Origin of the sequence: Chryseobacterium sp. YIM B08800 (assembly GCF_026163565.1) — a bacterium.
In the GTDB taxonomy this organism is placed as follows: domain Bacteria; phylum Bacteroidota; class Bacteroidia; order Flavobacteriales; family Weeksellaceae; genus Chryseobacterium.
Genome location: NZ_JAPDKN010000002.1, coordinates 57,672 through 115,342, shown reverse-complemented (window position 1 = coordinate 115,342; position 57,671 = coordinate 57,672). Strand labels below are relative to the sequence as shown.

Annotated in this window: 51 protein-coding genes and 3 tRNA genes (2 of these 54 cut by a window edge); 35 read left to right on the top strand and 19 right to left on the bottom strand. The window is 33.7% G+C overall.

Features of this window, described 5'->3' with window-relative positions:
* From OEW74_RS00840 to OEW74_RS00830, 3 genes are all read left to right on the top strand, one after another.
* A protein-coding gene (locus OEW74_RS00840; protein ID WP_265426678.1) for an RNA 2'-phosphotransferase crosses the window boundary here: on the top strand, positions 1 to 89 show its 3' portion. It extends 454 nt beyond the left edge of the window; 89 of the gene's 543 nt are visible here — the last part of the coding sequence; its start codon lies beyond the left edge, outside the window; its stop codon occupies positions 87 to 89.
* A 136-nt stretch (positions 90 to 225) separates the two neighbouring features.
* The gene (locus OEW74_RS00835; RefSeq protein ID WP_265426677.1) at positions 226 to 420 is read left to right on the top strand and encodes a bacteriocin-like protein; all 195 of its coding nucleotides are present in this window, start codon (positions 226 to 228) and stop codon (positions 418 to 420) included.
* Positions 421 to 602: 182 nt separating this feature from the next.
* Complete coding sequence (locus tag OEW74_RS00830) at positions 603 to 1,292, top strand: metallophosphoesterase (protein ID WP_265426676.1); 690 nt, start codon at positions 603 to 605, stop codon at positions 1,290 to 1,292.
* A gap of 30 nt (positions 1,293 to 1,322) precedes the next feature.
* Here OEW74_RS00830 and OEW74_RS00825 read toward each other — a convergent pair whose 3' ends face one another.
* A complete protein-coding gene (locus tag OEW74_RS00825) occupies positions 1,323 to 2,207 on the bottom strand; it encodes a cupin-like domain-containing protein (protein ID WP_265426675.1) in 885 nt (294 codons plus the stop codon).
* A gap of 383 nt (positions 2,208 to 2,590) precedes the next feature.
* Between OEW74_RS00825 and OEW74_RS00820 the strand changes: the two genes are divergently transcribed.
* Positions 2,591 to 5,302 (top strand): TonB-dependent receptor, encoded by a 2,712-nt coding sequence (locus OEW74_RS00820; RefSeq protein ID WP_265426674.1) that lies wholly within the window; start codon positions 2,591 to 2,593, stop codon positions 5,300 to 5,302.
* A 59-nt stretch (positions 5,303 to 5,361) separates the two neighbouring features.
* Here OEW74_RS00820 and OEW74_RS00815 read toward each other — a convergent pair whose 3' ends face one another.
* A complete protein-coding gene (locus OEW74_RS00815; RefSeq protein ID WP_265426673.1) occupies positions 5,362 to 5,859 on the bottom strand; it encodes a DinB family protein in 498 nt (165 codons plus the stop codon).
* A 387-nt stretch (positions 5,860 to 6,246) separates the two neighbouring features.
* Between OEW74_RS00815 and OEW74_RS00810 the strand changes: the two genes are divergently transcribed.
* The 4 genes from OEW74_RS00810 (at position 6,247) to feoB (ending at position 10,439) form a co-directional block, all read left to right on the top strand.
* Entirely contained in the window at positions 6,247 to 7,008 is a 762-nt protein-coding gene (locus OEW74_RS00810) for an FkbM family methyltransferase (protein ID WP_265426672.1), read from the top strand.
* A 104-nt stretch (positions 7,009 to 7,112) separates the two neighbouring features.
* On the top strand, positions 7,113 to 8,033 hold the full coding sequence (locus OEW74_RS00805) for a GLPGLI family protein (protein ID WP_265426671.1): 921 nt from the start codon (positions 7,113 to 7,115) through the stop codon (positions 8,031 to 8,033).
* 173 nt (positions 8,034 to 8,206) lie between these two features.
* On the top strand, positions 8,207 to 8,473 hold the full coding sequence (locus OEW74_RS00800; RefSeq protein WP_265426670.1) for a FeoA family protein: 267 nt from the start codon (positions 8,207 to 8,209) through the stop codon (positions 8,471 to 8,473).
* The gene (gene feoB / locus OEW74_RS00795; protein WP_265426669.1) at positions 8,460 to 10,439 is read left to right on the top strand and encodes a ferrous iron transport protein B; all 1,980 of its coding nucleotides are present in this window, start codon (positions 8,460 to 8,462) and stop codon (positions 10,437 to 10,439) included. Before OEW74_RS00800 ends, feoB begins: the two co-directional genes overlap by 14 nt.
* Positions 10,440 to 10,610: 171 nt before the next feature.
* On the opposite strand, the gene OEW74_RS00790 is transcribed toward feoB, so the two are convergent.
* Both OEW74_RS00790 and OEW74_RS00785 read right to left on the bottom strand, forming a co-directional pair.
* Positions 10,611 to 10,901, bottom strand: coding sequence for a type II toxin-antitoxin system RelE/ParE family toxin (locus OEW74_RS00790; RefSeq protein WP_159745909.1), 291 nt, complete (start codon positions 10,899 to 10,901; stop codon positions 10,611 to 10,613).
* Positions 10,889 to 11,113, bottom strand: a complete 225-nt coding sequence (locus tag OEW74_RS00785) for a hypothetical protein (RefSeq protein WP_123873385.1) — start codon at positions 11,111 to 11,113, stop codon at positions 10,889 to 10,891. The genes OEW74_RS00790 and OEW74_RS00785 overlap by 13 nt, the downstream gene beginning before the upstream one ends.
* Before the next feature lie 118 nt (positions 11,114 to 11,231).
* Here OEW74_RS00785 and OEW74_RS00780 point away from each other — a divergent pair, with 118 nt between their 5' ends.
* The 3 genes from OEW74_RS00780 (at position 11,232) to OEW74_RS00770 (ending at position 15,425) form a co-directional block, all read left to right on the top strand.
* Positions 11,232 to 12,254 (top strand): DUF4421 family protein, encoded by a 1,023-nt coding sequence (locus OEW74_RS00780; RefSeq protein WP_265426668.1) that lies wholly within the window; start codon positions 11,232 to 11,234, stop codon positions 12,252 to 12,254.
* A 130-nt stretch (positions 12,255 to 12,384) separates the two neighbouring features.
* Positions 12,385 to 13,767 (top strand): phosphoglucosamine mutase, encoded by a 1,383-nt coding sequence (gene glmM / locus OEW74_RS00775; protein ID WP_265426667.1) that lies wholly within the window; start codon positions 12,385 to 12,387, stop codon positions 13,765 to 13,767.
* A 269-nt stretch (positions 13,768 to 14,036) separates the two neighbouring features.
* Positions 14,037 to 15,425, top strand: coding sequence for a tetratricopeptide repeat protein (locus OEW74_RS00770; protein WP_265426666.1), 1,389 nt, complete (start codon positions 14,037 to 14,039; stop codon positions 15,423 to 15,425).
* A 150-nt stretch (positions 15,426 to 15,575) separates the two neighbouring features.
* On the opposite strand, the gene OEW74_RS00765 is transcribed toward OEW74_RS00770, so the two are convergent.
* From OEW74_RS00765 to OEW74_RS00755, 3 genes are read right to left on the bottom strand one after another with little or no spacing between them, the layout of a single operon-like run.
* Positions 15,576 to 16,460, bottom strand: a complete 885-nt coding sequence (locus tag OEW74_RS00765; RefSeq protein ID WP_265426665.1) for a DMT family transporter — start codon at positions 16,458 to 16,460, stop codon at positions 15,576 to 15,578.
* Positions 16,447 to 17,100: a leucyl/phenylalanyl-tRNA--protein transferase gene (aat, locus tag OEW74_RS00760; protein WP_265426664.1), complete on the bottom strand. Its 654-nt coding sequence runs from the start codon at positions 17,098 to 17,100 to the stop codon at positions 16,447 to 16,449. The genes OEW74_RS00765 and aat overlap by 14 nt, the downstream gene beginning before the upstream one ends.
* 59 nt (positions 17,101 to 17,159) lie before the next feature.
* The gene (locus tag OEW74_RS00755; RefSeq protein ID WP_265426663.1) at positions 17,160 to 17,537 is read right to left on the bottom strand and encodes a DUF3127 domain-containing protein; all 378 of its coding nucleotides are present in this window, start codon (positions 17,535 to 17,537) and stop codon (positions 17,160 to 17,162) included.
* Between the two features lie 173 nt (positions 17,538 to 17,710).
* Here OEW74_RS00755 and OEW74_RS00750 point away from each other — a divergent pair.
* The 7 genes from OEW74_RS00750 (at position 17,711) to OEW74_RS00720 (ending at position 27,090) form a co-directional block, all read left to right on the top strand.
* Positions 17,711 to 17,792 (top strand) — tRNA-Leu (locus tag OEW74_RS00750).
* A gap of 9 nt (positions 17,793 to 17,801) precedes the next feature.
* A tRNA-Gly gene (locus tag OEW74_RS00745) sits at positions 17,802 to 17,874 on the top strand.
* Between the two features lie 8 nt (positions 17,875 to 17,882).
* Positions 17,883 to 17,966: transfer RNA gene (locus OEW74_RS00740), tRNA-Leu, on the top strand.
* Positions 17,967 to 18,283: 317 nt separating this feature from the next.
* Positions 18,284 to 19,849, top strand: coding sequence for a helix-turn-helix domain-containing protein (locus tag OEW74_RS00735; protein ID WP_265426662.1), 1,566 nt, complete (start codon positions 18,284 to 18,286; stop codon positions 19,847 to 19,849).
* 545 nt (positions 19,850 to 20,394) lie between these two features.
* On the top strand, positions 20,395 to 23,115 hold the full coding sequence (locus OEW74_RS00730) for a beta strand repeat-containing protein (RefSeq protein WP_265426661.1): 2,721 nt from the start codon (positions 20,395 to 20,397) through the stop codon (positions 23,113 to 23,115).
* Between the two features lie 751 nt (positions 23,116 to 23,866).
* Entirely contained in the window at positions 23,867 to 25,969 is a 2,103-nt protein-coding gene (locus tag OEW74_RS00725) for a hypothetical protein (protein ID WP_265426660.1), read from the top strand.
* Between the two features lie 689 nt (positions 25,970 to 26,658).
* Positions 26,659 to 27,090 (top strand): hypothetical protein, encoded by a 432-nt coding sequence (locus OEW74_RS00720; protein WP_265426659.1) that lies wholly within the window; start codon positions 26,659 to 26,661, stop codon positions 27,088 to 27,090.
* 1,078 nt (positions 27,091 to 28,168) lie between these two features.
* Here the strand turns inward: OEW74_RS00720 and OEW74_RS00715 are convergent.
* The 3 genes from OEW74_RS00715 to OEW74_RS00705 all read right to left on the bottom strand — a co-directional run bounded on the left by OEW74_RS00715 (position 28,169) and on the right by OEW74_RS00705 (position 30,152).
* A complete protein-coding gene (locus OEW74_RS00715) occupies positions 28,169 to 28,621 on the bottom strand; it encodes a GNAT family N-acetyltransferase (protein WP_265426658.1) in 453 nt (150 codons plus the stop codon).
* Entirely contained in the window at positions 28,614 to 29,237 is a 624-nt protein-coding gene (gene yihA, locus OEW74_RS00710; protein ID WP_265426657.1) for a ribosome biogenesis GTP-binding protein YihA/YsxC, read from the bottom strand. Before yihA ends, OEW74_RS00715 begins: the two co-directional genes overlap by 8 nt.
* Before the next feature lie 153 nt (positions 29,238 to 29,390).
* A complete protein-coding gene (locus tag OEW74_RS00705; protein WP_265426656.1) occupies positions 29,391 to 30,152 on the bottom strand; it encodes an alpha/beta fold hydrolase in 762 nt (253 codons plus the stop codon).
* A 268-nt stretch (positions 30,153 to 30,420) separates the two neighbouring features.
* On the opposite strand from OEW74_RS00705, the gene mraZ reads away from it, so the two are divergent.
* The 17 genes from mraZ to OEW74_RS00620 all read left to right on the top strand — a co-directional run bounded on the left by mraZ (position 30,421) and on the right by OEW74_RS00620 (position 50,427).
* Complete coding sequence (mraZ, locus tag OEW74_RS00700; RefSeq protein WP_265426777.1) at positions 30,421 to 30,876, top strand: division/cell wall cluster transcriptional repressor MraZ; 456 nt, start codon at positions 30,421 to 30,423, stop codon at positions 30,874 to 30,876.
* 23 nt (positions 30,877 to 30,899) lie between these two features.
* Positions 30,900 to 31,793 carry a 16S rRNA (cytosine(1402)-N(4))-methyltransferase RsmH gene (gene rsmH, locus OEW74_RS00695; RefSeq protein ID WP_265426655.1) on the top strand — a complete coding sequence of 298 codons (894 nt, stop codon included), beginning with the start codon at positions 30,900 to 30,902 and terminating at the stop codon, positions 31,791 to 31,793.
* Between the two features lie 68 nt (positions 31,794 to 31,861).
* Positions 31,862 to 32,227, top strand: a complete 366-nt coding sequence (locus OEW74_RS00690) for an FtsL-like putative cell division protein (protein ID WP_265426654.1) — start codon at positions 31,862 to 31,864, stop codon at positions 32,225 to 32,227.
* Positions 32,211 to 34,202, top strand: a complete 1,992-nt coding sequence (locus tag OEW74_RS00685; protein ID WP_265426653.1) for a penicillin-binding transpeptidase domain-containing protein — start codon at positions 32,211 to 32,213, stop codon at positions 34,200 to 34,202. The genes OEW74_RS00690 and OEW74_RS00685 overlap by 17 nt, the downstream gene beginning before the upstream one ends.
* Positions 34,203 to 34,284: 82 nt before the next feature.
* Positions 34,285 to 35,745 carry a UDP-N-acetylmuramoyl-L-alanyl-D-glutamate--2,6-diaminopimelate ligase gene (locus OEW74_RS00680; protein WP_265426776.1) on the top strand — a complete coding sequence of 487 codons (1,461 nt, stop codon included), beginning with the start codon at positions 34,285 to 34,287 and terminating at the stop codon, positions 35,743 to 35,745.
* A 43-nt stretch (positions 35,746 to 35,788) separates the two neighbouring features.
* Positions 35,789 to 36,160: a four helix bundle protein gene (locus tag OEW74_RS00675; RefSeq protein WP_265426652.1), complete on the top strand. Its 372-nt coding sequence runs from the start codon at positions 35,789 to 35,791 to the stop codon at positions 36,158 to 36,160.
* A 42-nt stretch (positions 36,161 to 36,202) separates the two neighbouring features.
* Positions 36,203 to 37,444 (top strand): phospho-N-acetylmuramoyl-pentapeptide-transferase, encoded by a 1,242-nt coding sequence (gene mraY, locus OEW74_RS00670; RefSeq protein ID WP_265426651.1) that lies wholly within the window; start codon positions 36,203 to 36,205, stop codon positions 37,442 to 37,444.
* A gap of 84 nt (positions 37,445 to 37,528) precedes the next feature.
* Complete coding sequence (gene murD, locus OEW74_RS00665) at positions 37,529 to 38,854, top strand: UDP-N-acetylmuramoyl-L-alanine--D-glutamate ligase (protein WP_265426650.1); 1,326 nt, start codon at positions 37,529 to 37,531, stop codon at positions 38,852 to 38,854.
* 67 nt (positions 38,855 to 38,921) lie between these two features.
* A complete protein-coding gene (locus OEW74_RS00660; protein ID WP_265426649.1) occupies positions 38,922 to 40,178 on the top strand; it encodes an FtsW/RodA/SpoVE family cell cycle protein in 1,257 nt (418 codons plus the stop codon).
* 76 nt (positions 40,179 to 40,254) lie between these two features.
* Positions 40,255 to 41,397, top strand: a complete 1,143-nt coding sequence (murG, locus tag OEW74_RS00655; RefSeq protein ID WP_265426648.1) for an undecaprenyldiphospho-muramoylpentapeptide beta-N-acetylglucosaminyltransferase — start codon at positions 40,255 to 40,257, stop codon at positions 41,395 to 41,397.
* A gap of 74 nt (positions 41,398 to 41,471) precedes the next feature.
* Positions 41,472 to 42,830 carry a UDP-N-acetylmuramate--L-alanine ligase gene (gene murC / locus OEW74_RS00650; protein ID WP_265426775.1) on the top strand — a complete coding sequence of 453 codons (1,359 nt, stop codon included), beginning with the start codon at positions 41,472 to 41,474 and terminating at the stop codon, positions 42,828 to 42,830.
* A gap of 74 nt (positions 42,831 to 42,904) precedes the next feature.
* Positions 42,905 to 43,831 carry a cell division protein FtsQ/DivIB gene (locus tag OEW74_RS00645; protein WP_265426647.1) on the top strand — a complete coding sequence of 309 codons (927 nt, stop codon included), beginning with the start codon at positions 42,905 to 42,907 and terminating at the stop codon, positions 43,829 to 43,831.
* Between the two features lie 89 nt (positions 43,832 to 43,920).
* On the top strand, positions 43,921 to 45,306 hold the full coding sequence (gene ftsA / locus OEW74_RS00640; protein ID WP_265426646.1) for a cell division protein FtsA: 1,386 nt from the start codon (positions 43,921 to 43,923) through the stop codon (positions 45,304 to 45,306).
* An 80-nt stretch (positions 45,307 to 45,386) separates the two neighbouring features.
* Positions 45,387 to 47,294 (top strand): cell division protein FtsZ, encoded by a 1,908-nt coding sequence (gene ftsZ / locus OEW74_RS00635; protein WP_265426645.1) that lies wholly within the window; start codon positions 45,387 to 45,389, stop codon positions 47,292 to 47,294.
* Positions 47,295 to 47,461: 167 nt separating this feature from the next.
* Complete coding sequence (locus OEW74_RS00630; protein WP_265426644.1) at positions 47,462 to 47,908, top strand: GatB/YqeY domain-containing protein; 447 nt, start codon at positions 47,462 to 47,464, stop codon at positions 47,906 to 47,908.
* A 487-nt stretch (positions 47,909 to 48,395) separates the two neighbouring features.
* On the top strand, positions 48,396 to 48,806 hold the full coding sequence (locus tag OEW74_RS00625) for a BrxA/BrxB family bacilliredoxin (protein WP_265426643.1): 411 nt from the start codon (positions 48,396 to 48,398) through the stop codon (positions 48,804 to 48,806).
* A gap of 103 nt (positions 48,807 to 48,909) precedes the next feature.
* Positions 48,910 to 50,427: a GH3 auxin-responsive promoter family protein gene (locus OEW74_RS00620; protein ID WP_265426642.1), complete on the top strand. Its 1,518-nt coding sequence runs from the start codon at positions 48,910 to 48,912 to the stop codon at positions 50,425 to 50,427.
* 56 nt (positions 50,428 to 50,483) lie between these two features.
* Here OEW74_RS00620 and OEW74_RS00615 read toward each other — a convergent pair whose 3' ends face one another.
* From OEW74_RS00615 to OEW74_RS00575, 9 genes are all read right to left on the bottom strand, one after another.
* Positions 50,484 to 50,636: a bacteriocin-like protein gene (locus OEW74_RS00615; protein ID WP_265426641.1), complete on the bottom strand. Its 153-nt coding sequence runs from the start codon at positions 50,634 to 50,636 to the stop codon at positions 50,484 to 50,486.
* A gap of 89 nt (positions 50,637 to 50,725) precedes the next feature.
* Positions 50,726 to 51,127 (bottom strand): hypothetical protein, encoded by a 402-nt coding sequence (locus tag OEW74_RS00610; protein WP_265426640.1) that lies wholly within the window; start codon positions 51,125 to 51,127, stop codon positions 50,726 to 50,728.
* Positions 51,128 to 51,226: 99 nt separating this feature from the next.
* Positions 51,227 to 51,562, bottom strand: a complete 336-nt coding sequence (locus OEW74_RS00605) for a hypothetical protein (RefSeq protein WP_265426639.1) — start codon at positions 51,560 to 51,562, stop codon at positions 51,227 to 51,229.
* Positions 51,563 to 51,566: 4 nt separating this feature from the next.
* Complete coding sequence (locus tag OEW74_RS00600; RefSeq protein ID WP_265426638.1) at positions 51,567 to 52,400, bottom strand: endonuclease/exonuclease/phosphatase family protein; 834 nt, start codon at positions 52,398 to 52,400, stop codon at positions 51,567 to 51,569.
* A 220-nt stretch (positions 52,401 to 52,620) separates the two neighbouring features.
* On the bottom strand, positions 52,621 to 53,610 hold the full coding sequence (locus tag OEW74_RS00595; RefSeq protein WP_265426637.1) for an endonuclease/exonuclease/phosphatase family protein: 990 nt from the start codon (positions 53,608 to 53,610) through the stop codon (positions 52,621 to 52,623).
* A 6-nt stretch (positions 53,611 to 53,616) separates the two neighbouring features.
* Entirely contained in the window at positions 53,617 to 54,387 is a 771-nt protein-coding gene (locus OEW74_RS00590) for a rhomboid family intramembrane serine protease (protein ID WP_265426636.1), read from the bottom strand.
* Positions 54,388 to 54,391: 4 nt separating this feature from the next.
* Positions 54,392 to 56,170, bottom strand: a complete 1,779-nt coding sequence (gene mutL, locus OEW74_RS00585; RefSeq protein ID WP_265426635.1) for a DNA mismatch repair endonuclease MutL — start codon at positions 56,168 to 56,170, stop codon at positions 54,392 to 54,394.
* 188 nt (positions 56,171 to 56,358) lie between these two features.
* Complete coding sequence (locus OEW74_RS00580) at positions 56,359 to 57,213, bottom strand: YoaK family protein (RefSeq protein WP_265426634.1); 855 nt, start codon at positions 57,211 to 57,213, stop codon at positions 56,359 to 56,361.
* Between the two features lie 33 nt (positions 57,214 to 57,246).
* Positions 57,247 to 57,671 carry the 3' portion of a hypothetical protein gene (locus tag OEW74_RS00575; RefSeq protein ID WP_265426633.1) on the bottom strand. The gene runs 73 nt beyond the window's last position, so only the last 425 of its 498 coding nucleotides appear in the window; its start codon lies beyond the right edge, outside the window; the stop codon is at positions 57,247 to 57,249.

Below are 57,671 nucleotides of genomic sequence, written 5' to 3'. Positions count from 1 at the left end.
AAATGTTTGATGATGGGATAGAATTTTATCTTTCTGAAAATAATGTCTGGCTGACAGATTTTGTAGATATTAAATACATTTTTCAATAAAGAAAGATGAATAATAAAACTAAAATCTCACAATAAAATTTTTTTTTGATTTTGTAATTAAATATTTCATATATTAGTGTATTAATATCGGGGTATCCGAAAACCGTATAGAGTAGGAAAATCAAACTAAATCATTATGAAAAACTTAAACAAAATCTCAAGAGAAAATTTAAAATCAATTAAAGGAGGTATTACTCCGGAATGTGCATCTTGGTGGGGATCAGGTAGACCTTATTACACTACCGAGGCAGCTTGCATTCAAGCTTCTACCACAGATCCTGACCTTGAACCATTTTGCGTTAATAAATGCGGACGTTGGTATGGTTTTTAATTAAGATATAAAGAAAATAGGCCCCTAAAAGTATCAACATTTAGGGGATTTTTTATACAAAATCAAATTTGAAGTTTAAGTAAAGTCAAAAAGATTTTCATTAAATTGTATAAAATATTTAGATGGAAAGAACATTCGCAATAGGAGATATTCACGGTGGCTTCAAAGCGTTGAAATAAGTTTTGGAAAGAGCCAATGTTACCGAAAAAGATAAATTAATTTTTCTTGGTGATTATGTTGACGGTTGGAGTGAGTCTTCTCGGGTCATTCAATTTTTAATTGAACTTTCAAAAAAACAGGAATGTATTTTTATTAAAGGAAACCATGATGCGTGGACGGAAGATTGGTTATCTTTCGGAAATGCTCCCGATGTTTGGCTTTTCAACGGTGGACAAAGTACGGTTAACAGTTATTCTGAATATTCTTTGGAAGAGCTGGAAATTCATTTGGAATTTTTTGAAAGAATGAAAAATTATTATGTTGATGAAGAAAATCGTTTATTTATTCATGCTGATTATTCTTCAATGCATGGTCCTGAAAAAGAGGTTTATTCAAGCAATTATCGTTGGGATAGAACTTTATGGGAAACTGCGGTTGCAATGGATAAGAAGTTATCAAAAAACTCAGAGCTTTATCCTAAGAGGCTGCTTCTGTATAAGGAAATTTTCATAGGACATACTCCGACTTTGCATTTAGGTATTGATAAACCTATGAATAAAGCCAATGTTTGGAATCTTGATATAGGTGCTGCTTTTACAGGTGCATTGTCGATAATAAATGTTGAAACTAAAGAATTCTGGCAGAGCGACTTGCTTCCGAATTTATATCCAAATGAAAAAGGTCGAAATAATTATAATATTAAATTGAAATAAAAAATACGCTCCATTTCGAAGCGTATTTTTCTATTTTCTAGGCAAACCCTTTTTCAAAGCGTAATTGGCTCTTTCTACAGCCTTTTTCTCTTTCCAATCCATGTATTTCTTTTTGAACTGACCTTTCATGATATTGTCAAAATTTCTTTGAACAGTAAGGTTCCACAAAGAATTGGCTTTTACAGCCCAGGATTTATCCCACGCACGAAGCGAAAGCGAGAAACTTCCGTCCAGATATTTCATCCAGTGCCACCATCCAGTTGGCATAAATAAAGTATCACCGTGTTCCAGAAAACATTCAATTCCTTCCACACCGTCTAAAGCTGGAAATTTTTCAAAATCAGGATTTGAAATATCATAATCTTCCAAAGCATAGGTTGCGTAAGGTAACTTATAAAGCCTTTCTTTCCATTTATATTCAAAAAGCAACACATGTTTTCTCCCGTTAAAATGAGTATGGAAAATATGGGCTAAATCGATATCGTAATGTAAAAATGTTACAGAACCTTTTCCACCAAAAAACATAGAAGGGTATTTATCTAAAAATCCACCCATCAATTCTGAAGGAGAAATATAATCTTCAAGAAGTTTGTTGGCACGTTTGATAGGATCAAAAAAGAAGATTCGCAAATCGGTAGGTTCTCTCTGTATCAAATCGATATAATCTGCAAATTTCATCTCCGTTGTCGGAGTATTGATAGGTGCAGCAGGATCTGCCTTTGCACTGTCATATAGGGGAACTGTAACGTCTCCTACCACTTCCTTCACATAATCCATCGTCCATTTTTGATAGGCTGGCCATTTTCTGGCCATATTTTTTATCACAACTGGTTTTCTTGGTATCAGATATTTCTCACGAAACTCTTCTTGAGTAATATCGTCAACAATATCTATAGGCTTTAGAATAACCCCCATTTTTTTATAGTTTAATGTTACAAAATTATTAAATATTTACTTACGGAAAATAAATTAAGATATTTTTAATCTATGACCTTAATCACATTTTAATTGAGTCGAAATAAGATTTGTTTTTACTTTAAACGGTTCTGAAAAGTTTTTCTCATTTTTTTAATTCACTTTATTTTTAATGTGTATTCACTTTTTAGTGATTTTGTTAAACGTTTTTGAAACCTTTTAACGTTAAAGTTTTATAAAATATAAATATAGGAGAATTATTATTTAAAATTATAACTATGTTTGTAGTTATAAAATTTGATTTAACTATCAGCTAAAATTTATATCTCTATAATGTGTAACAAAAAACACTAATAACTAACTAATTAATCAAATAATAAATTATGAAAAGAAAAATTTACCTTTTCCTGATGGTTTTTTTCTCCGTGATCACGTTTGCACAAAAAACTGTTTCCGGAAAAATTACTGATGAAGATGGTGTTGCGATTCCAAGCGCAAGTGTAACGATTGAAGAACCCGGAAAAGATGCAATTCTCGCCTACGGAATTACAAACTCTAAAGGAGAATATAAAGTTTCTTTTACTTCTTCAGAATCAAATGTAGATTTAAAAGTAAAAGCTTTTAACCAAAAGCCAATTACAAAACAGATCAACAATAGCGATCAAACACTTTCTTTCAAATTACAATCTGAAGCAACAGAAATCAAAGAAGTACAGCTTAAAACCAAAATGATTACTGCAAGAGGCGATACTATTTCCTACGATTTAAAAGCTTTCGACAATAAGAATGATCGTACTTTGGCAGATATCATGAAGAAAATTCCAGGTATTGAGGTAAATGCCGATGGAACGATTCTTTATCAAGGGAACGCAATCAATAAATTTTATGTTGAAGGGAAAGACTTGATGGAAGGAGGTTATGGTACCATTACCAATTCATTACCGAAAGATGCGATTTCAAAACTTGAAGTTTTAGAAAATCACCAGCCTGTAAAAATGCTACAGGGAAAAATACCTTCTGATGCGGCGGCAATTAATATCAAACTAAAAAAATCCGTAACAATGACGGGTAGAGGCGAAGTAGGTTCTGGTTTTGGTGATCCTTGGCTTTGGAATGTAAAATTAACCCCTATGTTTTTTAGTAAAAAACAACAATGGGTGATGAATTACAAGACCAATAATATGGGTGAGCAGGTAGAAAATGAAGGAAATATTTTAGGCTTCGGTAGTTCTTGGGAAGGAAGAAGAGGAAATGTTGGCCAAAATAACTGGTTAAGTGTAGAAAATGCTTCTGTACCCAATCTTCCGGTGAAGAGATATTTATTTAATAATGTACATTATCTTTCTGCAAACTATTTAACGAATATTGACAGCAAAAATGAATGGGAATTTAAAGCAAACGCAAACTATACCAATAATACTGTAGAGAGAGAATCTAATAGTGTTACAAGAGATTTTCAACAAGGAACACAGTATAACACAAGATTTCTAAATAATTTTTATACTGATAAATTAAAAGGTGAATTGATTTTCACTAAGAATGCCAAAAAAGGATTCTTCAAAAATACAACTACATTTTCTCAGTTTTGGAATGCAGACAGAGCTTTTGCAGAAAGAAATGACAGAATTGGTTACAGAACAGGTAACGAAAGTTTAGAATCACCAACTTCATCTTTCCAAAACTCATTGAGCACAATTATCCCTTGGAAAGAAAAAATGGTGAATCTGAAATCTTATATTAATTATCAGGATGACAGACAAACTTTAGAAATTTCTCCGGCTGATTACTTATTATTCCCTTATAAAGCACCAGGAAGTACTGCTATTTCTACTATTAATTTTACTCCAGGAAGTACAGCTTTGCAAAGTTTTAGAATAAAAACGTTAGATACTTCGCATTCTGCAAATATAAGTTTTACAACAAAAGGGTGGACTTTTACTCCACAAGTGGGAGTTGATTTCTCAACAGATCAACTCAACACAAATTTTGATGGAAGTACTCTTACTAACTCCCCCGATTTTACAAGTCTGTCGTACGAAAATGATTTGAAATTTACTGAATTTACACCATCTGCTTCTTTAGGAATTAATTATAAATCTGATGCATGGAGTGTTTTTGCAAATGTTCCGGTTAATTTCAATAATATTAAAGCGGAAGATGCATTTAGAGGCGTTTCTAAAACATTAAATAAAACAACTTTTACACCTAATGCTTTTATTCAATATAGTTTTGCTTCGTTTTTTAAAGCAATGATAAATGGAAATATTAGTAATAATTTCGGAGATATTCAAACGGCTTATGCAGGATATGTTTTAACAAGCCCTGGTGGGTTTAATGTAATGAATCCTAAAAACCCAATTCCTCAAACAAACTCTAAAAGTGGAAGTGCAAGATTAGAATATAGAAACCCGCTAAATAATCTCTTCTTCAATGTAAGTTACAGATTAAGTGATACTAAAAATAATTTATTGGCTTCAAGCTCTGTAAATGATTTAGGTTTCAGTGTGATTGAATATATAGAAAGTGAAAATAAAAGAACAAATAATGGATATTATGTAGAAATAGGAAAATATTTTCCAAAATTTAAAACCAATGCATCAGTAACTTTTAATGATACAACTTCAAAGTCTCAATCTAGAAGAAATAATGAGGACATTAATACTAAAAATGATGCAAACAGCTTAGGATTTAAATTTAATAATACTTATTTCTCATGGATGAGTGTAGATTTCAACTTTACAAAAACTTGGAATAAACAATCAAATGGAATTATTAGTAATGATTTAGGAAAGACAGAGAACTATAATCACAACTTGAATGTGTTTTTCTATCCTTTAGAAAGCCATACAATTGGTTTCTACTGGGATCAGATTAATTCAAATTTGGGAGATACTAAGCTTAATAATGGATTCTTTGATTTGTCTTACCAATTCAGCTGGACAGCGAAGAAAGTAGACTTTGAATTGAAGTGGATGAATATTGCGGATAAAAAAGTCTTTGAAAGAATCAGTGTTGGTGATGCTACAATTACTCAAACTACAATGCAGCTCAGACCAAGCCAAGTAATGCTTTCAGTAAAATTCAACTTTAAATAAATTATAAAAACCAATCTCATCGAGATTGGTTTTTTCTTTTAAAATATTTTAAAGCTTCTTTAAAAATTAGGGTTATCCGCAGTCGGGCCATAACTTCCGGGAAGTTCAATATCATTCAGTCTGTAATAAACTCCCAACTGCGCTCTGTGATGAGTAATCTGATTTAAGCTGTGACGAATGGCTTCATACTTCGTCCAGGAAGCCAATTCATGGCCGTCATTTTTCAAAGCCCATCTTGGTTCTAAGTCGTTTTCAGATGCTCTTTGTAATGCTTCCTGACTTGCTTTGTGATTTTCTTCTAAAACTTTTAAAAGTTCATCTTTTGTGGTAAGATGCTTTGGTTCCATTCCGCCTTTGGCAAAATCAAGTTCTGAAGAATTCAGCATAAATCCTGGCCAGCCAAAAACTTCCGAAATATGAGTAGCAAGATGCATCATTTTCATACTTTTCGGGTGTGGAGCATAGTCATTTTTGTCATCAGGATAGATTTCTAAAAAGCTTTTTGTCGTTTGATACTCGGCTTCAAGCTCGTGTCTTAATTGTTTTAAAGTGTCCATATAATATTTGTTTTTGGTAAGCTTAAATTTAAAACTTTTAAAAGAGTAAAAAATTATTTTTATAAAAGATTAAAAAATTCAAAATCAGACATTCATAAATTATTATAAATTCAACCCGTTGTGCATTTTGAAAAATTTTAATATTTGGTTCGTCACTTCGGGTGTTTTTTCGTAACAAAGTGAAGAAAAAATGTATCGAGAATAGATTTATCTTCAAAATTACAAACTTCTCGATATGATTTTTTTTCAAAAATCTACTCGAAGTGACGAAAATGCCTCAAAATGCACAACGGGTTATAGACTCAATAAAATATTATAAAGTTTATGGTTAAACTGATGAAAGTTTAAAGAGAAAAATTTTATTTTAGCAAATAAAAAGTCAAATAGATGAGAAAAAAAATATATTTAAAATTTAAAAATTTTTTACCGTATTACAACGAGTACGGATTCAAGGAAGGTTACAAACTTTATAAAAAACTTTCATCCTCAGACTTAAATAATATCAATATTTACGGAATAAAACATCCTATAAACCTTAGAAAAAATGAAAAATCTGATTTGGAAGTTTTTAAACAGATTTTTATAGAAAAACAATATCAGCCAAATCATTACAAAAATCCTAAAACCATCATAGATGCGGGAGGTAATCTAGGACTTTTTACCGTTTTGATGAAAAATAAATTTCCTGATGCAAAATTTGTAATTATTGAACCCGATTCTGATAATTTTAGGATGGCAGAAAAGAATCTTAAAAATTATTCTAATGTACAATTACTCAATAAAGGAGTTTGGAGTAGCGACGTTAAATTAAAAATTATGGATGAAGACGCTTCAAAATGGGGAATTCAAGTAGTAGAAGATAATGAAAACGGAAAAATTGAAGCAATAAGTATTGATACAATTGTTAAGGAAAACAATTTTGATAGAATTGATTTATTAAAAATGGATATAGAAGGCAGCGAGAAAGAAGTATTTTCTAAAAATTACGAAAATTGGTTGCCCAAAGTAAAAATGCTGGTTATCGAGCTTCACGATTTTATGCAGAAAGACACCTCTAGAATCTTTTTTGAAACCTTAAATAAAACGTGGCCACATTATCATCTTTTTGTAAGTGGCGAAAACTTGGTTGTAGAGAATCTTTCGATTTAATTATTTTGAAGGTTAAAATTTTTTTAAATGAATTACAATTTTGTTTCATAAAATCTGTAACAAAATATAACTAATGCGAACTAATTGAGTAAACCTTTTATATAATGAAAAATATATTTTCAATACTATTCGTTGCTGTTTTTGCTTTTGCTGCAAATGCACAGGAAACAGCAAACCGCTTTTTTTATGAATTAACTTTTAAACCTAAGAAAGATTCAACAAAAATTGATAAAGTAATTGCTACTTTAGATATAACAAGTAAAAAATCAATTTATCAGGACTACACAGTTGCAGCTCAGGATTCCATTATTAAATTAGCAGTTGAAGAAATGGAAAAGACTAAGTCTTTTAAAGATATGTCTAAGCTTATTAAAATGCCAAAATTTTCGTATAAAATTATTAAAACATATCCGGAAATGAAAGAGCAATTTGTAGATAGAATAAGTATGAATTTATTTGGTTATGATGACAATATTAAATTTAATTGGAATATTCTTCCTGAAAAAGAAAAAATAGGAGAGTATAATACCCAAAAAGCAACAACAGATTTTGCAGGAAGAAAATGGACCGCTTGGTTCAGTACAGATATTCCTTTTCAGGATGGACCGTATAAATTTTATGGATTACCAGGATTAATCGTCAAGATTGAAGATACAGAAAAAGACTATTCTTGGAAACTAAGTGGTAACAAGAAAATTGAAAATTATGAAGAATTGTCTTATTCAGAAAAAATTAACGCAAAGTACGGTATGTCTAATTCTGTAACTCCTACGACTAAGGAAAAGTTTGAAAAAGCATATGCTACATTCAAAAAGGATCCAATGGGAGAGTTTCGCCAGAAAATTACTCCGGAAATGTCTAGCATGAAAATGCCGGGATCTGATATCACAATTGGCGAAATGATGAAAAAACAAGAGAAAATTGCAAAAGATTTCTTTAACGCTAATGACAACCCTATAGAAAAAACAAATTCTGTAAGCGTTGGCAATCTTGAAAAAGTAGGCAAAGAAAAAGACAAAAAATAAGATCCTTATCAACTAAATTATATTTAAAATAAACCCAGATCCAGTGATGTGTCTGGGTTTTTTATATCAAAAAATTGAAAATAATATAAATCTAACTGCCTTTAAATATGAAAACTAACGCTATTTAGATTAAATTTAAATAACTATATTTGCAGTCACAAAAAATTAGGGTCTTGAAGGATATTCAATTACATACATTAAGCAGCTTTCCAAAAAATAAAATTGGGAAAATAGTAGACTATGATAATGATAACCTGAAAATGCCTACCAAAATTATAGAAATGGGGCTTCTTCCCGAAACTCTGTTTAAAATCCTTTATCAGGCTCCTTTCAATGGGCCGCTTTATGTAGAATTCGGCGAAGAAAAAAGCCGTATTGCTTTGCGTAAAGAAGAAGGAGATTTCATCATTGTAGAAGATTTGATTAATGCAGGAAAATAACAAAAAACAGATACTTTTAGTAGGGAACCCGAATGTAGGAAAATCAACCGTTTTTAACGCTTTGTCAAACAAAAAGCAGAAAACCGGAAATTATGCAGGTGTCACAGTTTCAAGCCACGCAGGTAATTATTCTTACAAAAACGAAGACGTAGAAATTGTGGATCTTCCGGGGTCTTACAGTATTTATCCGAGCTCTGAAGATGAGGCAATTTTCTCTAAATTCTTGATTGATGGACAAAAAGACTATTCCGGAGTTGTTTATATTTTAGAGGCATTAAGTATTAAAAGAGGTCTTTTGTTATTCCAGCAAATTCAGGATCTGGGAATTCCGATGATTTTGGTTTTAAATCAAATTGATCAGGCGGAAAGAAGAGGAATTCATATCGATGTTGAAAAGCTTTCTCAGGCGTTGAATATTAAAGTTATTCAGACCAATGCAAAAGAACAGATAGGAATAGAAGCAATTAAAGAAGCCGTTTTTACCAATGATTTTGTGACTTCTGAAAAACCGAGTTTTGAAATTCCTGCAGAACACAAAAACCTTCTTGATACAAATTCGGAAAACGAATATCATTCTTGGGTTAATTTCACACTTGGAAAAAGCTCAGAATCAAAAAATATAGTTCCTAAAAGATTACAGGTTAAGGAAACGGTAAGACGTTATCAGCATGTTGACAAGATTTTAGCAGATGTTATTACTAAAAAAGCTCAGTTTAAAGAACTTTTAACCGAGAAATTAGACAAAGTTCTTGTTCATAAATTCTGGGGATATGTTGTTTTCTTGTTTATACTCTTACTAATTTTTCAATGTGTTTACTTTTTGGCTGAATATCCGATGAATTGGATCGATGAAGCTTTCGCTTGGCTTTCTGAATTTACCGGAGAACATCTTCCGGAAGGACCTGTCAATTCTTTGGTTTCACAAGGTATTGTTCCTGGTTTAGGCGGAATTATCATTTTTGCGCCACAAATTGGAATCCTTCTGTATTTCCTTTATTTATTGGAAGATTCAGGATATATGGCAAGAGTGGTTTTCCTGATGGACAGGATTTTAAGACCATTTGGATTAAATGGAAAAAGTATCGTTCCTTTGGTTTCAGGAACAGCCTGCGCAATTCCGGCGGTAATTTCTACCAGAAATATTGAAAATTTAAAGGAAAGATTACTTACGATTTTGGTAACACCGTTTATGACTTGTTCTGCAAGACTTCCTGTTTACAGTATTATCATAGGTTTAATTATTTCTGATGCTACGATTTTTGGCATTCAATATAAAGCTTTGGTGCTTTTAGGGATGTACCTTTTAGGATTCTTCGTAGCTTTATTATCGGCTGCAATTCTTAAAAATTTCATTAAAGAAGATGGTAAAACTTATCTTGTGATGGATTTGCCTACTTATAAAAAACCACTTTTCGGATACGATTTTAAACTGGTTTTAGGAAAAGTTTGGGATTTCATCACGGGAGCAGGAAAGATTATTTTCATCGTAAGTATCATTATTTGGGTGTTAAGTTATTTTGGTCCGAAACAAAATCCAAATGAGATCGTTGCAACAGATGTTCATCTTGACCATTCTTATCTGGCTAAAATGGGGAAAGCTATTGAACCTGCAATTGCACCGCTTGGTTACGATTGGAAAATGGGAGTGGGGATTCTGACGAGCTTCGTAGCAAGAGAAGTTTTTGTAGGAACAATGTCTACTTTATACAGCTTGGACGATGATGCTCCGGAAGGAAAAGTGATCGATAAAATGAGACACGATATCAAACCGAATGGTGAAAAAGTATTCAGTTTTGCAACAGGAGTTTCGGTGTTGTTGTTTTACGCATTTGCAATGCAGTGTGTTTCTACACTCGCAGTAGTCTACAGAGAAACCAAAAGCTGGAAATGGACTGGCTTTCAGGTGGCAATGATGACAGGTTTGGCATATTTTGTGTCGTTGATAGCTTATCAAATTTTAAAATAAAATGGATTCTTCATTAATTTTTCAATATATTATTATTGGGTTTTTGGTACTTTTTGCCTGCTATTCTTTGTATAGATTTATCAGGAAAAATTTTTCGCCAAAGAAATTCAGCTCCAAAAGATCTGGGTGCGATAAAGATTGCGGGTGTTCTTAGAAAAGGATTTTTATAAATTAAAATGGACTGTCTTTTTTATTTGCCCAAAAAGATAAAATCTCAACAGTTGATTTTTTTACCCTATAATGAATAGAAAAGTTTTCTAAAACCAGAACTCTTCTTACTTCTTCTTTTGTTCCGAAAATTATTGCGCCAATAAAAGGATTATTAGAGAGTAATTTCTCTTTTCTTTCTACCTCTGCAATTATTTTTAAAGAATAATTATTAGACTTATTGTGGTTAATCCAATATTCTAATGTTTCAAAATATAGTTTTTCTGCTTCAGGAGTCCATTTTATTTTGAACATAATGCTCGAGCTTTTTGATGAACATCAGCGCTGTCAGTTAATTTATTGTCATTAGCTTCATCAATACCGATATTAATAGATTTTAATTCTTCGGGAGAAACAGTTATAATTTCTTCAGAAACTTTTTCGAAGGAAAACTTCATTCTTTTTAAAAGATTTTCTAAAAAGCTAGTTTCTTCGGGTGTTGTAGGATGTACTATTATCGTATTCATAATCTGCTTTTTACAAAGGTATAAATTATTTCTAATTTGAATTTTCATAAAAAAATAAATTCTTTCGATTGTTATAAATTATTTGTAGTAATTTCATTTCCTAAAACTAAATCTCAATTTGAATTCAAAAGCAGTCCCTGTTTTTTTTCTTTGTCTGTCTGGTTTTTATTCAAAAGCACAAAGAGATAGCACAAAAATAAAGTCTTACGCAGATCAAGTAATGATTCGTGTAAATTTTGATACGAATATAGAAAACTATACTTTTTCTGAAGGTGGCGAAGAAAATTTAAATCAAACCATACTTTCTATCAATAATAAGACAAAAGCTTCCTTGTCGGTTGATTACAGGATCATAAGTGCTACTTTGTCTTTTACACCTCGATTTTTCCCCGGAAATAATGACAACGAAAGGAAGGGAAACAGTTCTTACACCGATTTCAGTTTTAGATTTTTTCCAAATAGGTTTATACAGGCTGCTTATTATAAAAACGTAGAAGGATTTTATATTGAAAATATGCAGGATCTTATTCCGGGTTGGCAAAAAGACAGAGACCCTTACATTAAGTTTCCGGATTTAAGAGTTCAGACTTTTGGCGGATCTACAGCGTATATCTTAAAAAAAGATTTTTCATTAAAAAGCCTTTATACACAAGGTGAATGGCAGAAAAACAGCAAAGGAAGCTGGGTTCCGTTTTTAGATTATGATTTTACAGTTTTCAGAAATACTATAAATGGTTTGAAAAGTAAAGAATATCAATATAATTTCGGTGCAAACATCGGATATTTTTACAACTGGGTGATTGCCGAAAAAGTAAATATTGCTCCGTTTCTAACTGTAGGTTTTGGTGGAAAGTTTACAAGCTTTAAAGAAACCTTAGAAAATGGAACAAGAGGTCCAAAACAAAATGAGCAATATTTCACAGTAAAAAGCTCGGGAGGTTTGCATATAGGATATAATTCTGATCGATTTCTGTTTGGCGGAAAAATTAATTTTAATGCCACAGCTTATGACGAAAAAGAAAATTCTACGGTTGAAAATAACAATACTTATGGGCTTTTGTACATCGGTTATCGCTTTCCGCCTCCAAAAGTGGTAGAAAGAAATTATAATAAAATTCAGAAAAAAATTCCGTTGCTCTGAGTTAGTTGTCTTTTCAGTATCTTTGCAACGGAAAATTTAAACTAAAAATAATCTATACTTTTTGAATTATTAGAATTAAAGATGCACTTTGCATTACATTAATAATCAGAAAATTAAAATATTAAAGAAAATGTCATTAATAAAAAGTATTTCGGGAATTCGTGGAACGATTGGCGGAAAAGTTGGCGATAATTTAACGCCGCTTGATGTTGTAAAATTTGCTTCAGCTTTCGGAACCTGGCTTCAGAATAATAAAAATAAAAAAGATTTAACCCTGATTATCGGTCGTGATGCGAGAATCTCTGGCTCGATGGTCAATTCTTTAGTAACAGCAACATTACAGGGATTGGGAATTAATGTGGTTGATTTAGGGCTTTCTACAACTCCTACTGTTGAGGTAATGGTTCCTGAATTAAATGCAGATGGTGGAATTATCTTAACGGCTTCTCACAATCCAAAACAATGGAATGCTTTAAAATTATTAAATGAAAAAGGAGAATTCATCAACGGAGAAAACGGGGCTGAAGTTTTAGCTTTGGCTGAAAGCGAAGATTTCAACTATGCAGAAGTTGATGATTTAGGTCAGTACGAAATCAGAGAAGATGCTTTTGATATTCATATTCAGAAGATTCTTGATTTACCGATGGTTGATGTAGAAGCGATTAAAGCTAAAAAATATAAAATAGTTTTAGATGCCGTAAATTCTACAGGCGGAATTGCAATTCCTATGCTTTTAGACAAATTAGGCTGCGAAACAATTAAACTATACTGCGAACCAAACGGACAGTTTCCTCACAATCCAGAACCGTTGAAAGAACATTTAGGAGATATTTGCGAGCTGGTAAAGAAAGAAAATGCAGATTTTGGTGTTGTTGTAGACCCGGATGTAGACAGATTAGCTTTGGTTGATGAAACGGGAGAAATGTTTGGTGAAGAATATACTTTGGTTGCTGTTGCAGATTATTTATTGAAAAATAAAAATGGAGTAGCAGTTTCAAACCTTTCTTCGAGCCGTGCTTTAAGAGATGTTGCCCAGACTCACGACTCAGAATATTTTGCAAGTGCAGTAGGAGAGGTGAATGTGGTGAATTTGATGAAAGAAAAAAACGCTGTAATCGGAGGTGAAGGAAACGGTGGGATTATCTATCCTGATCTTCATTACGGAAGAGATTCTTTGGTGGGAGTTGCTTTGTTTTTAACGCATTTGGCAAAAGAAAACAAAACAGTTTCTGAACTGAGAGCTGGCTATCCAAGCTATTTTATGGGTAAAAAGAAAATTGAGCTGACTCCGGAAATTAATGTGGATGATCTTTTAACTAAAATGGAAAAAGAATATCAAAATGAAGAGGTTTCTACGGTTGATGGCGTAAAAATAGATTTTGAAAACAATTGGGTTCACCTTCGTAAATCGAATACAGAACCGATTATCAGAATTTATACAGAGGCTAAATCTCAGGAAGAAGCCGATAAATTGGGTGATGATATGATCGCAAAGATCAAAAGTTTGATTTAATTAATATCTGTCTAAAGTTTATAATAATAAAAAAGAAATTTGCGCACTTTGCTGAGTGAAACGCCTTTGCGAACCTAAAAGCAGTTAGTAGAAAAAAATTCTTTGCGAACTTTGCGTTAAAAATTATTATTAAAATAGACAATCAATTAAATTAAAACTAAATTCATCATTTTAAAAAAATTATTTATTAACTTTATAGTAATAAGATTTTCAGAAGCGAGTATTTGTACATCTCATATCTCTGGTCTTAAATCTTAAACTCGTTTATATTGGAAGAATATTTTGGAAATGAACTGGTAAAAAAGTTCGAAGAAATGATGGAAAATAATGATGAATTCTACTTCGATACAGAAGAGTTAGAAGACATTATTGTTTATTATTTGGAGCTTGGAGACTTTAATTATGCCGATATGGCGGTTAATTTTGGTCTGAAACTCCATCCCAATTCTTTAGAAATCAAGATTAAAAAACTGGAGGTTCTTTTAGAATGGGAAGATTATAATATGGCAAAAGAATTAATCAACGAGTTAAAAGGTTCTTCTATGGAGAATACAGACTTTTTGGTTTGCTACGCCAAATATTATTCGAATTTAGGAAATCCTAAAAGATCCATCGAAATCTGCAAAAAAGCCCTAGAACTGAAGGAAGAAGAAAACTTCCTCAATAATTTTATTGCAGACGAATATGTGAATCTGGGAGATCCTTTTAACGCTCTTAAACATTATCAGCAAGCTCTTAAGCACGATCCGATGGATGAATATTCTTTGGAAAATGCGATGGTATGCTTTAATGATCTGAATAAGAGTGAGGAAGCGATAGCTTTTCTGAACGGTTATCTTGACGATTTTCCGTATTCAGAAATTGCATGGAGCGAGTATGGGCAATATTATTTCAATAGAAAAAATTACGAAGAAGCCATTAAAGGTTTCGATTATATGTTGGCAATTAATTCCAGCGCAGTTGGAGTTTATGCGAGCAAAGCAGCTTGTTATGAAGCTTTAAATCAGTATAATAAAGCAATCGAAGTATACGAAGAAATGTTGGAGCTGGAATATACTAAAGCATTTACTTTTTATAAAATCGGATTGTGCTATAAAGCTTTAAAACAGCCTATCATTGCTTTAAATTCTTTCCAGAAATCTTTAAGAGAAGATCCTCAGTTTTATCTTGCAATGATGGAGCAGTCTTATCTTTATGAAGAAATGGGCGGAATGCCGGAAGCTTTGCATTTCGCAAGAGAAGCAACTTTGCTGAATGACAGTAATCTTGATTATCAGAAAAGATTGGCATTTTTGTTCATCGATTCCGGTAAATTTGAAGAAAGCCTTTCTTGTTTGAAAAAACTGGTAGACGCAGAACCTTCAAGATTTTACAATTGGTACGCCTATTCTGAAGTTTTAATGCTGCTTGGTGAATATGAAGAAGCCGTTACGGTTTTAAATTTAGCTTTAAAACACCATTACAGAGCAGAATTGTTTTATCAGTTAAGCAACTGTTATTTTAATTTGAGAGACAATGAAAATGGCAGTGAATCTTTAGAAAAAGCTTTAGAGCTCGATCCTTCATTGATTACAGATATGCAGAAAAAGTATCCGTATATTAAAGATGAGGTGAAGAAAGTTAAAGCTAAAGCAAAGGTCAAAAAAAAGAATTTATAGGCTTGGTGTTGGATGATGGAAGTTTTTAATCTTCTTGAAATCAATTTTTAACGTTTACTTAAAATAAGAAATCCTGCAGTGATGCGGGGTTTTTTCGTTTAATTAAATATTGTAAGTTGATATTCAATCAAAATATAAAAATTTTAACAATTATTTTTTTACTGCTGTTTTGGCTCTTAAAAAGATTAAACCGGCAATAATGATACTTGTTCCTGCCAATTGCAAAGTCGTTAGTTTTTCACCGTCTAAAACGCCCCAAATAATAGCAACAATCGGCATCAGCAAAGTAACAGTTGATGCAAAAAGTGGAGTGGAAACTTTCAATAATCGATAATTCATCATCATCGCCAATCCGGTTCCGAAAACAGAGAGTAAACTTACAAATCCTAATCCGATCATATTTTCTTTGTTGAAGGTGAATTCAGAAACAAAACCTGTGGAAAGTAAAGCAATTACTGAAGGTAAAAACAAAACGAAAGAAAATACAAATGCCGATAAAATAGTAGACGATACATCCATTAATTTTGATTTTACGGTCGTTGTACTCATAGCGTAGCACAATGTTGCTAAAAGAAGTAAAAGAATGGGGAATAATTTAAACTGAGTACTGTCATCACCGCCAAAAGCAAGCAGGCAAACTCCGGTAAAGCTTATAAAAACTCCCGTCATCTGTCTTCTTGTAGTTTCAAATTTCCAAACTAAAGCGCCTACAATAATGACGAAAATCGGCATCATAGAATTGATGATTCCTGCGATGCTGCTGCTGATTTCTGTTTCGGCAATAGGAAATAAAAACATTGGGATGAAATTCCCTGTAAAAGCCGCTAAAATAAGCCATTTCAAATGTTTTTTAGGGAAAAGCTTGTACTTTGAAATAGCAACGGGCATTAAGATGATTCCGGCTATTAAAACTCTTAAAGCTCCCACCTGATAAGGGCTGAAATGTTCTAAGGATTTTTTAATTAAAATAAATGAAGAGCCCCAAATGACACTTAGTAAAATCAAAAGAAGCCATTTTTCTTTATCTGCGTTCATTGTTTTCGTGTAAAATTTTCAAAAAATCTTTTTTAGGAATCATTCTCGCACCCAGACTTTCAAGGTGGTCGGTGTGAGATTGGCAGTCAATCAGTTCAAGATCGTCTTGATGAGTTTCTATAAAATGAATAAATCCCGCTTTGGAAGCATTGCTCACCTTTGCAAACATACTTTCGCCACAAAAAACTTTTCCGATTTGTATTCCGTAAAGTCCACCAACGAGCTCGTTATTTTGCCAGACTTCTACGCTTCGGGCAAGCCCATAACGGTGAAGGGTGTTAAAAGTTTCCATCAGTTCATCAGAAAGCCACGTTCCTTCCTGTCCTTTACGATTGATTTCCCGACAATTTTTTATCACTTCTCTGAAGTTTTGATTTTCGGTAATGGTAAAAACTTTTTTATCTAAAATTTTCCTCATCGATTTCGAAACTTTCAACTCATCAGGAAAAAGCACAAATCTGGGATCGGGACACCACCAAAGTATTTCCTCACCTGGATTAAACCAAGGGAAAATACCATTCTGATAAGCAAACCAGATTCTTTCTACAGACAGATCACCACCGAAAGCGATGATGCCTTCGTGACCGTCATATTGTGCAGGATCGGGAAAAGATATTTCGTTTTCGTCTAATCGAACCATTATGAGAAAAAAAATCCCACTTTTCAAAAAGCAGGATTAGTATTTGATTTTATTTCTGATTAAAAAGGTAAATCATCATCATCGTCACCAGCAAAAGGGTTGTCATTTGAAACCGGAGATGCAGAGTGAGACGGAGAAGCTTGTGTAGGTTCAGAATTATTATCCATAACTTTTTCTACTCTCCATCCTGTAATAGAGTTGAAATATTTAGTTTCTCCTTGTGGCGAAACCCATTCTCTACCTCTGATGTTGATTCCTACTTTTACATTTTCTCCTTCTTTCAAAGAATCCAGCAAATTTATTTTATCCTGTAAAAATTCGATGTTGATTGGCTGTGGATATTGCTCTTGTGTAAGAATAACCATTTCTCTTTTTTGGAAACCACTCGCAAATGTTTGAACATCAGTGATTTTCTTTACTGTTCCTTGTAATTCCATATCGTAAATATTAACGATGTAAAAGTAATAAAATGAAATTTAAAAAGGATGCTTTCAAATAAATTTTACAAAAATTTAATTTTTTTTTCAAAAAGGTTTGGAAGTAAAGAAAATTGCCCTATATTTGCACTCACAAAAACGAAACAAGTTCTTTAAAATAACTCAATAATAATGCGGATGTGGTGTAATTGGTAGCCACGCCAGACTTAGGATCTGGTGCCGTGAGGCGTGGGGGTTCGAGTCCCTTCATCCGCACTACAAATTGCGAAAATAGCTCAGCTGGTAGAGCACAACCTTGCCAAGGTTGGGGTCGCGGGTTCGAGTCCCGTTTTTCGCTCTCATCACGCCCTGGTGGTGGAATTGGTAGACACGCAGGACTTAAAATCCTGTATCCGCAAGGATGTACGGGTTCAAGTCCCGTCTGGGGTACTAAGCCCTCTGTAATTTTATTTACGGAGGGTTTTTTTATGCCCAAAAATTTCTAAAGCTATCTTTCTTTTAATAAAATCTCCATTATAAGCTTAAAAACAAAAAGTATGGGGTAAGTGTGTGTTGTTTTTTTGAAAGGTATTCTGTTTATGTGTGCTATCTTTTACAAGATGCTTTTTCTTTTTGAGTTTCTTTGCAAGAATTTGCTCAACTCATTCTAAAAAAACAGAGAGCAATATTCTAGGTAAAACTGGGTGAACTCAACTCTAAGATTCATTATAATCTATAAGGATTAATTCAGTAAAAAGCACGCATTAATGATGAAAGTATTAAAAATTGTAATCTGTTTGTTTACTTTAATCTGTTTCGGGCAAAACAGTATAAATGATAATGTATATATATTAAAAACAGATATTTATCAAAAATCATTTAAAAGTTCAACCCAGATAATTAATGAGGGAGAAAAGATGCTTAAGATATCTCATACCGACGATGAGGTTTCTAAAGGTTATTTTTATCTTTTTGTTGGTTATTACTTAAAAGGAAATTTTAGTAAAAGTATTTTTTATGCTAAAAAAGCTGATTTATTATTTTTAAAAAACAATAAAGAAAAGGAACACTTTATTGCCTGTTACTATTTATCTTTATCTTATCATAAATCTGGTATATTACAAAAAGCGACTCAATATCTAAATGAAGCTGAGAAAACTGCTCAAAAACTTGATGATTCCTATTTACTTGCAATGACTTTGAAACTAAAGGCTATTTCGTTAGAAGATGAAAAAAGGTTTAGTGAAGCAATTCCATATCGTGTACGCTGCAATAGTTATTTGAAGGAAAGTATAGAAAAAAAGCGCTCTCAATTTATAATTTCTGAATTTGCTTTTGCACGGTGTTATTTAGCTTTCGATTATCTCATGGCAGGTAATTTACAAGAAGCAAAAAAACAAATTTCTGTTTTTGAATCTAATAATGATATTTCGCAAATGTCTGAAGGATTTAATTGGAGATCAGAAATATATTATGTTTGTAAAGCTGTGATTGCGGCTAAAGAAAAAGATAAGATAAACGCAGCAGATTATTTTGATAAGGCAATTGATATTGCTAGAAAAAGTGAAATGGATGAGAGATTAACTGTTTTATTAGAACAGCGCTTAAAGCTTAATATTGATACTTCAGAAAAAAGAGAACAGCTTTTTGCCGAATTTATAAAACATAAAGATCATTCTAAGAAAGAAAATATCAAAGTTATTAATGGTGAGATTAGCAGGCAGGATGTCAATCTGGAACATCAAAAAGAATATAAATATATTTTTATTGTAGTTGCTGTATTTCTTTCGGTTGGAGTTTTGGTGTTTAAAAGAAGAAAGAGAAAAAAGCAAAAGGTCTATTTTGAAGAAATTATAAAAGAACTCGAAAGTAATAAAAAACATGAAATCTTTGATAAATTAGAGGAGGATACTAGTGAAGAGGCTATTTTGACTTGCTCGGAGTCAAAATCGAATGACTTGTTAGATGCGACAAAATTTGATTTACTAAAAAAACTGGAGAGATTTGAAAAAGGAAAAGCTTTTACCGCTAAAAACTTTACAAAAAGTACTCTTGTAAGTATTTTAGATACGAATACAAAATATATAAACCGTATTATAAAAGAGCATAGCGGTAAATCGTATAATGATTATATAAATGACTTAAGAATTAAATATATTCTCGAATATCTTCATGAAAATCCAGAAAGTTGTAAATACAAACTTACCCATCTTTCAGAATTAGCAGGTTTTTCTTCACATAGCTATTTTACTAAAGTCTTTACTAAAAAAACTAAGATTACGCCATCAAAATTTATCTCTTCTTTAGCGGAAAAAAATAAAAATGTTGATTAAAATGTGAAATATTAACTTGTAAAAAGTTAAAATTTGATTAAAAGTCAATTTTATTGATTAAAATTGTAATGTGTTGATTTTCATATATTAATTTGAATTTTGTACTTGTAAAATTCCGGAAAATTACAAATCATTTGTTTGGCTGCAATTTCAAATGGAGCTAATTTTGCTCCCGAAAGTTAAGTGTCGAGATTATTAAGTTCCAATTCCCTTAATCTAATCTTCTTAATCTTACACTTGATGCGATTCTAAAAACAGATTGTTTAAATTTTCAGAAATTATGACAATCAGATGACACAAAAGTTTATTTAATAAAACACAAAACAAAAACAAATGAAAAAAAAATTTCGAAAACAGGCATTGATGTTCCAACAATATGCTTACAAAAAGAGTTGATATTCGACTCTTCCTAAAAACTAAAATTACCTATAACTAACTTTTACGATTTTTTTTGACATTCCTGCAAAGGAATAGGTAAACACAACTATGAAAGCTCAAAACTGGGAGGTTTTGAATATTTAGTGTAACAATTAAAAAACTGAATGATGAAAAAAATTATTATCACAATCGGTGTATTGGTATCAGGTGCTGCGTATTCGCAAGTCGGAATCGATACAGAAACTCCAAAGGCTACTTTGGATGTGAAAGGAAAACCGTCGGATGTTACAAAAGCGGACGGTATTATAGCTCCAAGACTGAAAGGATCTGAGCTAAAATCTAAAGATGCACTTTATACTGCAGACCAGAAAGCAAGTCTGGTCTACGTAACGGAAGCATTGGCTTCTGCAGATACAACTGCCAAAACAATAAACGTTACAAGTGTAGGATATTTTTATTTTGATGGAAGTGTTTGGCAAAAGCTCAACGCTGGAAATACCGGCAGTACAGGAATAGAGCCTTGGTATAACGAGGCTACAAATCAGCCTGCAGATTCCAACACCCAGAATATTTATCAGATGGGGAAAGTGGGGGTAGGTGTAGGAGTAAGTCCTACTTCGCCTTATCAATTTCAGGTCGGAACTTATGCAGCAGATAATGAAACAACATTAAAAGCAGGGATTCTTAATAGTGTAACCAATACCGGTTCCGGAGCCAGCATTGGAATTGATAATACCGTGACAGAAAATTCTACAAGTACTACAACAGGAGGAGTTACTCAGGGGATACGAAGTAGTGTAATGGATTCTTCCAAGAAACCACATACCGGTATTGGTGCTGACATTTCTTACAATGTAAGCGCATCAAGGGCGTCAAGCACACCTTCATTGCAGGGCATTCGCAGTACAGCACAGGTAAGACCCTTAGACGGGGACTTTACTACAGGCGTTTTATATGGAGTAAATGCGCTAACATCAGGGGTTGCAGAGAAGGGCAATCTTACTTTTGATGAAGACAGGGCATACAACGGAGTTGCAGCACCATTTGCCAATTCCGGCTTTACGTATAATTCGGGTCAGGTATTCGGCTTGCATGCTTCGGTAAGACCTGGAGGAAATGGTACGGTAAATATAGGAAACCTATATGGTGCAAGCGGCAGGTTTGAGCCTACCGGTCTTAAGTCTGGAGGGGTTCTGAATGTTACGGGGCTTGCAGCAGGATTAGACTCTTCTATTAATTTTGGGAGTACAGGAACGTATAATATTAAAAAGCTGATGGGGCTTTATATTCACAGGCTTCAGCCGACGTCTGCCTCTTACAATATTGAAAATGCATACGGTATCTATATCAGCGACTTCCGCTTTCAGGGGAACAATCCAGAAAATGCCTATAATATTTATTCTGAAGGCGCAGATACCAAAAACTATTTCGGAGGAAATGTAGGTATTGGTACAACAACTCCATCTACAAAATTAGAAATAAACAACGGCACTACAAACGGAGCTATTAAAATTGTAGATGGTACACAGGGAGCTGGAAAAGTATTAACTTCTGATGCAAATGGTTTAGCTACTTGGCAAGATTCAGCTACCGGAATGGGAAATAATTGGTCTATTTTAGGTAATAGTGGAACAACCGCCGGAACAAATTTTATAGGTACAACCGATGCTGTAGATTTTGTGTTAAAAACAAATAATACGGAAAGAGAGCGTACTTATAAATCTACCAATGCAAACAATATTATTAAAGAAATTAAAGGAGGGGATCTGAACTTAAACGGACTTACTATAGGAAGAGGTAAGGGTGACCAACCAACAAATACTATTGTGGGACAAAAAAGTTTAGATGGCAACACGACAGGTAAAAATAATGTAGCTTTGGGGTACTACGCAATAAATTCAAATACTACTGGGAGTTCAAACGTAAGCGTAGGTCATAGCTCTTTATCCTCAAATACAGAAGGAAACTACAATACTGCTTTAGGGCAAAGTACCTTAACTTTTAACACAACAGGTACAAATAATGTAGCAATAGGAGCCAGTGCATTATCTTCACCAGACAATACTACAGGTAACAAAAACATTGGGATTGGTGTTTCTGCAGGAAATGGACTAAAAGATGGAGCAAGTAATAATATTGCAATTGGTTCTGATCAAAGATTAAAAAATGATACAGACAGCAATCAGCTCAACATTGGTGGTGCAATCTTCGGAACAGGGCTTACCGGATCTGCAGCTGCACCTGCAGGAAATATAGGTATAGGTACAGCTACTCCATCTACAAAATTAGAAGTAAACAACGGAACAACAAACGGAGCCATTAAAATTGTAGACGGTACACAAGGTGAAGGTAAAGTACTGACTTCCGATGCAAACGGGGTGGGAACTTGGCGAGTATCTGCATCATCTAGGTCGACGACTTTGGGAGTGTTTCCAGCTACAAATATTACAACATATTCAGATCTTCCTACCTTAAATACAGTAGGAACAGATCCATCAGATCCACAAAAATATACAGGAGCTTATATAGATTTAGAACCGGGTAAGTGGGTGGTGAATTCAGGAATGACAATTTATTGTTTTAAGGCTAATTTGACGCATTTTCAGCATGCATATCTGTCTAATTCTCAGACTTCTGTTGTTCAGAATGATTTTCAGAATCTTGGTCCTGGTGCTTATGCAGCTTTTGCAGGAAAAATCTCTAATGGCTCTATAGAAGGTATTGATGCAGATCCTCAGCGTAATGCTAATTTTTTAACGGGGTCTTCGGTAATAAGCGTAACTCAGCCTACTCGAATTTATTTGCTTTTAGAAAACAAGCCAGACTTGTACTGGTCTTATTCTACTTCTGCATGGGAAAATTACTTTTATGCTGTTCCCGTTAACTAAAAACATAAATATTGATATAGTAAATAAGTAATACGTTATCATCATTTGGTTTTGTGCCGTGGGTACAATGTTTACCTGCGGCACTTTTAAAAATTAAAATAAAAGATCCGGAAGCTGTGACGCAAGAGAATAAAGTTACTTCCTTTTTATTCATTTGTTTGTGTCGCAGGTATAGATTCCCCTGCGGCACTTTTATCAAAAATTATTTTTAAAGTAGAAATTATTATTGCTTCATATAATAAACTAAAAAAATTAATTCACTTTCATTTTTTTGGATTTTTGGTGTTGAGAGTCGGGTTCTTCAAATTTCCGGCTCTCTTTAACTACTTATATAGTATGCCACAAAAATGATTTCATCGCTGGAATATTTATTAAATGAAAATTTGATTTTGGGTAGTAAATATAGTATCCTTCTATATTTTTCAAATAAACTTTTTATTATCATTTGTATTTTTTTAAAGCGATATAAAAACCACCTTCAAAGCTTATTTCTTTTCTGAAAAAAATTTTAAAAGATGAAAAAAACTGAGTTCAAATTATTATCAATAAACTTATTTTAATAAAACTTGATGCAATTGAATTGTTGATTAGTTTTTTTTGATTTTCAGTGTTTTAATGGTGTTTTTTAGCTTGTAAAATTCCGGAATTTTACAAGCTATTTGTTTGAAATTAATTTCAAATGTAATTAATTTTAAAATCTTATAAGACAAAGTTAAATTTTAAATATATCAATAACTTAAAATCAAGCAAGATGAAAAAAAACTATTTTATAATCTGTGTATTAATGTTCCCAGTTGCGTATTCGCAAGTCGGAATCGATACAGAAGCTCCAAAGGCTACTTTGGATGTTGTAGGAAAACCGTCGGATGTTACAAAGGCGGACGGAATTATTGCTCCGAGACTGAAAGGATCTGAGCTAAAATCTAAAGATGCACTTTATACTGCAGACCAGAAAGCAAGTCTGGTCTACATAACAGAAGCATTGGCTTCTGCAGATACAACTGCCAAAACTGTAAACGTTATAAGTATAGGGTATTTTTATTTTGATGGAAATATTTGGCAAAAGCTCAACACGGGAAGTAACGGAGCTAGTGGAAACGATTGGTCGCTTCTGGGTAATAGTGGAACGATAGCCGGAACTAACTTTATAGGAACGACCGATGCTGTTGATTTTATAGTAAAAACAAGCAATACTGAAAAAGAACGCACCTATACAATTGCTAATTCTCAAAATGAAATAAAAAAAATAAGTGGCGGAAATTTAAATGTAAATGGTGTTTCTGTGGGTACGGGTAATAATAATGATATTAATAGTGTAGCTGTGGGAAATAATGCCTTGAAGGTAAATACTAATGGTGCTCAAAACGTAGCAGTAGGTGCAGCTGTTTTATCTAAAAATACAGACGGATATGGTAACGTCGCAATAGGGATGAGTGCTTTACCAAATAATTTGTCAGGATATGAGAATGTAGCAGTAGGACAACATGCTTTATACGGAAACAAAATAGGGAGCAACAATGTAGCTGTGGGGAAGTCTGCGTTAGGGAACTTTAATAATAGTTCAGGCATGAATAATGTTGCAATCGGACAACAAGCAGGAGAGCTATTACAAAGTGGAAATTCCAATATTGTAATTGGCTCAAATCAAAATTTAACGAGCAATACAGGCAGTAATCAGCTCAACATCGGTGGAGCAATATTTGGAACGGGGCTTACTGGAACAGCCTCAGCTCCTGCAGGAAATATTGCAATTGGAACAAATGCTTTAAATCCTTATGCAAAGTTGGAAATTTCATCGGATAATCAAGGAATATTAATACCAAGTGTAAGCCTTACAAGTAATACAATGGATTTGAATCCGGATGGAGATAATGACGTGAGCAACCAAACGGCAGGGTTGCTGGTTTATAATAATGGAACCGTTTTGCCAAAAGGATATTACTTCTGGAACGGAACTGAATGGAGAACGATTGATAACAGTGCTACAATACCTGCATCAATTACAGAATTGCTTTGTTCTTCGGCCACCTTATCACCTTCATCTTATACGGTAGGGCAAGAGTATACCGGAAACCTGAAAATCACTTATAATGGAGGGAATGGAGGTAGTTATTCTTCGGGAAGCTCATTTACAGTAAACGGTCTTGTCTTTACTTTAAGACCGGGTAAATTAGAATATGGTACAGGCGAATTGGTGTTTTCGGTTAGTTCTGCTGCTCCTACAGGACCTGTTTCGAATGATACGATGAACTTACCGATGGATTCAAGCAGTATTCCTTTTCTTACAGCCCTTCAATCTTGTACAGCCACAGTCTTCAACCAGACAACGGCAGACATAAAAAGCATTGCGGCTGTTGGATATGCAAGCCTCAGTACCGATGCTAATGGTGCCACAGGACATACCTTTAAATTAGCTACTCCTGATGGTCTTTATGCTATAAGGGTATGGTTTAATACAATAAGCCCTGTAACACCGGCAAGACCACATGTACAAGTTTATAATAATGCTGGTACATCAAAAACATTGTATTGGAACTACAATACGACCTATGGCGGCAATATAGCTCAGACAGGTATATTGCCGGTTCCTAATGGTGTTTGGGGTGGAGAAGAAGATTCTGGTAATACTTGGTTCTCACAAACAATAGGTAATGATATAAACTGGGGAAATGAAGGTATTATGGATGGTAATAATAACGGACCTGAGTATAGAAGATATTCCTGGATCGACAATTCGACAAATACTAAAGTACAATATTCTGCCTACATCTATGCAGGGGCACCTAACGGAGGAGCAACTCGTCCGGATCAAACGAAGATCTACATAAAGATTGAACAAGTTACAGCTCCCTAGATACACCTATCAATAAAAAAGATAAATAATACGTTATCATCATTTGGTTTTTGTGCCGTAGATGCAATTTTTACCTGCGGCACTTTTATCAAAAATTATTTTTTTAAAGTAGAAATTATTACTGCTTCATATAATAAACTAAAAAAATTAATTCACTTTCATTTTTTAGATTTTTGGTGTTGAGAGCCGGGTTTTAAAATTTCCAGCTCTCTTTTTTTTATCAGGTATAAAATCATAAAAAATATTTTTTTTAAATTTTTACCTTGTAATTTTCCGGAATATTACAAATTAATTACTTGTTTTGTATTTTGAAAACCAGTAAGTTAGAGGTATTGTTTTAAACGTCTTTAAAATAATTTTTTGACGTTTATTTTTTTTTATCATTTGTGTTTTTTGTGTCGAAGGAATGATTCTTTTTTTTCCTTCGGCACATTTATCAGACATTAAATTTTATTTAAAAATTTATTAGAACAATATCACAAAAAGTAATTCGTCTTCACTCATTTTTTAATGTATTTTTTATGATGAAAGCCAGAACGAAATCATTTCTGGCTTTCTTTTATTACCTTTTATACATGCCGATAAAGTCATAGACTATTCAAAGAAAGATGTTTAAAGACCATAATCACAGATAGTTAAATAAACCTTACTACTAAGCAATTGCCTGGATGTAATTAATATTGGTTAATATGAAAATTTCAAATTTAAAACGAGCTAAAATTATAGGCGTTGCGATGATGACGTTAAGCTTTTTTCCAATCGCAGTTTTTTTTATATCTGAAAATTCGATCTGGAAAATTGTTAGCTTGTCATTTTTTGTTGCAATGCTTGTGGTAATAATCAATCTTCGTGGGATTGAAATAGAAAATTCAGGCGAATGTTTTTCTCTTAGAGAAAGACATCCTTTTGTCGAAAAGAAATATGTTCCTTCAAAAATAGAATTTCCAATATCATCAATTGCAGAGCTAAACATTCAGGAAGGGCTATTTGCCAACCAGATGAATATAAAAATACAAAGCAATCACTCCGTAAAAAAATTCGGAATCAGCCTGCCGCTTTTTACAAGACATCAGATTCTGAAAATAAAAAAACTTTTAGAAAAAAAAGCGAAAGAAAGCTGATGTTTACTAGTCAATTTCCGGAATTCTGCTAACCATTTGTTTGTTTCTGGTCTTAAATGCGACTAAGTTTGTACTCGAAATCTTTAAGCATTGAGATGATTAAGTTTTCTATGTTTTTAAGATAATTCTGATTCAGATAATCAGAAAAAGCAAATGACACCATATTTTATATCATATCAACGAAAAGGTAATTCATATTACTTTCATTTTTTAATGTTTTTCATGATGAAATCCGGAGTTTAAAAAATTCCGGATTTCGCTTTTATAAGGCGCAAGAAAAAATGTTGAAATAAAGCTCTCTCTTATACAAATCTGCATGAAAGACTTTCTTTTTAATTGTATAGAATTACTTATAAATTTGAGCAAAACACGTCGACGTTCAAGCTAAAAGGTAGGATGATTGAGTGAAAAGGTAGGATAACCAAGCAAATAGCTTTGATATTATAGCAAAATGCTCAGAAATTTGAGTAAAAAGGTAGGATGTTTGACCAAAATGCTCAAACGTTTGACCTTAAAGGTAAAAAACAGAAGATTTGAACTGTATAATCCGTTTTGAGCTATTAAGTTTTCAGAACTACAGATTTTCTGATAAAAATGAAGCCTGATGTTTTTATGTCTTTTTTTAAGTTTTCCGTACGAAGAACTTTGTTTTCTAAACTTTTGCTTGTAATATTCCGGAAAATTACCACCCATTTGGTTGTTTTCAAATCCGAAAACAGCTAAGTTAGCCTTGTTAATGTTAAGTGTTTAAGGTAAAAATCTTAACACCTTATTATCATCAAGTGTACTTTGTGCCGTAGAAACAGATTTCTCTGCGGCACATTTAATAAAAATTAGCGTATGAAAGATAAAGTTATAAGAATTATATGTTTAATGCTGTTACTGGTAATTTCACGCTATTCCTCAGACAAATAATTATTAAAAAAATAGATGGACACCAAATCATTATATAAAAAAAAGAAATAAGGTCATTTCTTAATTTTCATTTTTAAAGTTTTTGTTAAGCCAGAACTCATGGGTTCTGGCTTTTTTATTCTAAGAAGATCTCAATTTAAATTAGTTAGGAAAATATTTATAATTATTTCCTAAACATCTCCGTATGCGGAATATTGTCCTCTAAATACTTCTTGTCGGTAGCAGTAAAGCCAAAACCTGAATAAAATCTCAGCAAATAATCTTGTGCAGAAATTCTTACTTCAGAGGTTTTATAACGGTTTTCTATAGTTTCAACAGCGTACTGTATCAATTGTTTTCCTAAATTTTTTCCTCTGCCTTTTTCTGATGTTAAAACTCTTCCTATCGAGGTTTCCTCGTATTTTATTCCTTTGTCGAAAATTCGGCAGTATGCTAATACAGTTTTATCTTCTTGCTCTGCCCAAAGATGCAGTGCTTTTTGATCGTATCCATCCAAATCAGGATAAGGCGTGTCTTGCTCCACCACGAAGACATCTACTCTTGCTTTAATGATTTCGTAAAGCTCGGAAGTGGTCAGTTCTTCGAAACTTTTTATTTTCCAAACAATATTATTCATTGAAGTTAACGCTATTATTGGCTAAGAATTCGTTGGTAGTTTGTATGAAATTTAAAATTTCATCACATCCCTCTTTCTTTTCTGCTGATGTTACATACATTTCCGGAAGGTCTGCCCATGTTTTCAGCAATTCATTTTTATAAGCTTCCACATTTTTGATGGCAATGCTGGGTTTCAGTTTATCTACTTTCGTAAAAACAATTGAAAACGGAACTCCGCTTTCTCCGCACCATTGTATAAATTCCAAGTCAATCTTTTGAGGATTGTGGCGTGAGTCTACCAAAACAAAAAGATTCACAAGATTTCTTCTGTTAAGAATATAGTTGGTAATCAGTTTTTCAAAATCTTTTCTGATAACTTTTGAAACTTTTGCATATCCATAGCCCGGTAAATCGGTAAGATACCAGTTTTCGTTAACTAGAAAATGATTAATAAGCTGGGTTTTCCCTGGCGTTCCTGATGTTTTTGCTAAATCTTTGTGGTTCATCATTGCATTAATCAATGAAGACTTACCTACGTTTGATCGGCCAATGAAAGCATATTCCGGCATGTCGGGTTCTGGGCATTCCTGCCATTTTCCACTGCTTTTTACAAACGTTGCTGTTTTTATAACCATTTTATTGATTTTTATATTTAGAAAAATGAGTCCGTCTCACAACTAGTGAAAACGGACTTTTTTTATGATTTTTCTCGACCTCCTGTCGGAGAATGATTTTCATACAGTCGATTCTGAACCCACATCAATGAGTTGTGAGACTAACTCATCGTTTTATATTTTGTCTTTTACCCAGTCGTAAAGAATTTCATTAAACTCATCTGGCTTTTCCATCATGGCAGCGTGCCCGCATTTATCGATCCAGTATAAATCTGAATTCGGGATAAATTTGTGCATGTCGATTGCTACTTCAGGAGGGGTTACATTATCCTGTTTTCCCCAGATCAGACACGTTGGTCTTGAGATTTTAGGAAGGTCGTTCAGCATATTGTGTTTGATGGCGCTTCTTGCCAACATCACCGTTTTGATTCCTTTCATTCGGTCATTTACAACGCTGAAAACTTCATCTACCAAATCTTCTGTAGCGACTGAAGGATCATAAAAAACCTCTTCTGCTTTCTTTCTGATATAAGAACGGTCGTTTTTTCTTGGGAAACTGTCGCCAAAAGCTCTTTCGTATAAACCAGAACTTCCCGTGAGTACAAGATTTTGTACAAGATCCGGACGCGCCAAAGTTAAGATTAAACCGACATGACCACCCATAGAATTACCTACAATAGTAACCGGTTTGCCAATATTGGTTTCGATAAATTTGATTACATATTTTGCAATCGTTGTGAGATTGGTATTGAGTACCGGTAAATCGTAAATAGGTAATTGAGGTACATAAACCTTAAAACCTTTTTCTGAAAAAAAACTCACCATTTTATCAAAATTACTCAATCCACCCATTAACCCGTGCAAAAGCACAAGAGGGTGACCTTCTCCAGCTTCTATAAAGTTATATTTCTTTTCTTTTTTTGTACTAAATCTCATAATGCCTATCTAAGCCTTGCAAAAATACAAATTAAACACCAAAAATTTTTTGATATAACTAATATAAACTAAAAATAATATATGAAACCTATTGTTATGGTTTTTTTTACAATTCTTTTTGCTATGCTTTAAATACAAGGGTTCACAATTATGTCTTTTGGCTTTTTAATCTCATTGATATTCAATATTTAATGAAACTTATTAACATTAAGTCAAAAAGTGGGAAAAAGTGGGAGGATTTGGAAAAATATTTATAATTTTGTTCCAAATGAGAAATTTCATTGGGACATATGAGTGCAAAATAGACGACAAGGGTCGCCTTAAAGTGCCTTCATCGCTAATTAAGCAGATGGAGGATTTTGAGGATAAAACCTTTGTAGTAAAGCGTTCTGTGTTTCAATCATGTCTTGAAGTTTACCCTATGAATGCGTGGGATAAGCTGATGGGTAAGATAAATAAGTTGAATAGATTCGTCAAAAAAAATGCTGATTTTATCAGAATGTTCACGGCAGGAGTAAAGACAGTAGAGCTTGATACTGCCGGAAGACTGCAGATTTCGAAAGATCTTACTGGTTTTGCAAGCCTTACAAAAGATATTGTGATAACTAGTGCGGGAGAGCTTTTTGAGATTTGGGATAAAGAAGCATACGAAAAAGTAATTGCGACCAATGAAGAAGATTTTGCAAATCTTGCAGAAGACGTGATGGGAGCATTTGATGAATAATAATTAAATAAACACAAATAAGCATGTATCACAACCCCGTTTTATTGAAGCAAAGTGTGGATGATTTGGTGACCAATCCAGACGGAATTTATGTGGACTGCACATTTGGTGGCGGTGGGCATTCAAGAGAGATTGTAAGTCGACTTTCTGAAAAAGGAAAGTTATATGCTTTTGATCAGGATCTTGATGCTCTTAAAAATAATATCGACGACCCGAAATTTACATTAATCAATCAGAATTTCAGATTTCTTGAAAATTCTCTTTTGATGTATGGTGTTTCTCAGGTTGACGGTATTTTGGCTGATCTTGGCGTTTCGTCTCATCAATTCGATGCAGGCGAAAGAGGTTTTTCTACGAGAAGCAATGCGCCACTTGATATGAGAATGAATGTCATGCAGAGTCTTGATGCTAAAAAAGTAATCAATGAGTATGACGAAGAAGCCTTGGCGGATATTTTCTATTACTATGGTGAATTGAGAGAAGCGAGAAAATTAGCTCGTGATATCGTACATCACAGAAAAAGCAAAACAATTGAAACTACTGAAGATCTGAAAAAACTGTTCAGTTATCTTCCGCCGCATAAAGTGAATAAATTTTATGCTCAATTGTTTCAGGCAATAAGAATTGAGGTTAATCAAGAGCTTGAAGTTTTAAAGGAAATGTTGGTTCAGTCTTATAAAATTTTAAAACCAAGTGGACGATTGGTGGTTATTTCTTACCATTCATTGGAAGACCGATTGGTGAAAAGATTTTTGAAAAACGGGATGTTTGAAGGAGAGCCGCAACGTGATATCTACGGAAATTACGAAAAAGCATTCGAATTGGTGAAGAGCAAAGCAATTATTCCTGATGATAAGGAAATTGAAGAAAACTCAAGAGCCAGAAGCGCAAAAATGAGAACCGGAATCAAAATATAAGCAATAAATGATAAGTAATAGGCAATGGATTACTCATTACCAATTACTCATTACCCATAAAAAAAAACGTGGCAAAAAGAACAACAAATCGCCCTCAGAAGAAACTTACTTTTATAGATATTATAAAAGGAAATTTCCTGAACCGTGATGAAATAAAAATTCATTACAAATTTTTCCTGTTGTTGTTTGTCCTGATGATGGCAATGATTTACAGTAATCATTTAGTCAACAAAAAAATAAAAATTGTTAACGCTTTAAAAGAAGAAACAGAAGAATATAAATCGAGAAACGCTTACGCACAAAGTAAGCTGATCAAGGTAAAAATGGAATCTGAACTGGGCAAGGAAGTCGCCGCAGATTCACTCATGACTTTAGAAAGTCATCCGCACAAATTGTTAATCAAATTAGACAGTAGTGATGCAAAAACAAAATGATTACGATAACAAAAGAAAAAAAACACTGCGATGGGGTTACCTCTTCGCAACTGTTGCTTTATGCGTATTTGTGATGTTTTTGGCAAGAATTGTTGTGCTTCAGAATACCAACGTGCAGGAAATTAAAGATGATTATATCAACAAAAACTATCGTACAGCAACCTTGAAGGCAGCTCGTGGAAATTTGTTTGCTTCCGACGGATCAATTTTGGCAACAACCGTGATGCGTTATGATATCTATCTTGATTTTAAAACAATAAAAGACACTGTTTACAGCAATAATATTGGCGCTCTTACAGATTCTTTGAGCAAAATGTTCGGAAAACCGAGAGCTGAATTCAGAAAAAGATTCGACGAACAAAAAAAGAAAAAAAACCAATATTATTCTTTGGTAAAAGGTTTAGACTTTGATCAGTACGACAGAATCAGAAGTTTTCCGATTTTTAAAAGAGGTAAAAATAAAGGCGGATTTATCGTTGACAGAAACTACAAACGAGAACTGGCAACTTCAGAAATTGGTTCCGGAACCATTGGGATGGATAATGGCGAAGTAAGATCAGGTCTTGAAGGTGCTTTTTCAAAATATCTTACCGGAACTGACGGAAGCAGGTTGGAACAAAGAGTTAACTCTTCTCAATGGAAACCAATCGATTTTTGGAAAGTAAACGAGCCTGTTGATGGAGAGGATGTTTATACAACTTTAGATCTTAGAATTCAGGATATTGCGCATTCTGCTTTAGAAAAACAACTGATTAATTTTGAAGCGAAACACGGTACCGTAATTGTAATGGAGGTTGAAACCGGAAAAGTGAGAGCTTTGGTTAATTTAAGACAAACCGAACCGGGAGTTTATGAAGATGCCTACAATTATGCTTTAAAAGACAATATCGAACCGGGATCTACTTTTAAAACTATTTCTCTTTTGGCAGCAATGGATGACGGTTTTATTGATGAAAATACAACGGTAGATGTAGGAAATGGAGTTTGGACGTACGCAAAACAAAGAATTTCTGATGGTCATGGTGGCGGAACTTACGATATCAGTGATGTTTTAGCAAAATCAAGCAACGTAGGAACGGCTAAATTGATTACAAAATATTACGCAGAGAAACCTCAAATTTTTCTAGATCATTTAAGAAGATGGAAATTATTTGATAAAATGGATATCGAGCTTCCGGGAATAACAAAACCGAAAATCGTGACTCCGGAAAATAAAAGATGGAATGCTGCAACATTGGCCTCAATTGCTTACGGATATTCATCAAACATTAATCTTTTACAGTTGACAACCTTCTACAACGGGGTTGCTAATAAAGGGAAAATGGTAAAACCTCTTTTTATTGATAAAATAATGAAAGACGGAAAAACAATTTTTCAGGCTAAAGAAGAGGTGATTGTTAAAAAAATGGCTTCTGATAAGGCAATTCAGATGATGACAAGCGCTTTAACAAAAGCGGTAGAAAAGGGAACGGGTAGAAGTATCTTCACTCCAAACCTGAAAATGGCAGGAAAAACCGGGACGGCAAGATTTGAATATTGGCTTCCCGGTCCGATGAAATACAGAGCGTCATTTGCAGGATTTTATCCGGCAGATAATCCGAAATATACGTGTTATGTGATGATTAGTGAACCAAACACGTCAAAAGGGTTTTATGGAGGGACGGTTTCCGCACCGGTTTTTAAAGAAATTGCAGGAAAAACTTTCCTTAAAACACCACAGAATGTTGAAAAAGAAATGCTTGTCGACAGAAAGGTGAACCTTAATAAAATGGTAGAGCCGAATGTAAAAGTTGCGGTGAATAATAAGCAAATGCCAAGTGTGGTTGGGTTAATCGGTAAAAACGTTATCCCGCAATTGGAAAATTTAGGCTATCGTGTAGACTTTAAAGGAGTGGGAAGAATTAAAGAACAATTTCCGCTTGAAGGGACAACGATAAGCAAAAATCAGAGAATATATTTATCTCTGCAGAATTAAATAAAAAGAGTCCCGAAGGGACGATTTAATAAAGGATAGGATGAAAATCCTATCAAATAAAAAAATAAAAAGCATCAAAGCAATGCAATTAGTTGAATTATTAAACAGAATTCCAGTTTTAGAAATCCACGGTAAAAACGACCGTGAAGTTTCTGCTTTGATTTTCGATAGCAGAAAAGTTTCCGAAGACTCACTTTACATTGCAGTAAAAGGAACAGTTGCGGACGGACATTCATTTATTGCATCGTCTATTGAGAAGGGCGCAAAAACAATTGTTTGCGAAGATTTACCGGAAAATTTAGATGAAAATATCACCTACGTCAAAGTAAAAGATTCGTCTAAAACTTTAGGGCAACTGGCTTCTAATTTCTATGGAAATCCTTCTGAAAAATTAAAGCTAATTGGAGTTACAGGAACCAATGGTAAAACTTCTGTTTCTACTTTGCTTTTTGATGTCTTTAAAAATTTAGGCTACAATTCGGCACTGCTTTCTACCGTTGAAATCAGAGTTGGAGATGAAAAAATTCCGGCAACACATACAACTCCGGATGTCATTACAATCAATCAGATTTTAGCTAAAGCAGTTGAAGCGGGTTGCGAATTTGCTTTTATGGAAGTGAGTTCACATGGAATTTCTCAGAATAGAACCGAAGGTTTACGTTTCAAAATTGCAGGATTTACCAATCTTACCCACGATCATCTTGATTATCATAAAACTTTTGATGAATATCTAAAAACGAAAAAAAGATTTTTTGATGAGTTAAATGAAAATGCCATTGCCATCACCAACGTTGATGATAAAAACGGAAATGTAATGTTGCAAAATACCAAAGCAAAGAAAAGATCTTATGCTTTGAAAACGATGGCAGATTATCACGGAAGACTTTTGGAAGTTGATTTTAACGGAATGCTGTTAAATTTCAACGGAAAAGAGTTTTGGACGACTTTAACAGGGAAATTCAATGTCTACAATTTGCTTTTGGTCTTTGGAATTGCTTCTGAATTAGGCTTTGAGCAAGACGAAATTCTTCAGGCAATCAGTATTTTAAAAAGAGTTTCCGGAAGATTCGAAACCTTTAAATCAGACGGTGGAATTTTCTTCATTGTAGATTATGCTCATACTCCGGATGCACTTGAAAATGTTTTAGACAGCATCAACGATATCAGAACGAAAAACGAAAGACTGATTACGGTTTTTGGTTGTGGAGGCGACAGAGATCACTCAAAAAGGCCTGAAATGGGAAATATTGCCACTAAAAAATCAACGTTGGCAATCATCACTTCAGATAATCCGAGAACAGAAGATCCGGCTGTGATTATAAAAGAAATTGAGGCAGGTGTTGAACCTCAGAATTTCAGCAAATACACTTCAATTCCAGACAGAAGAGAAGCGATAAAAATGGCAATAAAATTTGCCGAGCCAAAAGACATAATTCTTGTAGCCGGAAAAGGCCACGAAAATTATCAGGAAATCAATGGTGTGAAACATCATTTTGACGATAAAGAAGTAATTAATGAGCTTTGGAAGCTTATGAGTAAGTAATTTATTTAAAGATTGAACCGATTTAAAGATTTAAAAATTAGTGATGACTACAAATTTTGAAAATTTTCCGGTTTACATCAAGAGTTTAGAATTGATTGAGAAAGTCTATCAATTTCTAAAATCTAAAGGGTTAGAAAAAGAATTTGAATTTAATAATCAAATAAAAAGAGCCAGTTTTTCAATATCAAATAATATTGCTGAAGGCTCAGAATATAATAATAACAGACAATTTATTAAATATTTAAAAATTGCAAAAGGCAGTTGTGCTGAAGTAAGAAGCATGATGATTGTAAGTAAAAGGTTGAAACTAGGAGATGAAAATGCAGCGGAAGAAATAATCAATCTCTCAAGAGAAATTTCTTCTAATATTTCAAACTTTATTAGGTATTTAAAAGAGAATATTGAGAGAACTTAGAATTTTTAAATTCTTAAATAAATTAAATTTTAAATTAAAAAAATGTTATACTATCTATACGAATATTTAACGAGCCAAGGCATCCATATTCCTGGAATGGGAATGTTGAGGTACATTTCGTTTCGTGCAGGAATGGCTGTTTTACTTTCATTAATGATTGCTCTCGTTTATGGAAAAAGCATCATCAATTACCTGAGAGGAAAACAGATGGGCGAGTTAGTTCGTGATTTGGGATTAGACGGACAAAAACAAAAAGAAGGAACCCCTACAATGGGTGGTTTCATCATCATTATTGCGACCTTAATTCCGGTATTGCTTTTTACAAGAATTACCAATATTTACATCGTTCTTTTGATCGTAACGGTAATTTGGATGGGAGCGATTGGTTTTATAGATGATTATTTAAAGAAAATAAAGAAAAATAAAGACGGACTAAGCGGAAAATTCAAAATTGTGGGTCAGGTCGGTTTAGGACTAATTATCGGAGTTACAATGTATTTCCACCCGGATATTACAGTTAAAAGAAAGTATGCAGATGCAAAAGTAGTCAACAGAAATAATGTTGAGCAAAATTTTTCGCCGACAGAAAAAATTACCGTTTCCACTGTTCCATTTACCAAAAATAACGAGTTCGATTACAGCGGAATTTTATTTTGGATGAATGACAAAGATGCCCATGAATGGGCATGGATTGTTTTTATTCCCATTGTTATTTTTATTGTAACAGCTGTTTCAAACGGAGCCAATATTACAGACGGGATCGACGGACTTGCCGCAGGAACAAGTACCATTATTCTTTTGGCGCTTGCATTTTTTGCATACGTTTCCGGGAACATTATTTTCGCAGATTATCTCAACATTATGTTCCTCCCGAATATGGGTGAAACTACCATTTTTGCCGTCGCAATGGTCGGAGCGGTTATCGGATTTTTCTGGTACAACACTTATCCTGCGCAGGTTTTTATGGGAGATACCGGAAGTTTGATGTTGGGAGGCGTGATCGCTGTTTTGGCGGTTATTTTAAGAAAAGAACTGATGATTCCAGTGCTTTGTGGAATTTTCTTAATTGAAAATATTTCGGTAATGCTTCAGGTGGTTGTCTTTAAATACAGAAAAAGAAAATTCGGGTTGGAATATGCCCAAAATAATAGATTGTTTAAAATGTCTCCGCTTCATCATCATTATCAGAAAGACGGTTTTCACGAAAGTAAAATCGTTAATAGGATGATTATCATAGGAGTTATGTTGGCAATTGTGTGTCTCATTACATTGAAGATGAGATAGAAAATTAATTTAAAATTGAAAAGATTTAAGCATTTAAAAATTTTTTGAATCATTTAAATCTTTCAATCATTAAATAAAAAAGATATGAAAATAGTTGTTTTAGGAGGTGGCGAAAGTGGATGTGGTGCTGCTTATTTGGCTAAGAAAAAAGGTTTGGAAGTATTTCTTTCAGACAAAGGAGCCATTAAGGATCATTACAGACAATTTTTGACGGAAAATGGTATTGAGTTTGAAGAAGGAAGTCACGATGAAGAAAGAATTCTCAATGCAGACTGGATTGTAAAAAGCCCAGGAATTCCGAAAAAAGCAGAAATGATTATCAAAATTCAAGAGAAAGGGATCAGGCTTTCTTCTGAAATTGAATTTGCATCTGAATTTACCGATGCAAAGATCATTGCCATCACAGGAAGCAACGGAAAAACAACGACAACGTCTTTAATCTATTATATCCTGAAAAATGACGGATTAAATGTAGGTTTAGGCGGAAACATTGGCCAAAGTTTTGCAAAGCAAGTTGCCGATGAGAACCATGAATATTATGTTTTAGAGGTAAGCTCTTTCCAGTTAGATGATATTCAGAATTTCAGACCGTATATTTCTTTATTGTTGAACTTGTCGAAAGATCATTTGGATCAGTACAATTACAACTACGAAGAATATGCTTTAGCAAAATTCAGAATAACTGAGAATCAGGAAAATGATAATTTCTTCATCTACAATAAAGATGACGAAATGAGCAAAAATATTCTTGAAAAATTTGAAATTAAAGCGAAAATGATTCCTTTTTCAACTAAAGAAAAATTGAATGAAGGAGGTTTTGTAAATGAAGATAAAATTGTTGTAAAACTAAAGGACGAATTCTCAATGAAAGTTGATGAGTTGTCTTTATTGGGAAATCATAATGTTGCCAACAGTTTAGCGGCTTCAATTGCAGGTAAAATATTGAAAATCAATAACGAAAGCATAAGAAATTCATTAATGACTTTTCAGGCGGTTGAGCACAGATTGGAGCTTGTTACAGAAATTGAAGGTGTAAAATACATCAACGACAGCAAAGCAACCAACGTAAATGCAACGTATTATGCTTTAGAAAGTATGAAAAATCCTACAGTTTGGATTGTAGGAGGTTTAGATAAAGGAAACGACTATACCGAAATTGAAGATTTAGTTAAAAGAAAAGTAAAAGCAATTGTCTGTTTAGGGATTGATAATCAGAAAATTATCGACTTCTTTAAAAACAAAAAAGAATTGATTTACAGCACTTCAAGCATGGAAGAAGCAGTAGAAACCGCAAAATCATTAGCAAAAAAGGGTGATACGGTTTTACTTTCACCATGTTGCGCAAGTTTTGATCTTTTCAAAAGCTACGAAGACCGAGGTCATCAGTTTAAGGAACAAGTATTAAAATAATTGTAAAATGTAAAAAGTATTAATGTATAAAGATATTTAGAATCATGAATACATTTTACATAAATACATGAATACGAAACGTATGAACGAACAGAATATAGAAGAAAGCAGATTCGAATTTCTAAAGGGCGATAAAGTACTTTGGATGGTCATTCTTGTGATCTCCATTTTCTCTATTTTCCCTGTTTATTCTGCAAGTTCAAACTTAGAATATATCGTAAATAACGGGACTACAACGGGTCATGTTATGAAGCACATGTTCTTTGTGGTTTTAGGTTTGGCAATTATGCGATTGGTGGGAACCGTGAAGTATGAATATATGGGAAAACTCAGCAGTATTATGTTGGGTTTAATGATTATTCTGTTGATTGTCACGATGTTTACAGGACAAACGATTGACGGAGCGAGTGCTTCAAGATGGCTGAAAATTCCGGGAACACCGATTTCGTTCCAGCCTTCGTCTTTTGCTTTTTTAATGTTGATTATTTATCTGTGCAGGTATTTAACCAAGAAGATTACCAGAGAGAGGCTTCCTATTGAGAATGTAATGTACATTTTCGGACCTATTTTACTGGTTTTTGTGTTGGTGGCAAAAGATAATGGTTCTACCGCTTTAATGATTTTAATGGTTTCGGTCATTGTTTTGATTATCGGTCAGTTACATTGGAAATATATTGCAGGATTTATCTCTGCATCATTTATAGCAATCACATTGTTTTTATTAATTGCTTTAAACACAAACATGATTGGCGGAAACCGTGTACATACATGGATGAGCCGTATCGAAACATTTACATCGAGCAAGGCAAAATCTGCAGATGTTGATGATGAAAGTGTAAAAGCAAAAAATTATCAGGTAATGCAGGCAAAAGCTGCCATCGTTCACGGTGGAATTACCGGAATGGGACCTGGTAAATCAGCTTTAAAACAGATGCTTCCACAATCTGCATCCGATTTTATTTTTGCCGTAATTGTTGAAGAATATGGTTTGATTGGAGCCGGATTTCTGATCAGTATGTATCTGATTATGATTGTGAGGATTGTAATGATTGCAAGTAAAATGCCCGCATTTTTCGGCTCGTTGCTCGTTCTCAGTCTCGGTGTGATGATTTTCATACAATTGGCAGTAAATATTGCCGTTGCAGTGAATCTGATTCCGGTTACAGGACAGCCATTGCCACTGATAAGCTATGGAGGAACATCCATGTTGGTAACGTACATCCAGCTTGGAATTATTTTAAATATAAGCTCAAGAATTCAGATTTACGATGAAGAAGGAATGGGCAAAAAACAAAGCATTGTCGAAATAAACGACATTGCATAAATATAAAAGATGAATGATAATTTATAATTGATTTTCATATCGCTAATCAATCATCATTTATCAATAATAAATAAGTATGAACAAAAAACTAAAAGTATTGTTATCCGGAGGCGGAACAGGAGGACACATCTTCCCGGCAATCGCTATTGCAGATGAGATCAAGAAAAGATTTCCTGATGCAGAGTTTTTGTTCATTGGAGCCAACGGAAAAATGGAAATGGAAAAAGTTCCGCAAGCTGGCTACAAAATAGAAGGAATTGACATTGCAGGAATCGACAGAGGAAATATGCTGTCGAATTTAGGTTTGCCTTTTAAAATTTTAAAAAGCTTATCTAAATCTAAAAGAATAATTAAAAACTTTGCGCCTGATTTTGCAGTAGGAACGGGTGGTTTCGCAAGCGGACCAGCTTTATATGAAGCCAGCAAAATGGGAATTCCGATCTTTATTCAGGAGCAGAATGCACATGCAGGAGTGACGAATAAAATTTTAAGTAAAAAAGCAAAAGCCGTTTTTACAGCCTATCCAAAAGTAGAAGGTTTTCCGGCTGAAAAAATAAAATTTTTAGGAAATCCGATTCGTGAGAATATTGTTTCAGGAATGCAGGAAACTTCTTCAGCCAAAGAAAAATTAGGTTTAGATAAAAATAAATTGACCATTTTATCAGTTGGCGGATCTTTAGGTTCAAGAACATTAAACAATGGTTGGAAAGGAAATCTTGATCAACTTAAAGAAAAAGGATATCAATTAATCTGGCAAACCGGAAAATTGGATTATACGGAAATTGTTGGAAGCCAGAAGCTGGAAGCTGGAAGCGAAAATAGCGAAGCTAAAAAAACTTCCGACACCCAACTTCCATCTTCCATCCAAATAAGAGAATTCATCAAAGACATGGAAACAGCCTATTCTGCAGCGGATGTAATTGTTTCTAGAGCAGGAGCAATTGCCATTTCAGAATTGGCGGTAGCGCAGAAGCCTGTTTTATTGATTCCTTTTCCATTTGCAGCGGAAGATCATCAAACAAAAAATGCGATGAATCTGGTTGAAAAAAATGCAGCCAAAATGGTTAAAGATTCTGAAATGCAGGAGAAATTCTGGAATACATTATCAGAGATCTGCGAAAATGAAAATGTAAGAAAAGAAATGTCTGAAAATCTTAAATATTTTGCCAAACCCAATGCGGCAAAAGAAATCGTAGATGAGATATTTAATAAACTGTAAAAAGTATCATTGTAAAATGTATTAATGAAATCATAAATACCCTTTACATGAATACAATAATACAAGAAAAAAGAATGAACAATTTAGAAACATGTCAAAATTTTTACTTCGTTGGAATCGGAGGTATCGGAATGAGTGCTTTGGCACGGTACTTCCATGCTTCGGGTAAAAATGTTTTGGGCTATGATAAAACCAACACGAAATTGACGACGGCTTTAATGAACGAAGGAATTGATATTGTTTTTGAAGATGTCATTGATGAAAAAATTACTTCGCTTAAGAAAGAAAATACATTGGTAATTTATACTCCGGCAATCAAGAAATTGGGGATTTTAGATTATTTTAATGAAAATCAATTTGAAGTTTTAAAACGTGCAAAAGTTTTAGGTTTAATTACCGAAAATACAGATTGTATCGCTGTTGCAGGAACGCATGGGAAGACAACTACGTCTACTTTGGTTTCGCATTTGTGTAAAGAAGCAGATTTGCCTTTTTCATGTTTTTTAGGTGGAATTTCTGAGAATTTTAAATCGAATTTTCTATATAACGGTTCGCAATATTCTGTTGTTGAAGCCGATGAATACGACAGAAGTTTTCTTAACCTTTCTCCGGATTGGGCAGTGATTACTTCTACAGATGCCGATCATTTGGATATTTATGGAGATAAAAATACGATTGAAGAAGGTTTTAAACAGTTTGCAGCTTTAGTTCCGGAAGATAAACAGCTTTTTGTAAGAAAAGGAATTGAAATCGGGAGAGCGCATAAAACCTATGCAGCAAACGAAAAAGCAGATTATTATTCGGATAACCTTCGTATGGATCATGATAAAATCTATTTTGATTTTCATACGCCGACAGAAACAATAAAAGATTTTGTGTGGGATATTCCGGGAATTCACAATGTAGAAAACGCAACGGTTGCATTGGCTATTCTTCATAATCTGGGAGTAGACTTTGAAATTTTAAAGAAAGCAATTGCCAATTTTAAAGGAATTAAAAGAAGATATACAAAACATATTTATCCGAGCGGTAAAATTTATATTGATGATTATGCGCACCATCCAACAGAAATTAATGCTGTGGTTGGTTCAATTAAAACGTTTTATCCGGATAAAAAATTATTGGTAGTTTTTCAGCCGCATTTATTCAGCAGAACAAGAGATTTTGCTGATGGATTTGCGGAAAGTTTAAATCATTCTAATGAATTGATTTTGCTTGATATTTATCCTGCAAGAGAGCTTCAGGAAAATTTTGAAGGAATCACTTCAGATTGGTTGTTAGAAAAAGTGACTTTAGATAAAAAAGAAGTGTCGAATTTATCTGATGCTTTCAACAAAATAAAAGAAAAAGAATTTGACATTCTACTTACCGTCGGTGCCGGAAATATAGATACTTTGTATGACCCGATTTGTGAATGGATGAATAAAATGTAAAAAGTAATAATGTACTAACGTATTAATGACTGCTCATAAATACATTTTACATTAATACATGAATACAAAAAAGTATGAAAAACAAGTACAGAATTTTAAAAATTGCCATCACAGTAATCATTCTTGGGTTCCTGCTGAGTTTCTCGTTGAAGAAATTCGGGGGTCAGAAGATTACGGACAATAAAATTTCTGTAAAAATGAATGAGAAAACTCCGGTTTATTTCATTGATGAAAAAGATATTCGTGAGATTGTAAATAAAGAAAATCCGTCAAGGAAAGTTGGAGATTTAAATATTCCAGAGCTTGAAAAGAAAATTAATGCACTTCCTGCGGTTGACAGTGCGAATGTGTATTTAAATTTAAATGGAAAACTGAATTTAGACATCAAACAAAGAGTTCCGGTTTTCAGGCTGAATTATAAAGGAAAGGATTTTTATGTGGACGAAAAAGGAATAGAATTTCCGATTTCCAAAACCTATTCTCATCCTTGTATGTTGGTGACTGGTGATGTGAAAAAAGATGAATATGAAAAGCTTGCTGAACTGGTTGATAAAATTGACAAAGATGATTTCAGTAAAAAATATTTCATCGGGATATCAAAATATAAAGACAGCTATAATCTTCTTACCAGTGAAGGAAATTATAAAGTTGAAATTGGGGATTTAGATAATATTGAGCTAAAAGTAAAAGGTTTTAAAACTTTTGTTGAGAAATATCTTGTGTTTCAGGACCCTCAGAAATACAGTATGGTTTCGGTAAAATATCAGAATCAGATTGTAACAACACTGAATCCGTATTTTAAAGAAAATGACAGTATTTTAAAAGCAAGTCATAAAGATTTGGCAAAAGCTCCGGTTGCAGTAGTTAAGAAAGCGAGCTCAACTTCTTTAAAACCGAAAGAAAACACGAAACCAAAAGCAGTCGTCAAACCTAAGGAAAAAAAGAAGACTCCGGAAAAGAAAACGGCGACCAAACCAAAGGCAAAAATTAAAATAGAATAAAAAAGAGTCCCGAAAGGACGGCTTAATAAAGGATAGGATGTAATCCTATTTAATAAAAAAAGTAATTAAATCAAATCGAGATATATACAATGGAAAATCAAGAGTATTCAGTAGGTCTTGACATCGGGACAACCAAGATTGTCGCCATTGTCGGAAGGAGGAATGCACACGGGAAAATAGAAATTCTCGGTGTAGGGAAGGCAAAAAGTCTGGGAGTTCATAAAGGAATTGTGAATAATATTTCACAAACCATTAACTCTATTAAGGCAGCTGTGTCTGAAGCACAGTCAAGCGCAGGAGTTCCTATTCATAAGGTAACTGTGGGTATTGCAGGAAAACATATTCGTTCACTGCAGCATTCAGATTACATTATGCGTGAACATCCGGATAGATTCATCACAGATGATGATATTGAAGCGCTAAAAGATCAGGTAAAAAAGCTGGTTATGTTACCGGGCGAGGAAATTATTCACGTACTTCCACAGGAATATAAGGTTGATTCTGAAGGAGAAATTCAGGAGCCTGTCGGAATGCACGGAAAACGTCTGGAAGCAAATTTCCATGTTGTTGTAGGACAAATGGGAAGCATCAGGAACATCGCAAGATGTGTAAGAGAAGCAGGTTTGGAAATGGAAGCGCTTACATTAGAGCCTTTAGCATCTTCTGAAGCTGTTCTTACTAAAGAAGAAAAAGAAGCAGGAGTAGCAATTGTAGACATCGGTGGAGGTACTACAGATATTGCTATTTTTAAAGATAATATCATCCGTCATACTTGCGTCATCCCTTACGGAGGCGGAATTATTACGGAAGACATCAAAGAAGGTTGTTCAATTATAGAAAAGCACGCCGAGCAATTAAAGGTTAAGTTCGGTTCTGCAGTTCCTGAGTTGGAAAAAGACAGCACATTTGTTACGATTCCGGGACTTCATGGAAGACCGGATAAAGAGATTTCTCTTAAAACTTTAGCGCAGATTATCAATGCGAGAGTGGAGGAAATCTTGGAAATGGTTAACACAGAATTGAAAGCTTACGGAGCATTTGAACAAAAGAAAAAACTGATTGCAGGAATTGTATTGACGGGTGGTGGTTCAAACTTGAAACATCTTCGTCAGTTGGCAAATTACACAACAGGTTTCGACAGCAGAATTGGTTTTGCCAATGAATATATTGCAAACGATAAAAACCAGTATCTTAAAGGACCGGAATTTGCTACCTCTATTGGTTTGCTGATGGAAAGTTTGAAAATCAGAGATAAAAAAACAGTTGTTGTAGAAGAGAAAGTTGAAATTGAAGCTGATACAAAAGTTGAGCAAAAAGAAAGTCAGACAAATGTTAATGCTGAATCTCAAACTCAGGCTGCACCGCAAGTAGAAGAAGAGTTTAAAACACCGGTACAAACATCAAGACCTTCGAAACCAACATTCGGACAGTCGCTGATGGAGAAAGTGAAAAAATTCTTTGAAGAAGTAGAATAAATATAAATGATGAATGATAAGCGATGAAAGATTTTCTCATCAACTATCATAGTCGATTATCAATTAGAAAAAAAATAAATATGGAAAATATAGGCACACAAGGATTTTCATTTGATCTGCCAAAAGGAAACTCTTCGATCATCAAAGTTATCGGTGTTGGTGGCGGTGGAAACAACGCCCTGAAACACATGTACGAAAAAGGTATTCACGGGGTAGATTTCGTGATTTGTAATACCGATGCGCAGACTTTAGATAACAATCCGGTTTCAAATAAAGTTCAGTTGGGAGTTACCATTACTGAAGGTCTTGGAGCGGGTGCAGATCCTGAAGTAGGAGAAAAAGCGGCTATCGAAAGTATCGAAGATATTAAAGCAGCAATGGGACAAAACACCAAAATGGTTTTCATCACCGCAGGAATGGGTGGTGGTACCGGAACGGGTGCGGCTCCGGTTATTGCTAAAGTTGCCAAAGATATGGGAATTCTTACCGTAGGTATTGTTACCGTACCTTTCAGCTTTGAGGGAAAAAGAAGATTGGATCAGGCAGAATTAGGACTAGATAAACTAAGAAATAATGTTGATTCATTAATTGTAATCAACAATGATAAATTAAGACAGCAATTTGGTAACCTTGGTTTCAAACAAGGGTTCTCAAAAGCCGATGAAGTTTTAACTAACGCCGCAAAAGGGATGGCAGAGGTTATTACCGGTTACTTTGATGTAAACATTGACTTTAGAGATGCTAAATCTGTGCTTCAGAATTCTGGTACAGCATTGATGTCTACAGGAATGGCTTCTGGCGAAAACAAAGCAGAAGAAGCTGTAAGAAAGGCATTAGACTCTCCATTATTGAACGACAACAAAATTACGGGCGCAAGAAACGTATTATTGTTGATCAGAAGTGGTGTAGAAGAAGCTACAATGGACGAAATCGGTATCATCATGGATTATATCCAGAAAGAAGCAGGTCACACAGCAGATATTATTTTTGGTGTTGGAGCTGACGAAGAATTGGGTGATGCAGTAAGCGTATTGGTGATTGCTACTGGTTTTTCTAACGATAACCAAAAGTTTTCCGGACCTACTGAGAAAATCAGAATTGGTTTAAATGATGCTTTAGACAACCAAAAAACTTCGCCTTTCAAAACAAGAGACGAGAGAGAAGTTGCTCCTGAACAGGGATATGACTTTGGAGGGAAAAATCTTTTCAGATTGGATGATGAAGATCAGGATGCGCCACAGTTTAAGATGACGTCTTCTGAAAAAAAAATGACTATTGAGGATGAAGAGATAAAAACGGAAATAAAATTCTCTGATAGAGAGGAAGATACATTGGAAAGCCCAATTCAGAGTTGGAGAAACGAAGAATTGAGCGATGATAATGATGTCAATTTGTTTTCTTTCGATGACGATCCGAATGATTTAGAAATTCAGTCTTTTTCTTTTGATTTTGAAAATAAAAAAGAAGAACCAAAGGAAAATTCTTTCAACAATAGCTATTCAGATGAAAAAAAGGTTGAGTTTAATTTTACTGTTAACGAACCTGTGGTTGAACCTAAATATGATTTTGGACAGCCAAAAAATGAGTTTGAAACTTCAGTAATCGAGAAAAAAATAGAAGAAACAACCCAAAAAGTTGAAACATTCTATCAAACTCCGGAACAGCCAAAAGTGGAAGAAAGATCTACTTTCCAAAACAGAGCAGAGGTAGAAACTCAGAAACAAACAGAATCTGAATTTACTTTTGTGAATAAGCCTGCAGATCAGGAGAGAGTAGTTGAGAGAAGAAACAAGCTGAAAGAATTCAATTCTCGTTATCAGAATTTCGATAATGTGAATGAATTTGAATCTGTACCTGCTTTCAAGAGAAAAAATATTTCAATTGACGGTTCTAATGCATCAGACCAAAATATCAACACCTATTTGTCTGATAACAACGGAAACATGCAGATCAGAGAAAACAGATTTTTAAATAAAGACGTAGATTAAACAATTTGAAAATGGAATAATTTGAGAATTTGAAAATTAGTGTGTTGTTAAAACAAACAATTTAATTGTACTAAACGAAAACATATTGATAGTCAGTTTAATTAAATATCTATCAAGAATCAATCATTTTCAAATTAATCCATTTTCAAATTTTCAAATTAATTATAATGAGTTTAGAATTAATAATTAGCGAAGCTATAAAAACAGCGATGAGAGCAAAAGACAGAGTTGCTTTAGACTCTCTTCGTGCTGTAAAATCACAAATATTATTGCTGAAAACTGAGGCTTTAGGAGCTGAAGTTTCTGAAGAGCAGGAGATTGCCATTCTTCAGAGGATGATTAAGCAACGTAAAGATTCTTATGAGCAATTTACAGCTCAGGGAAGAAGTGATTTGGCGGAAGTAGAAGAAGCTCAGATGAAAGTAATCGAGCAATTCTTACCAAAACAGCTTTCAGCAGAAGAATTGGAAGCAGAAATGAAAAATATTATCGCTGAAACCGGCGCCGAATCTATCAAAGATTTAGGAAAGGTAATGGGAGTGGCATCAAAAAACTTAGCAGGAAAATCTGACGGAAAAAGTATTTCCGAGATGGCTAAGAAGCTGCTTTCATAAGAGTTCCGTGTTTCGAGTTCCGTGTTTATGCATAATGTTTTAAACTCGTATCTTGCAACGCATACCTCACACACAATAAAGGATATTCAACCTTTGCATATCGATTTGATTAAAGAAGCCCGGAACTTTATGTTTCGGGCTTCATTTATTGTAAATCCTAAATCAATGTTTTTTATAAATATTCTAAAAACTTAAAACAAAACAAAGATAAAGGTGAGGGAATTACATTGTCACTAGATTTTACTCTAATGTCCTGAAAGATTAATAAATAAGTTTTTTTTCATGGAAATCGTTTTTAGAATCATTTCAAATTTAGCAAATATAATTTAATATCAATGTGTTTTATTTAAATATTAATTAAAATTATTATTATATCGTTATATATCAATAGCTTTTCATTTTGTTTATTAAATACTTAGATAGTTTTTATAAATTGTAAAAACCTACAGAATTGTGTAAATTTGTAAACACTTAAAAAAAATAAGAAATGTATCCAACAGATTTAGTAATGCCTATGAAGGCTGAGCTTACAGATAAAGGTTTCGCAGATTTGGCAACTCCAGCACAAGTGGAAGAAGCTTTAAAACAATCAGGAACTACTCTTTTAGTAATCAATTCTGTATGTGGTTGTGCAGCGGGAGCAGCAAGACCTGGAGTTGTTTATTCTTTAACAGGAGATAAAAAACCAGACCATTTGACTACGGTTTTTGCAGGTTTCGATAAAGAAGCAGTAGAAGCAGCGAGAAAGCATTTAGCACCATTCCCTCCAAGCTCACCATGTGTGGCTCTTTTCAAAGATGGGGAACTGGTTCACATGCTTGAAAGACACCACATTGAAGGAAATCCTGCAGGAGCTATTGCAGCAAACTTACAGGCAGCTTACGACGAGTACTGCTAATTTTTTAGCATTTAAAAAGTAATATGAGAACCATTGCAAATTTGTGATGGTTTTTTTGTTTAAATCATTCGTTGAAAATCCAAATATTATTATATTTGTCAGAATGGCAACGAAGGCACTTTTCAATACGGTAGTCAATTGGTTTATCAAGCAAAGGATAGATCAGATTCAGAATTTTATGGATCATCCTATTGATACACAGAAAGGAATCCTGTTTTCCCAGTTATTCCATGCAGAAGATACGGAATACGGAAAGAAGTATGGGTTTAATTCTATTTCTAGTTATCAGGATTTTAAAAATAAAGTTCCGATTGTTTCTTATGAAGAATTTGAACCGTATGTTGAGCGCGCAAGACAGGGTCATAAAGACGTAAGCTGGCCTGGTTACATTAAGCATTTTGCAAAATCTTCGGGTACAACCAATGCTAAAAGTAAATTCATTCCTATTTCTGCAGAAAGCCTTGAATATTGTCACATGAAAGCAGGAAAGGATATGGTTTCCATTTATGCCAATAACCATCCAGAAAATCAGCTTTTCACCAATAAAAATTTACGTTTGGGCGGAAGCTCTGAATTATACGCAGATTTTAATACGAAATTTGGTGATCTGTCGGCTATTTTAATTGATAACCTTCCTTTTTGGGTTGAAATCACAACAACTCCAAGTAAGAAAGTTTCATTGATGGGAGAATGGGAAAGTAAGCTGAAAGCCATTGTTACTGAAGTTAAAAACGAAGATGTAGGAAGTATTTTAGGCGTTCCAAGCTGGATGATGGTTTTATTGCAGAGGGTTTTAAAAGAAACTGATGTGAAAAATGTTTCTGAACTTTGGCCAAACCTGGAAGTGTTTTTTCACGGTGGAATTAGCTTTAAGCCTTATAAAGAGCAGTACAAACCAATTATCGGGAAAGACATTAATTACTATGAAATCTATAATGCTTCTGAAGGATTTTTCGGAATTCAGGACAGATCAAATAGTGATGAAATGCTTCTAATGCTCGATTACGGAATTTTCTATGAGTTTATTCCTATGGATGAGTTTCACCGTTCCAATCCGAAAGTGGTAAGTCTGGAAGGCGTAGAAGTTGGAAAAAACTATGCGATGGTAATTACAACCAATGGTGGACTTTGGAGGTATTTAATAGGAGATACCGTTATTTTCACTTCAATTAATCCCTTCAGAATAAAAATTACGGGTCGTACAAAGCATTATATCAACGCTTTTGGTGAAGAACTGATGATTACCAATGTAGAATCGGCGTTAACCAAAGCTTGTCAGGAAACCAATTCTTCTGTAAAAGATTTTACCGGAGCTCCGATTTTTATGAAAGAAAATGAAAGCGGCGCTCATGAATGGATTTTTGAGTTTAGTGAGCATCCCGAAAATTTAGATTTATTTACCGATATTTTTGATAGACATCTGAAAAGCATTAATTCTGATTACGAAGCTAAAAGATACAATAACATTACGCTGAAAAAACCGGTGGTGCATATTGCAAGACCCAATCTTTTCTATTGCTGGCTTGAATCTAAGGGTAAATTAGGCGGACAAAACAAAGTTCCGAGATTGAGTAACGACAGAGAATATATTGATCCTTTATTGGAGCTAAATAAAGCATAAAAAAACCGCAGAAATTTCTGCGGTTTTTATTATTTTAATAAGTTGATTTTATTTAATCAACAAGCAAAGACAGAACATCTGCCAAATGCATTTCTGCACATATTCCATCCGCATCCGTCATCTTCATCTTTTGGAACATATCCGCCTTGTACTTTTTTCAGATTTTCTCTTGTTAACTTTTTAGCTTTTAATACAGTTGATTTTTTCATAATAACTTGTTTTGTTGATTTTTAGTAATCTAAATATACTAAAAGTTTTATAAATAATCCACTTTTTTCGCTAAAAGATAATCAGATATTTACTTTTTAAGATCTTCTTTAAATTTTTTCGCACCGTCTTCTACTTTCTGTGCTCCTTTTGCAGCTACATCTTTTACATCTTTACTCACATCCTGAGCTCCAGACTTAATGTCTTTTCCAACTTTATTGGCTTCAGCTTTAATGTCTTTTCCTGCAGCATTGATATCCTCTTTTGCTTTCTGAGCAGTATTCTCTATTTTGTCGCCCGCATTATTTACGGTATTTTTGATATCGCTTTTTGCCTTATCTATTTTTGAAGTATCTAATCCGGTACCGATTTCTGTGGTCGTTGTAGTCGTTACAGATCCGTCAGGATTTTCAGTTTTCTCAGTTGTTGTTGACTTTGTGCATGCAACAAATAGTGTAGAAACGGCTACTGCTGCTAAAATGTGCTTTTTCATTGTGTATATTTTTTAATATTGATTTAAATGAATTGATGATTGTATTTTTAAACGAAAAAAGAAACCAAAAATTTTCTTTTGTGATAAAAAACAATTTAATTATTCCTGCTTAGGTTGTTCGGCTGTAGCTTCAGAAACTTTTAGTTTTTTCTCGGCTTCAGCTTTCTTTTTGTTTTCTTTTTCAAGTTCTTCGGTAATCCTTTTTTCTTCCTGTTGCAATTTTAAGGCCTCTTTTAAAGAATCCTGATATTTTTGTGAAGACATTCTTATTTGTCTTGCAATATCAACCGATGTAGCGCCTGCCGAAAAAGAATCTATTGCAGTGGTGTCGTATTTTACTTTTAATTCTTGAACGTTATTTACAACGGGTTCTCGCTGAGAACACGCAACCATTGATAAACATAAAATTACACTGGCAAAAATCACATTTTTCATGTGACTAATTTAATAGAAATTCGGCAATTACAGGATAATGATCTGATAATTTTACAGAATAATCTACCTTATAACTTTTGGGAATAATACTGCGCGATGCAAAAATATAATCTATTCTCAGTGGAAATTTATAATCATGAAAACTGGTAGAGCTTCCATTTCCAGCTTTTACAAAGGCATCATCAAGGTTTTTGCCTAGATTATAATATTCCCAGGAATTAGGAACCGAATTAAAATCTCCTGCAAGAATTACAGGATAAGGCGAGTTATCAACCACTTTTCTGATTTTCTTCACCTGTTCTTCATGCGTTCTGAAAGTAGGAATTAGCCTCGAAAAAAGAGCTTCCATTTTATTGTTTTCTTTTTTCTCAGAGTTTTCATTTTCCAGTCCAAGCATGTTTTTATTTAATCTGAAAGGTTCCAGATAAACATTTACAACTCTTACGATTTTCCCATTGATATTAATATCTGCAAAAAAAGAATTGCCTTTAGAAGCATCATTGATTAAATCTCCCTGCCTCAAAATTTTGTGTTTGGTTTTTAATATCACCGAAGGATATTTTACCAAATCACTTCTGAGTGCTCTGTTGGTGTCTTTTTCCTGCACCAGAATAATATCGGCATTTTGATCTCGGATATATTTTTTTACATTATTCCAACCCAAACTTCCATATTTTACATTGTAGGTTAAAACTTTTATATCTGTTTTTGCGGAAGTAATATTGCTGTTTTGTGGAGAGAAATTTACCCATCGTCTTACAGGATTGTAAAAAATAAATGTTGAAAGAATAAAAATGAGAGCAATTTTTTTTCTTTTAATGATCCAAATAATTGTCAATAAAAGATGGGTTAAAATTAAATAAGGAAAACCTAATGAAAGAAGATTGAGCTTGCTGAAATAATTGGGAGCTATCCAAGCGTTGGCAATGTGCTGATTAACAGTATTAAAACAGCTAAATGGATGAAAAGTAAAAAAGGAAACCGCTTCATGAATTCAAATGTTTGTTTAGTAACAAAAATTCTGCCAATCAGCGTTTTATGAAATTTAAATAAAAGGTTTAATCGATTTTAAAAGTAGCAACTACCGGAAAATGGTCAGAAAGATTTACGGAGTGATCAACTTTGTAGGTTACCGGTTTTATAGATTCTGAAGTAAAAATATAATCTATTCTTAAAGGATATTTGTAATCATGAAAGCTGGTTCCGCTTCCTCTGCCTACTTCATAAAAAGCATCTTTTAACCCTTCTGAAGTTTTATAATATTCATAAGAATTGGGAACGGCATTAAAATCTCCCGCAACAATCACAGGATAAGGAGAATTATCAATACTTTCACGGATGATTTTTACCTGCTCCTGATGCGACTTAAAGGTGGGAATTAATTTCTTGACAATATTTTTCACTTTTTTCTCATCTTCCTCGCTGCTTCCGTTAAGCTTTACCATACTTTTTACAACACCAAAAGATTGTAAATGAACATTAAAAACACGATAGATTTTGCCTTTTATTTCGAGGTCGATTTGTTCGCATTGTGAAGTAATGTCTGTATCAGAAAGGTTTTCAAAAAGATTTTTTCGGGAAACAATTTTATATTTTGAATAAAGACGAATTACAGGAAGGCTGTATTCTCCCTCCAGATTATTTAATTTTAGCTGGCCATTTTCTTCCTGAATAAATATAATGTCTGCATTTTTTTGTTCAAGATAATCTTTTATTTTATCAATTCCTTTTTTCCCGCTTTTCATATTGAAAGAAACAATTTTAAGATTTGCTGTTTCTTTACTTTCAGAAGAATAATTAACCCATCTTTTTACAGGATTTAAGAAAAATAATCCCATAAACATAAAGACAAATGCTCTTTTTTTCCAGCTGAAAATCCAGAAAAATGTGAGCATAATATATCCAATAACTAAAATAGGAAAACCTAAAGAGAGCAAATTAAGCCAAGGAAAAATCTTTGGCGGAATATAAGCATTCAGCAAAACCCCTGTTAACAGAAATAATAATCCTAAATGCAGTATAAAAAGTATTATTCGGAAAATTTTCACAAGATATTATTTGAATCGATACAAGTGTCTTTTCCAGATCTTAGCTAAAATAAATCCTACAATTGCACCTCCAACGTGAGCTAAGTGAGCAATTCCACCACCATTTCCGGAAACTCCCAAATAAATTGAACCTATTACCACAATAGGGAGTACATATTTTACTTTTACAGGAATGGGAATGAACATAATTCCAATTCTTGCTTCTGGATATAAAGTTGCAAATGCAGCAATAACTCCGAAAATTGCTCCGGATGCACCAAGCATAGGCGATTTTAAATCAATTAAAAGTTTTTTAGATAGCTCAAAAATCTCAGGTGTTTTATTATTTAGAAGTATGTCTCCCGAATAATTTATATCTGCTTGTCTATAAATTTCGGTAATGTCAACACCTAATCCTTGTAAAGTATTTGTAATTTGTTGAATTTCAATAAAGTTCCATAAGTTAAATAAACAAAAAGCTCCTAATCCACTTAAAAAATATAGAATCAAATATTTTTTATCTCCTAAAGATTGTTCTAAAATGGGACCGAAACTGTACAAAGTGAACATGTTGAATAAAATATGTAATATACCTGCTTCTTCTTTAAAAGGAGCGTGCATAAACATATGCGTTACAATCTGCCAAGATTTAAAATTGGGCGAAAATGGATAAAAAGCAGATAATAAATTATATAGCTGTGGGTTTTGTAAAATGTAAAGAAAGAAATTAGAAACTATGTAAACTACAATATTTAATATTATTAAATTTCGGGTAATCGGCGGTATATTATTAAACATCTACTTAAAATTTATTTTTAAAATCATTGAACGGAACTTCATAAAAACATCTTTTTCCGTTTGGTAAAAACTCCGGGAAACCAAGTGCTGTAAAATCTTTGATAAGCTGTTCGGCATCTACTTTGTAAATAAAATCAAAACGGGATTTCGACTGCATTTTGTTCCATTGATTCTGGTAAATCTGTAAGAATTCGTCCTCGGTTTTGTATTCTAAAACGTCAAAAAGATTCTCCAGAAATTTCATCACCTGAGATTCTTTCAAACCTTCAGGAACGGCATCAATTCTTAAAACATTTTCGTGAGCTACAGTCATCTCAAACCCTAATTCAGGAAGATGTTTTTTGATTGATTTATACTTGTTCTTTTCAATCTCATTCATGTGGTATTCCAATGAAAATAAAAGAGATTGACTGTTTGTGGATTTCTTTGATTTTTTATTGGTTTCTGCTACCAGAAGACGATGCATTCTGCCTAAATCGAGCATTAAAGTACTGTCTCCTTTGTTAAAAAGCCAATACCCATTAGGAAGTCGCATTAAATCTTCATCAAAATCTTCATCTTCAAAAAGGTTAATTTTCGATGGTTCTGCAGAAATATTCTGATGATACATTGTTGTAAGATTCTGAATTTCTATCTGCGGATTTCCTCTTTCTTCCAAAAAAGGATTGTAATCTCGATCTACAATAATTTCGGGCATTTTGATATTTCCGATGTTGTTGTTTTTATTCGAAAAACCTTTATGCATCATTTCATCAAGCTGCGGATCTCTTTCAAAATCTAAACTTGGGGCAATATTGTAAATTCCTAAAGAACGCTTAATTGTAGAACGAAGCAACGCAAAAATAAGATGCTCATCTTCAAATTTTACTTCCGTTTTTTGTGGGTGAATATTGACATCAATTTTTTCCGGATCTAATTCCAGAAAAAGAAAAAATGTAGGAATATATCCTGGTAAAAGCAATCCTTCAAAAGCTTCCTGAACTGCTTTATTGAAATATGGACTTTTAAAAAATCTTCCGTTTACAAAAAGGAACTGTTCGCCACGCGTTTTCTTGGCACCTTCCGGTTTTGCTACAAAACCATGAAGTTTACACCAGATAATATCTTCTTTAATAGGAATCAGTTGTGGGTGAAGTTTTCTGCCGAAAATATCGACAATTCTCTGCATCTGAGTCCCTCTTCTCAGCTTGAAAATAGGTTCGTCATCATGAAAAAGAGAAAATTCTAAACCTTCATGAGCCAAAGCAACACGCTGAAATTCATCAATGACATGACGGAATTCAATATTATTATTTTTAAGAAACTTTCTTCTTGCCGGAACGTTATAGAAAAGGTTTTTAACTAAAAAATTAGAACCTTCCGAAGTTTGCACCGGTTCCTGAAACTGGAAAACTCCGCCTTCAATGTAGATATTGGTTCCTAATGCAGCATCTTTTTGTTTGGTTTTCAATTCAACCTGGGAAACTGCGGCAATAGAAGCCAAAGCTTCACCACGGAAACCTTTAGTTGCTATTTTAAATATATCTTCGGTTCCTCGTATTTTTGATGTGGCATGTCTTTCAAAAGACATTCTTGCATCGGTTTCAGACATTCCCTTCCCATCATCTACAACCTGAATAAGGTTTTTTCCGGCATCTCTTATGATCAGCTCTATTTTTGTAGCTCCCGCATCGATAGAGTTCTCCAAAAGTTCTTTTACAATAGATGCAGGACGCTGCACCACCTCACCGGCTGCGATTTGGTTGGCTACATGATCGGGTAAAAGCTGAATAATATCTGACATAAATGGGTAATGAACTTACAAAAATAGGCAAAGCAAATAAGATTTAAAACAGTAAAACAATGATTTAAGATTAAGTTATCCCTAACTTTTACACAATCCTATTAAAAAAAGCCCCTAATTGTATAACAATTAAGAGCCCCAAACTAAGTATATACAATTTGTGCTGTCCAAATTTTAATCAATGATCATTACATCATTTTTTCTTCTAAGACCAGTTTAGATTTTTCCGGTCGTTTTTGTTTCATTACCACTTCTGCGCTTCCATGTATTCTGTCGTACAAGTAAGCCATAAGATTGGGTTTTTTATAAATTTTCGAATATCTGTAGCTCGTATAAAAGTGTCTCAGGTGGATTTTATAAAGATCATATCCTATAACCACTACCAAACAAACACTTATCACATAAAATACGCTGAATTCCAGATAATAATAAGTCAGTCCTGAAAATACAGCTCCCATCACATAAGCCAGCATTACACTTGATAAAAGTTTTGCTCTTGCAATCAACTCCGGGTTTTTTCTGTATTTTTTGTGCGTAAACATAGACATCAAAATCCCTAAATCGGTTGTAGTTCCGGTAAGGTGTGTAGTTTTTACCAAAAAGTTGGAGATACTTGCCGTTAAACCATTCTGTAAACCGGTTGCAAAAAGCATCAATCCTACAAGAACCTCAGCTTCTTCTAGCGTTTTCTGATAATAAAACTGTCCGTAAATTCCGACTGCCAAAAGACATAAGATTTCCAGAACAATCGGCATTGCGTGCGCAAAATATTTACTTTTTTTGTTGAAATTAATCACGAAAAAGTTAGCCGTAAAACTACCGAAGAAGAAAAGAAAAATCCATGCTCCGACAACGGCAACCTGACTCCAGTTTCCTTTGCTTATTTCTGCTGCAAAAACGGCGTAATGTCCCGTTACGTTTGAGGTAAATGAGAGAAATATTAATAGAGATGCAATATTTATAGTTCCTGCCGTAAAGGCAGTCAGCGTCCCCAGTTTTATGTTGTCTCCCAACGTCCTGCTGTTACTATAATTTCTTAACATTTTACTTAAATTTTAATCGTTTATTAAAGTCATTTAAACTTCTACAAAAACTTCTGCCAACCTGCCTTTTTCAGGCATAAATTGAGGAGCTTCTAATACCATTTCATGAGATACCAATTCTTTACACTTTTTGATGTAAGGATTCAGATCAAATTTTCCTTTGGTATTTTTGTTTTTAAGCGAAGGCGAGTAATACGCTTCTGAGATCTCTTCTGCTTTCACATAATTGTTAAATGCTCTTTGGAAGCTTCCTGAGAAAACATCGCAAACGATTTTGTGAACCAAATGCGGATATTTATTAACGATAATTCCGTAAGCGTCACAAAATTCCTGAGTTCTTATTTTGTTGAAAATGTTAGATTTTGTTGTAAAAAGAAGATCTCTGATAGAATCTCCCATGTCGTAACCCGATACTAATAAAATTTTGTATTGAGTGTCATTTTCTTCTGCATTTTTCT

Coding starts and splice junctions, on each gene's coding strand:
- OEW74_RS00680 (WP_265426776.1), top strand. CDS start 34,285: ATGCAATTAGTTGAATTATTAAACAGAATTCCAGTTTTAGAAATCCAC.
- OEW74_RS00755 (WP_265426663.1), bottom strand. CDS start 17,537: ATGGAATTACAAGGAACAGTAAAGAAAATCACTGATGTTCAAACATTT.
- OEW74_RS00785 (WP_123873385.1), bottom strand. CDS start 11,113: ATGAATACGATAATAGTACATCCTACAACACCCGAAGAAACTAGCTTT.
- OEW74_RS00675 (WP_265426652.1), top strand. CDS start 35,789: ATGACTACAAATTTTGAAAATTTTCCGGTTTACATCAAGAGTTTAGAA.
- yihA (WP_265426657.1), bottom strand. CDS start 29,237: ATGGTTATAAAAACAGCAACGTTTGTAAAAAGCAGTGGAAAATGGCAG.
- ftsZ (WP_265426645.1), top strand. CDS start 45,387: ATGGAAAATATAGGCACACAAGGATTTTCATTTGATCTGCCAAAAGGA.
- OEW74_RS00605 (WP_265426639.1), bottom strand. CDS start 51,562: ATGAAAAATGTGATTTTTGCCAGTGTAATTTTATGTTTATCAATGGTT.
- OEW74_RS00810 (WP_265426672.1), top strand. CDS start 6,247: ATGAGAAAAAAAATATATTTAAAATTTAAAAATTTTTTACCGTATTAC.
- rsmH (WP_265426655.1), top strand. CDS start 30,900: ATGTATCACAACCCCGTTTTATTGAAGCAAAGTGTGGATGATTTGGTG.
- OEW74_RS00645 (WP_265426647.1), top strand. CDS start 42,905: ATGAAAAACAAGTACAGAATTTTAAAAATTGCCATCACAGTAATCATT.
- OEW74_RS00835 (WP_265426677.1), top strand. CDS start 226: ATGAAAAACTTAAACAAAATCTCAAGAGAAAATTTAAAATCAATTAAA.
- OEW74_RS00815 (WP_265426673.1), bottom strand. CDS start 5,859: ATGGACACTTTAAAACAATTAAGACACGAGCTTGAAGCCGAGTATCAA.
- OEW74_RS00625 (WP_265426643.1), top strand. CDS start 48,396: ATGTATCCAACAGATTTAGTAATGCCTATGAAGGCTGAGCTTACAGAT.
- ftsA (WP_265426646.1), top strand. CDS start 43,921: ATGGAAAATCAAGAGTATTCAGTAGGTCTTGACATCGGGACAACCAAG.
- OEW74_RS00765 (WP_265426665.1), bottom strand. CDS start 16,460: ATGAACGCAGATAAAGAAAAATGGCTTCTTTTGATTTTACTAAGTGTC.
- mraZ (WP_265426777.1), top strand. CDS start 30,421: ATGAGAAATTTCATTGGGACATATGAGTGCAAAATAGACGACAAGGGT.
- murG (WP_265426648.1), top strand. CDS start 40,255: ATGAACAAAAAACTAAAAGTATTGTTATCCGGAGGCGGAACAGGAGGA.
- OEW74_RS00705 (WP_265426656.1), bottom strand. CDS start 30,152: ATGAGATTTAGTACAAAAAAAGAAAAGAAATATAACTTTATAGAAGCT.
- OEW74_RS00610 (WP_265426640.1), bottom strand. CDS start 51,127: ATGAAAAAGCACATTTTAGCAGCAGTAGCCGTTTCTACACTATTTGTT.
- murC (WP_265426775.1), top strand. CDS start 41,472: ATGAACAATTTAGAAACATGTCAAAATTTTTACTTCGTTGGAATCGGA.
- OEW74_RS00725 (WP_265426660.1), top strand. CDS start 23,867: ATGAAAAAAAACTATTTTATAATCTGTGTATTAATGTTCCCAGTTGCG.
- mutL (WP_265426635.1), bottom strand. CDS start 56,170: ATGTCAGATATTATTCAGCTTTTACCCGATCATGTAGCCAACCAAATC.
- OEW74_RS00730 (WP_265426661.1), top strand. CDS start 20,395: ATGAAAAAAATTATTATCACAATCGGTGTATTGGTATCAGGTGCTGCG.
- OEW74_RS00685 (WP_265426653.1), top strand. CDS start 32,211: ATGCAAAAACAAAATGATTACGATAACAAAAGAAAAAAAACACTGCGA.
- OEW74_RS00620 (WP_265426642.1), top strand. CDS start 48,910: ATGGCAACGAAGGCACTTTTCAATACGGTAGTCAATTGGTTTATCAAG.
- OEW74_RS00715 (WP_265426658.1), bottom strand. CDS start 28,621: ATGAATAATATTGTTTGGAAAATAAAAAGTTTCGAAGAACTGACCACT.
- OEW74_RS00590 (WP_265426636.1), bottom strand. CDS start 54,387: ATGTTTAATAATATACCGCCGATTACCCGAAATTTAATAATATTAAAT.
- glmM (WP_265426667.1), top strand. CDS start 12,385: ATGTCATTAATAAAAAGTATTTCGGGAATTCGTGGAACGATTGGCGGA.
- OEW74_RS00825 (WP_265426675.1), bottom strand. CDS start 2,207: ATGGGGGTTATTCTAAAGCCTATAGATATTGTTGACGATATTACTCAA.
- feoB (WP_265426669.1), top strand. CDS start 8,460: ATGCAGGAAAATAACAAAAAACAGATACTTTTAGTAGGGAACCCGAAT.
- OEW74_RS00615 (WP_265426641.1), bottom strand. CDS start 50,636: ATGAAAAAATCAACTGTATTAAAAGCTAAAAAGTTAACAAGAGAAAAT.
- OEW74_RS00630 (WP_265426644.1), top strand. CDS start 47,462: ATGAGTTTAGAATTAATAATTAGCGAAGCTATAAAAACAGCGATGAGA.
- OEW74_RS00735 (WP_265426662.1), top strand. CDS start 18,284: ATGATGAAAGTATTAAAAATTGTAATCTGTTTGTTTACTTTAATCTGT.
- murD (WP_265426650.1), top strand. CDS start 37,529: ATGAAAATAGTTGTTTTAGGAGGTGGCGAAAGTGGATGTGGTGCTGCT.
- OEW74_RS00790 (WP_159745909.1), bottom strand. CDS start 10,901: ATGTTCAAAATAAAATGGACTCCTGAAGCAGAAAAACTATATTTTGAA.
- OEW74_RS00820 (WP_265426674.1), top strand. CDS start 2,591: ATGAAAAGAAAAATTTACCTTTTCCTGATGGTTTTTTTCTCCGTGATC.
- mraY (WP_265426651.1), top strand. CDS start 36,203: ATGTTATACTATCTATACGAATATTTAACGAGCCAAGGCATCCATATT.
- aat (WP_265426664.1), bottom strand. CDS start 17,100: ATGGTTCGATTAGACGAAAACGAAATATCTTTTCCCGATCCTGCACAA.
- OEW74_RS00660 (WP_265426649.1), top strand. CDS start 38,922: ATGAATACGAAACGTATGAACGAACAGAATATAGAAGAAAGCAGATTC.
- OEW74_RS00720 (WP_265426659.1), top strand. CDS start 26,659: ATGAAAATTTCAAATTTAAAACGAGCTAAAATTATAGGCGTTGCGATG.
- OEW74_RS00805 (WP_265426671.1), top strand. CDS start 7,113: ATGAAAAATATATTTTCAATACTATTCGTTGCTGTTTTTGCTTTTGCT.
- OEW74_RS00580 (WP_265426634.1), bottom strand. CDS start 57,213: ATGTTAAGAAATTATAGTAACAGCAGGACGTTGGGAGACAACATAAAA.